Origin of the sequence: Pantoea sp. EEL5, assembly GCF_049892805.1 — a bacterium.
Lineage (GTDB): Bacteria > Pseudomonadota > Gammaproteobacteria > Enterobacterales > Enterobacteriaceae > Pantoea > Pantoea ananatis.
Genome location: NZ_JBNDNJ010000001.1, coordinates 225,014 through 282,684, shown reverse-complemented (window position 1 = coordinate 282,684; position 57,671 = coordinate 225,014). Strand labels below are relative to the sequence as shown.

43 protein-coding genes, 1 tRNA gene and 4 pseudogenes (2 of these 48 running past the window's edge) are annotated in these 57,671 nt (G+C 51.8%); 22 read left to right on the top strand and 26 right to left on the bottom strand.

Annotated elements, in window-relative coordinates:
- Both ACPXSQ_RS01310 and ACPXSQ_RS01305 read left to right on the top strand, forming a co-directional pair.
- Nucleotides 1-3,976 carry the 3' portion of an RHS repeat-associated core domain-containing protein gene (locus ACPXSQ_RS01310; protein ID WP_128392279.1) on the top strand. It extends 233 nt beyond the left edge of the window, so the window shows 3,976 of its 4,209 coding nt (coding positions 234-4,209); its start codon lies beyond the left edge, outside the window; the stop codon is at nt 3,974-3,976.
- A gap of 8 nt (nt 3,977-3,984) precedes the next feature.
- Nucleotides 3,985-4,365: an Imm10 family immunity protein gene (locus tag ACPXSQ_RS01305; RefSeq protein WP_019105960.1), complete on the top strand. Its 381-nt coding sequence runs from the start codon at nt 3,985-3,987 to the stop codon at nt 4,363-4,365.
- Between the two features lie 455 nt (nt 4,366-4,820).
- Here ACPXSQ_RS01305 and ACPXSQ_RS01300 read toward each other — a convergent pair.
- The 7 genes and pseudogenes from ACPXSQ_RS01300 to ACPXSQ_RS01270 all read right to left on the bottom strand — a co-directional run bounded on the left by ACPXSQ_RS01300 (nt 4,821) and on the right by ACPXSQ_RS01270 (nt 22,203).
- Nucleotides 4,821-5,918: pseudogene (locus tag ACPXSQ_RS01300) on the bottom strand (IS3 family transposase).
- Between the two features lie 479 nt (nt 5,919-6,397).
- The gene (locus ACPXSQ_RS01295; RefSeq protein WP_019106604.1) at nt 6,398-6,760 is read right to left on the bottom strand and encodes a hypothetical protein; all 363 of its coding nucleotides are present in this window, start codon (nt 6,758-6,760) and stop codon (nt 6,398-6,400) included.
- A 408-nt stretch (nt 6,761-7,168) separates the two neighbouring features.
- Nucleotides 7,169-7,465: a hypothetical protein gene (locus ACPXSQ_RS01290; RefSeq protein ID WP_426142558.1), complete on the bottom strand. Its 297-nt coding sequence runs from the start codon at nt 7,463-7,465 to the stop codon at nt 7,169-7,171.
- Nucleotides 7,462-9,270 carry a VENN motif pre-toxin domain-containing protein gene (locus tag ACPXSQ_RS01285; RefSeq protein WP_307452139.1) on the bottom strand — a complete coding sequence of 603 codons (1,809 nt, stop codon included), beginning with the start codon at nt 9,268-9,270 and terminating at the stop codon, nt 7,462-7,464. The genes ACPXSQ_RS01290 and ACPXSQ_RS01285 overlap by 4 nt, the downstream gene beginning before the upstream one ends.
- Nucleotides 9,271-9,352: 82 nt before the next feature.
- Nucleotides 9,353-9,736: a hypothetical protein gene (locus ACPXSQ_RS01280; RefSeq protein ID WP_019106608.1), complete on the bottom strand. Its 384-nt coding sequence runs from the start codon at nt 9,734-9,736 to the stop codon at nt 9,353-9,355.
- 5 nt (nt 9,737-9,741) lie between these two features.
- A complete protein-coding gene (locus ACPXSQ_RS01275) occupies nt 9,742-20,454 on the bottom strand; it encodes a hemagglutinin repeat-containing protein (RefSeq protein ID WP_426142555.1) in 10,713 nt (3,570 codons plus the stop codon).
- Between the two features lie 57 nt (nt 20,455-20,511).
- On the bottom strand, nt 20,512-22,203 hold the full coding sequence (locus ACPXSQ_RS01270) for a ShlB/FhaC/HecB family hemolysin secretion/activation protein (protein WP_426143753.1): 1,692 nt from the start codon (nt 22,201-22,203) through the stop codon (nt 20,512-20,514).
- 1,497 nt (nt 22,204-23,700) lie between these two features.
- On the opposite strand from ACPXSQ_RS01270, the gene ACPXSQ_RS01265 reads away from it, so the two are divergent.
- Nucleotides 23,701-24,144, top strand: coding sequence for an ECs1072 family phage-associated protein (locus tag ACPXSQ_RS01265; RefSeq protein WP_013024960.1), 444 nt, complete (start codon nt 23,701-23,703; stop codon nt 24,142-24,144).
- A gap of 88 nt (nt 24,145-24,232) precedes the next feature.
- Here the strand turns inward: ACPXSQ_RS01265 and ACPXSQ_RS01260 are convergent, their stop codons facing one another.
- The gene (locus ACPXSQ_RS01260; protein ID WP_246871823.1) at nt 24,233-25,891 is read right to left on the bottom strand and encodes an ArnT family glycosyltransferase; all 1,659 of its coding nucleotides are present in this window, start codon (nt 25,889-25,891) and stop codon (nt 24,233-24,235) included.
- A gap of 747 nt (nt 25,892-26,638) precedes the next feature.
- Here ACPXSQ_RS01260 and ACPXSQ_RS01255 point away from each other — a divergent pair.
- The 4 genes from ACPXSQ_RS01255 (at nt 26,639) to ACPXSQ_RS01240 (ending at nt 30,920) form a co-directional block, all read left to right on the top strand.
- The gene (locus tag ACPXSQ_RS01255) at nt 26,639-26,998 is read left to right on the top strand and encodes a GtrA family protein (RefSeq protein ID WP_105078702.1); all 360 of its coding nucleotides are present in this window, start codon (nt 26,639-26,641) and stop codon (nt 26,996-26,998) included.
- The gene (locus ACPXSQ_RS01250) at nt 26,995-27,906 is read left to right on the top strand and encodes a glycosyltransferase family 2 protein (protein ID WP_014593116.1); all 912 of its coding nucleotides are present in this window, start codon (nt 26,995-26,997) and stop codon (nt 27,904-27,906) included. Before ACPXSQ_RS01255 ends, ACPXSQ_RS01250 begins: the two co-directional genes overlap by 4 nt.
- Before the next feature lie 13 nt (nt 27,907-27,919).
- Entirely contained in the window at nt 27,920-29,362 is a 1,443-nt protein-coding gene (locus ACPXSQ_RS01245) for a glucosyltransferase domain-containing protein (protein WP_022622580.1), read from the top strand.
- A 514-nt stretch (nt 29,363-29,876) separates the two neighbouring features.
- Nucleotides 29,877-30,920 carry a P63C domain-containing protein gene (locus ACPXSQ_RS01240; RefSeq protein WP_426142551.1) on the top strand — a complete coding sequence of 348 codons (1,044 nt, stop codon included), beginning with the start codon at nt 29,877-29,879 and terminating at the stop codon, nt 30,918-30,920.
- Nucleotides 30,921-31,448: 528 nt separating this feature from the next.
- Here the strand turns inward: ACPXSQ_RS01240 and ACPXSQ_RS01235 are convergent.
- From ACPXSQ_RS01235 to ACPXSQ_RS01200, 8 genes and pseudogenes are all read right to left on the bottom strand, one after another.
- On the bottom strand, nt 31,449-31,976 hold the full coding sequence (locus ACPXSQ_RS01235; protein ID WP_426142549.1) for a hypothetical protein: 528 nt from the start codon (nt 31,974-31,976) through the stop codon (nt 31,449-31,451).
- A gap of 109 nt (nt 31,977-32,085) precedes the next feature.
- A complete protein-coding gene (locus ACPXSQ_RS01230) occupies nt 32,086-33,078 on the bottom strand; it encodes a hypothetical protein (RefSeq protein WP_426142547.1) in 993 nt (330 codons plus the stop codon).
- A 291-nt stretch (nt 33,079-33,369) separates the two neighbouring features.
- Nucleotides 33,370-33,486: a tail fiber assembly protein gene (locus ACPXSQ_RS01225; RefSeq protein WP_426142545.1), complete on the bottom strand. Its 117-nt coding sequence runs from the start codon at nt 33,484-33,486 to the stop codon at nt 33,370-33,372.
- Nucleotides 33,483-33,800 (bottom strand): hypothetical protein, encoded by a 318-nt coding sequence (locus ACPXSQ_RS01220; RefSeq protein WP_426142543.1) that lies wholly within the window; start codon nt 33,798-33,800, stop codon nt 33,483-33,485. The genes ACPXSQ_RS01225 and ACPXSQ_RS01220 overlap by 4 nt, the downstream gene beginning before the upstream one ends.
- Nucleotides 33,800-34,006: a hypothetical protein gene (locus ACPXSQ_RS01215; RefSeq protein WP_426142541.1), complete on the bottom strand. Its 207-nt coding sequence runs from the start codon at nt 34,004-34,006 to the stop codon at nt 33,800-33,802. Before ACPXSQ_RS01215 ends, ACPXSQ_RS01220 begins: the two co-directional genes overlap by 1 nt.
- A 191-nt stretch (nt 34,007-34,197) precedes the next feature.
- Nucleotides 34,198-34,539 carry a hypothetical protein gene (locus ACPXSQ_RS01210; RefSeq protein WP_426142539.1) on the bottom strand — a complete coding sequence of 114 codons (342 nt, stop codon included), beginning with the start codon at nt 34,537-34,539 and terminating at the stop codon, nt 34,198-34,200.
- Between the two features lie 28 nt (nt 34,540-34,567).
- Nucleotides 34,568-34,912, bottom strand: coding sequence for a hypothetical protein (locus ACPXSQ_RS01205; RefSeq protein ID WP_426142537.1), 345 nt, complete (start codon nt 34,910-34,912; stop codon nt 34,568-34,570).
- Between the two features lie 74 nt (nt 34,913-34,986).
- A pseudogene (locus ACPXSQ_RS01200) lies at nt 34,987-35,631 on the bottom strand (hypothetical protein).
- 162 nt (nt 35,632-35,793) lie between these two features.
- On the opposite strand from ACPXSQ_RS01200, the gene ACPXSQ_RS01195 reads away from it, so the two are divergent.
- Entirely contained in the window at nt 35,794-36,243 is a 450-nt protein-coding gene (locus tag ACPXSQ_RS01195) for a hypothetical protein (RefSeq protein WP_426142535.1), read from the top strand.
- Between the two features lie 451 nt (nt 36,244-36,694).
- Here the strand turns inward: ACPXSQ_RS01195 and ACPXSQ_RS01190 are convergent.
- Nucleotides 36,695-37,004, bottom strand: a pseudogene (locus tag ACPXSQ_RS01190) (terminase small subunit); the annotation flags it as partial.
- A 20-nt stretch (nt 37,005-37,024) separates the two neighbouring features.
- Between ACPXSQ_RS01190 and ACPXSQ_RS01185 the strand changes: the two are divergent.
- A complete protein-coding gene (locus ACPXSQ_RS01185) occupies nt 37,025-37,462 on the top strand; it encodes a hypothetical protein (protein ID WP_105078701.1) in 438 nt (145 codons plus the stop codon).
- Here the strand turns inward: ACPXSQ_RS01185 and ACPXSQ_RS01180 are convergent.
- From ACPXSQ_RS01180 to ACPXSQ_RS01170, 3 genes and pseudogenes are all read right to left on the bottom strand, one after another.
- Nucleotides 37,461-37,580, bottom strand: a pseudogene (locus tag ACPXSQ_RS01180) (Arm DNA-binding domain-containing protein); the annotation flags it as partial. The gene ACPXSQ_RS01185 and the pseudogene ACPXSQ_RS01180 sit on opposite strands and share 2 nt — an antisense overlap.
- 164 nt (nt 37,581-37,744) lie before the next feature.
- A tRNA-Arg gene (locus ACPXSQ_RS01175) sits at nt 37,745-37,821 on the bottom strand.
- Nucleotides 37,822-37,915: 94 nt separating this feature from the next.
- Entirely contained in the window at nt 37,916-38,419 is a 504-nt protein-coding gene (locus ACPXSQ_RS01170; protein WP_105078700.1) for a DUF1198 family protein, read from the bottom strand.
- A 174-nt stretch (nt 38,420-38,593) separates the two neighbouring features.
- Here ACPXSQ_RS01170 and folD point away from each other — a divergent pair, with 174 nt between their 5' ends.
- Both folD and ybcJ read left to right on the top strand, forming a co-directional pair.
- Nucleotides 38,594-39,460: a bifunctional methylenetetrahydrofolate dehydrogenase/methenyltetrahydrofolate cyclohydrolase FolD gene (folD, locus tag ACPXSQ_RS01165; protein WP_014593113.1), complete on the top strand. Its 867-nt coding sequence runs from the start codon at nt 38,594-38,596 to the stop codon at nt 39,458-39,460.
- A complete protein-coding gene (gene ybcJ / locus ACPXSQ_RS01160) occupies nt 39,460-39,672 on the top strand; it encodes a ribosome-associated protein YbcJ (RefSeq protein WP_013024949.1) in 213 nt (70 codons plus the stop codon). Before folD ends, ybcJ begins: the two co-directional genes overlap by 1 nt.
- Nucleotides 39,673-39,700: 28 nt before the next feature.
- Here ybcJ and ACPXSQ_RS01155 read toward each other — a convergent pair whose 3' ends face one another.
- Both ACPXSQ_RS01155 and cysS read right to left on the bottom strand, forming a co-directional pair.
- Nucleotides 39,701-40,807 carry an AAA family ATPase gene (locus ACPXSQ_RS01155; protein ID WP_029569726.1) on the bottom strand — a complete coding sequence of 369 codons (1,107 nt, stop codon included), beginning with the start codon at nt 40,805-40,807 and terminating at the stop codon, nt 39,701-39,703.
- A gap of 42 nt (nt 40,808-40,849) precedes the next feature.
- On the bottom strand, nt 40,850-42,235 hold the full coding sequence (gene cysS / locus ACPXSQ_RS01150; protein ID WP_014593111.1) for a cysteine--tRNA ligase: 1,386 nt from the start codon (nt 42,233-42,235) through the stop codon (nt 40,850-40,852).
- Between the two features lie 214 nt (nt 42,236-42,449).
- On the opposite strand from cysS, the gene ppiB reads away from it, so the two are divergent.
- Together ppiB and lpxH are read left to right on the top strand one after the other, a co-directional pair.
- Nucleotides 42,450-42,944: a peptidylprolyl isomerase B gene (gene ppiB, locus ACPXSQ_RS01145; RefSeq protein ID WP_014593110.1), complete on the top strand. Its 495-nt coding sequence runs from the start codon at nt 42,450-42,452 to the stop codon at nt 42,942-42,944.
- On the top strand, nt 42,944-43,660 hold the full coding sequence (gene lpxH / locus ACPXSQ_RS01140) for a UDP-2,3-diacylglucosamine diphosphatase (RefSeq protein ID WP_426142530.1): 717 nt from the start codon (nt 42,944-42,946) through the stop codon (nt 43,658-43,660). Before ppiB ends, lpxH begins: the two co-directional genes overlap by 1 nt.
- Here lpxH and ACPXSQ_RS01135 read toward each other — a convergent pair.
- Complete coding sequence (locus tag ACPXSQ_RS01135; RefSeq protein ID WP_072138617.1) at nt 43,636-44,958, bottom strand: DUF2254 domain-containing protein; 1,323 nt, start codon at nt 44,956-44,958, stop codon at nt 43,636-43,638. The two genes, lpxH and ACPXSQ_RS01135, sit on opposite strands and share 25 nt — an antisense overlap.
- Nucleotides 44,959-45,225: 267 nt before the next feature.
- Between ACPXSQ_RS01135 and purE the strand changes: the two genes are divergently transcribed.
- Together purE and purK are read left to right on the top strand one after the other, a co-directional pair.
- Complete coding sequence (gene purE, locus ACPXSQ_RS01130) at nt 45,226-45,735, top strand: 5-(carboxyamino)imidazole ribonucleotide mutase (RefSeq protein ID WP_014593107.1); 510 nt, start codon at nt 45,226-45,228, stop codon at nt 45,733-45,735.
- Nucleotides 45,732-46,796 carry a 5-(carboxyamino)imidazole ribonucleotide synthase gene (purK, locus tag ACPXSQ_RS01125; RefSeq protein ID WP_014593106.1) on the top strand — a complete coding sequence of 355 codons (1,065 nt, stop codon included), beginning with the start codon at nt 45,732-45,734 and terminating at the stop codon, nt 46,794-46,796. The genes purE and purK overlap by 4 nt, the downstream gene beginning before the upstream one ends.
- Nucleotides 46,797-46,838: 42 nt before the next feature.
- Here the strand turns inward: purK and ybbP are convergent, their stop codons facing one another.
- Nucleotides 46,839-49,256 (bottom strand): putative ABC transporter permease subunit YbbP, encoded by a 2,418-nt coding sequence (gene ybbP / locus ACPXSQ_RS01120; protein WP_015700807.1) that lies wholly within the window; start codon nt 49,254-49,256, stop codon nt 46,839-46,841.
- Nucleotides 49,253-49,939: a putative ABC transporter ATP-binding protein YbbA gene (gene ybbA, locus ACPXSQ_RS01115; protein WP_013024940.1), complete on the bottom strand. Its 687-nt coding sequence runs from the start codon at nt 49,937-49,939 to the stop codon at nt 49,253-49,255. Before ybbA ends, ybbP begins: the two co-directional genes overlap by 4 nt.
- Here ybbA and tesA point away from each other — a divergent pair.
- The 5 genes from tesA to ACPXSQ_RS01090 all read left to right on the top strand — a co-directional run bounded on the left by tesA (nt 49,907) and on the right by ACPXSQ_RS01090 (nt 53,692).
- Nucleotides 49,907-50,530 (top strand): multifunctional acyl-CoA thioesterase I/protease I/lysophospholipase L1, encoded by a 624-nt coding sequence (gene tesA, locus ACPXSQ_RS01110; RefSeq protein WP_022622644.1) that lies wholly within the window; start codon nt 49,907-49,909, stop codon nt 50,528-50,530. The genes ybbA and tesA overlap by 33 nt on opposite strands.
- Nucleotides 50,531-50,550: 20 nt before the next feature.
- Nucleotides 50,551-51,324: an SDR family oxidoreductase gene (locus ACPXSQ_RS01105; RefSeq protein ID WP_015700808.1), complete on the top strand. Its 774-nt coding sequence runs from the start codon at nt 50,551-50,553 to the stop codon at nt 51,322-51,324.
- Between the two features lie 79 nt (nt 51,325-51,403).
- On the top strand, nt 51,404-52,261 hold the full coding sequence (locus tag ACPXSQ_RS01100) for a co-chaperone YbbN (protein WP_015700809.1): 858 nt from the start codon (nt 51,404-51,406) through the stop codon (nt 52,259-52,261).
- 58 nt (nt 52,262-52,319) lie between these two features.
- Nucleotides 52,320-53,234 carry an SPFH domain-containing protein gene (locus ACPXSQ_RS01095; protein ID WP_014606415.1) on the top strand — a complete coding sequence of 305 codons (915 nt, stop codon included), beginning with the start codon at nt 52,320-52,322 and terminating at the stop codon, nt 53,232-53,234.
- Entirely contained in the window at nt 53,234-53,692 is a 459-nt protein-coding gene (locus ACPXSQ_RS01090) for an NfeD family protein (RefSeq protein ID WP_015700810.1), read from the top strand. The genes ACPXSQ_RS01095 and ACPXSQ_RS01090 overlap by 1 nt, the downstream gene beginning before the upstream one ends.
- Here the strand turns inward: ACPXSQ_RS01090 and cueR are convergent.
- Nucleotides 53,668-54,084: a Cu(I)-responsive transcriptional regulator gene (gene cueR, locus ACPXSQ_RS01085; RefSeq protein WP_015700811.1), complete on the bottom strand. Its 417-nt coding sequence runs from the start codon at nt 54,082-54,084 to the stop codon at nt 53,668-53,670. The two genes, ACPXSQ_RS01090 and cueR, sit on opposite strands and share 25 nt — an antisense overlap.
- Nucleotides 54,085-54,506: 422 nt before the next feature.
- Here cueR and ACPXSQ_RS01080 point away from each other — a divergent pair, with 422 nt between their 5' ends.
- Both ACPXSQ_RS01080 and copA read left to right on the top strand, forming a co-directional pair.
- A complete protein-coding gene (locus tag ACPXSQ_RS01080) occupies nt 54,507-54,839 on the top strand; it encodes a hypothetical protein (RefSeq protein ID WP_015700812.1) in 333 nt (110 codons plus the stop codon).
- Nucleotides 54,840-55,337: 498 nt separating this feature from the next.
- Nucleotides 55,338-57,671 carry the 5' portion of a copper-exporting P-type ATPase CopA gene (copA, locus tag ACPXSQ_RS01075; RefSeq protein WP_029568502.1) on the top strand. Its footprint extends 177 nt past the window's final position, so 2,334 of the gene's 2,511 nt are visible here — the first part of the coding sequence; the start codon lies at nt 55,338-55,340; the stop codon falls past the right edge of the window.

Here is a 57,671-nt window from a genome sequence, read left to right as displayed (position 1 = left end):
AATAGCGGATGCTGGGGCGGCCAGCATGACCCCAAAGGGCAAGATTACCACCGGTTCGCCCAACGTCTTTATTAACAGTAAACCCGCCGCCATGGCCACCAACAGCATAGTGGCCTGCAAGGACGATGGTCCGCAGCAGATGGCGGAAGGCTCCTCCCGGGTGTATATCAACGGCCTGCCTGCATCACGCATCGACGATCGCACCACCTGCGATGCCAAAGTGATGACGGGCTCTGACAACGTCTATATCGGCGGCGAGCCTGAACAAACGCTGCCTATCCAACCTGAAGTGCCCGAATGGGTTTATAAAGCCTCCGATCTTACCCTGCTGTTTGCCGGGCTGGCCGGTGGCGTGGGCGGTGCGGCTGGCAAGGTCGGCGCGCTGGGTAAATTACTGAGCAAGATTCCCGGTATCAATAAAATCGCCCGGGTGGCCTGCCGTGCTGGTGCCTTGATGACCGGTGTGGCGGCCGCAGGTATTCTTGCCCGTCCCGTTGATATCGTAAGCGGCCAGAAGTTTCTTAGCGGCGATGATGAACTGGATTTTGTGCTGCCCTCCCGGCTACCGCTACGCTGGCAGCGCTACTGGCGCAGCGGTAATCCCGGCGACAGCGTATTAGGCCGTGGCTGGAACCTGTTCTGGGAAACACGGCTGGAACGCTACCAGGATGGGCTGGTCTGGCGTGCGCCCTCCGGCGACTACGTCTCTTTTCCTCTGGTGCCCAAAGGCCAGCGTACCTACTGCGAAGCGGAGAAACGCTGGCTGGAACATCATCGGGACGACAGTTGGTCATTGTATGACATCAGCGGTGAGCGCTGGCATTTTATGCCCCTGCGCAATGACGCCCCTTCTCTGCCCCTCTGCCTGACCGAGCCCTGCGGCAATGAGATTCAGTTCGACTGGAACCCCGATCACACATTGGCTGCGCTGACAGACAGTGCCGGTCAGCGCGTAACCTGCCGCTATGCGAATAACCGGCTCGCAGGTGCCTGGCTGGATGACGATATTTGTCTGGTCAGTTACGCTTATGATGATATCGGCCAACTCGTTACGGTAACGGGCCGGGGCGGTAGCGTGCGCCGACGCTTCCAGTGGCGCGATGGCCTGATGGTGGCCCATGAAGATATGAATGGCCTGATAAGTGAGTATCGCTGGCAGGAGATCGATGGCCTCCCAAGAGTGGTGGCCTTCCGTCACAGCGGCGGCGAGCAGCTGGATTTTGAGTACGATTTTGATAATGGCATCCGACGCGCGCGACGTGATGACGGCGTTGAAGCTCACTGGCTCATTGACGATGACGATCATGTCGCCCGCTTCACCGACTTCGATGGCCGCCAGACCATGCTGGTTTACCGCGCAGGAGAGTTGTGCGATGTGATTATGCCCGGCGGTGCCATGCGCTGCAGCAACTGGGACCGCTATGGCCGCATGACGCAGGAGATCGATCCGGTCGGACGTCGAACCACTTATCACTGGTTCCGCATGACCGACCGCGTGATCCGTACGGACTATCCCGATCTGAGCGCGGCTCAGGCGGCTTACGATCTTAATGTTCGCCTGCTGACTGAAACCGATGCGCTCAATAACGTCACCACCTATCACTACCCTGATGACACAGAACTGCTGCCAGACAGCATTACCGATGCAACGGGCGGCGTGGTGAAGCTGGAATGGAACCGACAAGGGCTGCTGACGCAGCGCACCGACTGCTCTGGCAGCGTAACGACGTTTAGCTACGACCGATTTGGCCAGCTTGTTCGCAGCGTGGATGCTGAAGGTCATGTCACCCAGCGCGAGTGGAATGACAAGGGACAACTCTGCGCCATTATCCATCCAGACGGCAGCCGGGAAACCCTGCACTGGAACACCCAGGGGCAGCTCAGTACGTGGCGCGATCCGCTGGAAACCGAAGTCCGCTGGACCTATAACGCACTCGGATTACCGGTGAGCCTGACGGACCGCATTGGTCGCACGCGTCGCTGGCATTACGATGCCCGTGGTAATCTGCTGCGGCTGGAAAACGGCAACGGCGGTGACTATCGCTTTACCTGCGATCCGCTCGGCCGTCCATTGAGTGAGATCCGGCCCGATAAGACCTCACGCAATATGGAATGGAATGCTCGTGGCTTTCTCATTGGTTTACAGGAAAATGGCCAGCCCGCTAATGACGGTGGCATAGCTCGACGCTGGCAGCGCTTTAGCTATGACGACAGCGGCTTGATTACCCAGCGCACAACGCAGCATGCTGAATACCACTACCGGCGTCATCGTAGCGGTCAACTTGCCAGCCTGGTTCGCACGCCGACCAGCGACGGAATGGCGCTTGGTATCGAAGACGATGAAATCGCCTTTACCTATGACGTCGCAGGTCAGCTGTTAACAGAAGCCGGTATAAACGGGAAACTGGATTACGAATGGGATGCGCTGGGCAACCTCACCCATCTGACCCTGCCGGGTGAACAGCAACTTGCCTGGCTGCACTACGGTTCGGGTCACGTCAGCGCGATTCGCTTTAATCAGCAACTGGTCAGTGAATTTACCCGCGACCGCCTGCATCGGGAAATTTTCCGCAGTCAGGGCGCGCGTGAGCAGGCGCGTCAGTACGACAGCCTTGGCAGGCGCACGATGCAGCGCAGTGAATTGCATAGCGAGGTGGTGCTACCGGAAAAAGCCATCCTGGAACGCGCTTTCCGCTATTCGGCACGCAGTGAACTGGAGTCTGTCAGTGATACGCTGCGCGGCGACATTATCTATGGTTACGATGATGAAGGCCGCCTGCTGAAGCACTATGAAGCCAGACAGGGCCACAGCACCTCGCATTTTGCTTACGATAATGCGGACAACCTGGCGGCAAACGACGATGCACTGCACGCGTTGCCAGTTACCGACAACCGTCTGCATCACTGGCAGAACCTGTTTATGAAGTACGATGACTGGGGCAACCTGGTCAGTCGCCGTAGCGGCCTGCATGAGCAGCATTTTACCTATGACGCCGAAAACCGGCTCATCACCGCCAAAGGCAATGGCCCGGACGGCGGGTTTACCGCACACTATCATTATGATGCGCTGGGCAGGCGCACCCGCAAAGTGGTCAGCACCCAGCACGATCGTAAAGAAGTGCGTTTTCTGTGGCAGGGCTATCGTCTGTTACAGGAGCAGCAGGAAAACGGCCAGCGTCAGACCTATCTGTACGATCCTAACGAGGCATGGAGCCCGCTGGCGCGCATCGACCATATGGCAGCAGGCGAACGGGGCGATGTGCTGTGGTTCAATACCGATCTCAATGGGGCACCGCTGGAGGTAACCGATGAACGGGGCGATATCCGCTGGAGCGGTCAGTACGGCAGCTTTGGCGAGGTACGCCGACAGACGGAGGGCTTTACCCGGCTGGCAAAACAGTCTGCCCTGCCCCATCAGCCGCTGCGCTATGCGGGCCAGTATGCGGACAGCGAAACCGGTCTGCATTACAATCTGTTCCGCTATTACGACCCGCAGGTGGGACGGTTTACGGTTCAGGACCCGATAGGGCTGGAAGGCGGCTGGAACCTGTATCAGTATGCGCCGAACCCTCTTAAGTGGATTGACCCTTTAGGCTTGGCATTTGGGACTGGCAAAGGAACACATACTGCAAATGCTACACTCTATGATAATGAAGGTAGAATTAAAGCTCAGGGCGTTTGGCAAAGTGGGAATATGACCCCCGAAGAAAAGGCTCTTGGTTTTCCACAAAGTTCACTAGCGACACACACTGAAGCCCGCATTACAAGGGAGTTAGATCAGATTGCCTCTCCTGGCGACAAGCTGGTTATTGATGGACAATATCCTCCATGTACTTCATGTCGTGGAAAAATGAATACTTTTAAAGTGAATACAGGTGCAGACGTTGTATATAACTGGCCAACTGACGAAGGTGATAAGCACACATGGTCAGCATCAGGTAAAAAATCGACTAAAGCAAAAAGCTGTTCTGGCTAAGGATGATTATGAATATGACTAAAAAAATTGATGCTATTTGTATTAGCTGTACAAATGAAGATGATGTACTCACTGTAGCTGTTGGGGATGATTACAACGATCCTAAAAATTATTTCATTATTGGGAGATTTGATGAAGATGATCTTACAGTCGATGAATGTATAGGTTTTCAAAGTGACTCCACTGAATATGAAATTGCTGATGCTATCGAAAAAGTCGAGCTTGATGATGAAAATTTAATTGTTTATCTTAACGATAATGCTGCGTTAAAAGCAGGGGCTAAGCAGTACTTAGCTGTACTAAAAAATGCCAAAGAAATAAATAATCTTAAACATTTTTTAAAAAAAATATTTGAAGACAGCAGTATTGATATAATAATAAAAAATTAAATTCAAAATGGCTTGCTCTGTTCCTGGTTATCATTCAAATGCATAACCTAGGGCAAGCCTCAACTTATAAATTAAATAACTTCTTAATAAGCAATTGTCGTGTTATGGCTTCAATGTTAAATGAACACCTTTAAGTTTTTATTAAACTTCAAAGCCAATAAAAATGACATTCTCTGACGCTCAAGAAAATTATATTTTAAAATAGATTTAATCCGCATGAGATCTAGATTGAAATAGTTTAATTCATAGAAGGATTTTTTGAAAACAACAATAAATATAGAGCCTAATAATTTCTCAGCTAGATAAGGTAGAGATATTATATATGACATCTATTATCTTTTACAGAGGCAGCAGGAGAACCGTCAGCTTCAGACCTATGTATACGATCCCAACAAGGCCCGGAGCCCGCTGGCGCGCATTGATCATATGTCAGTGGGTGTGTAAGCATACCCGTATTAGTTCCACGCACTTTTTGAGGTTTCCGGTTTTTCGGCCATCAGCCGGTACTCCTCCGGCGTCAGGTTATTCAGGGATTCATGAGGCCGCTCGCTGTTGTATTCCATCAGCCAGCGACTTGTGATTTCCCGAGCTTCATTCAGCGTTCTGAACAGGTAAAAATCCAGGATTTCTGTTCGGTACGTCCGGTTAAACCGTTCGATAAAGGCGTTCTGCGTTGGTTTTCCCGGCTTGATAAATTCCAGCATCACTCTATGCTCTTCAGCCCACTGTGCCAGCGTCAGTGAGACCAGTTCTGGTCCGTTTCAGTGGATAACCCCGGTTTGCCACGATTCTGTCCAGCACCCTGACCACCCGCTGTGCCGGGATATTCAGATCGATTTCTATGGCGAGGGCCTCGCGGTTAAAGTCATCAACCACATTAAAGGTCCGGAAGCGTCTGCCGCAGACCAGCGCATCATGCATAAAATCGATGGACCAGCTCTGGTTAAGCGCTTCCGGCGTAGCCAGTCGCGCCGGGTTACGTGCGGGGAAACGCTGTTTTCCCTTGCGACGAAAATTCAGTTTCAGCAGGCAGTAAATCCGGTGAACGCGTTTATGGTTCCAGGTGTTACCCTGCCTGCGCAGCAGCTGGAACAGCTTTTTGAAGCCGTATCGCGGGTAGCGCTCTGCCAGCTCAGTCAGCACCTGGATCACCGGTTCATCACGCCGGGTATCGGGCTGGTAAAAATAGACCGTCCTGCTCAGCGATAACGTCCTGCAGGCCTGGCGAATGCTCATGGTAAATTGCGCAGTCAGGTAACCGACGAGCTCACGCTTTATAGCTGGTTTTAAAGCTTTTTTTCGATGACTTCTTTAAGTGCCCGGCATTCAAGGCTGAGATCAGCAAACATCTGTTTGAGGCGACGGTTTTCATCCTCCAGGTCTTTCATCTTTTTTATATCAGAGGCTTCCATACCGCCAAACTTCGCTTTCCAGTTGTAATAGCTGGCTTCAGAGATACCGGCTTCACGGCAGACATCCTTAACGGTACGTCCGGCTTCGACGGACTTCAGAACGGCAATGATCTGGTGTTCGGTGAATCGGGCTTTACGCATGGTGATCTCCTCACAGGACATAATCAGTATGTCGGAAGATCTCTAAAAGTGAATGGTTCGTTTAAGCGGGATACTTACAAATTGACCGCTTAACGGTGTTTGCTGTTCCACTGCTCCCCAAACCCCGGCTCACCGGCCGGGATTTGCGTATGTCACTTGGAATTTAAAGGCGAAGTCGGTTTCTCTTTAGACATAAGGCATTGCCCCATGCCAATAATAATCCCGCATCCGATTGATATTTCAGCTCCTCTGATTAGGTCATTTCGATCAAAATCAAAATCACCTACTAAAAAATAGGATGCCAGAGATATAAGTAACCGACCACCTACAAGAGTAATGAATAGGCCAACAGTCCATAAAGTGACCAATAATAATAAGAGTCTAATTTTCTTATTTGCATCACTCTTTTTCTCCAATTTCTTCTGAACTTTTTCAGCTAGACTTTGTGCGAAATTCCCAAGATATTCAGAGCCAGCAGATTAAGCTACTGCTCCTGTTATTTTAGGTATAGTAAATTGAGGAATTGTGGCTTGCAGTTTCTCAACTCCTTTACCTATCGTTGCGCCTCCAAGGGTTCCTAAACCTGCTCCGATCATCGGCGCTGCAGCATCTTTCCCTTGTAACTTAGCCCCGGCATACGCCCTCGTAATACTTGCTGCTTCACTGAACCAGAACCCTTTTCCCTGGGTTAATCCGCTTATACCTGCGGCTATAAGCGCATCAGTCGAACTGAATGGCCCTCCGCTGTTCAACTGATTAAATACGTTTGCCGCACCGCCGATTGCACCTGCACCAATAACGTTTCCAGCCGTTGCTGTAGCTGGCAACAGTACCTGTGCCACAACCGTGGTTGCGCCTGCTCCCCACGCCCACAACAGCAGGGCTTATACCGTGGGTTATGTCAGTGACGCGAAGTATAAGCCGGTTCCCGCCATCACCCTGAAGGGCCCGTGGGGCTGCCGACGGGGACGCCTCTGGAAGTGCGGGTGCTCGAGGGCTGTCTGATAGTGAGGATGAGAGCACCGGAACCGGAGCCGCACGCTGAACCGGAGGTGGTTGCCCAGTTGCGCAGAGCCTATAAAAAGCCCTCAGCGCGCAGGCAGCGACAGATTGCGGAGTTTATCAGCGCAGTCAGCACGCCGCAGAAGCGGTCACCGCCACCGGGCACGGAGGAGTGACGGAAGGTCTATCCGGATAAGTGACGGCTCAGGAAGGAAGATCCCGGCCATTAAGGGCTGGGATCTTTATTATTAATAATCAGAATGATAATTTATTTCGTATGCACTTCCGAGTTCTGTCTGGAGACGTTCAGCTAATTTATAGCCATTATCAATAAACATCCTCTCTTCTTCTTTTGTTGTGAAGCCTGACGATAATGGATCTTCATCATTTAATATAGAGTCATATTTTTCCGACCATTTATTAAGTTCTTCTTTCAACTCATATGAGAGAGGTAAATCTTCTGGATCAATATTCCCAACTTCACCAGGTGAATTATTCCATAAGGGGAAAGAGTAATAATCCGCCATTAACTTTATAAGTTTCATTTCAATCTCCCAGCAGGATTGGCTCCTACCACAAAGCCATTACTTGATACGGTGATAGCTAATCGATGCATTTCACCATTTATAACTGTTTCATAAATTGGACGACCTGTCCCTTTCCCTTGATAACCAACGACTTTACCTTCTGATATTGCTTTCATAACTACGCTGGGGATTTTTGCTTCTGAAACACCTATATTTGCAAAGTCCTTTTTATGCTCACCGATAATATGCTGCAATCCCGCCTTTGAGTTACCTTTCTCAAGGAAAACAATTTTTCCATTATTATTCTTAGCAGCACTGACAATATTTTCAGGTGTAAATTTAATACCCTGCGCGGTCATTTCCTTTAATAAGGATTTAGTAGTAAAACTATTTTTTGCTATCAGAAAAAGATCTTTACCCAGCATTCCTATTGACGCAACTGCTGCCTGATTTTCCGGATCTGACGCGAACACCGCAAACTTCGTCCAGCCAGGACTATTTTGATCTATTTTCGCCAGATCCTGGCCGTTCCACTGCTGAACGTAGGCTTTAGCTTCATCGCTGGTCATCACATCGACACCGGGAAGATTACCCAGCCAGCCCGGACGATTCGCCATATCCGAACCACCCTGGGCAACGTCTTTATCCCAGACCTGTACCCCAACCGGATCGTTTTTCAGCTTCTGGTCGGTTTCCGCACTTTGCTTATCGCTGACCTGCTTCCATTTATCTATAACTGCCTGGCAGTCACCGCCAGATTTACGGCACTCTGACAATTCTTTGTCGAAGGCAAGTGACTGTGTAGCGCTCAGCGAGTTATTCTCAACCGCATTCTTACCTGCCAGCGCGCCCGTCGCCGCACCCGCCGTGCTCCCGCTGCTCACACCCGCAGCGATTCCCGATGCCAGCGTCGCCAGCGCGCTCAGGTTCGCCTTCTGCTCCGGGCTCAGTTTATCACTGTCTGCCGTGCCGTAAAGAGCCAGTGCGATGGCCGGCGTCGCCAGTTCCCCCGTTACCGCGCCGGTGGCGCCTGCCGCGGCACTGCCCCCGCTCAGCTCAGCAACCACGCCGCCCAGCAGCGCGTGCGCCATCAGGTTATTCAGTTTCTGTGTGTCTGTCAGTTCACCGTAGGGCGCATTACCGGTGGTCAGTTCCTTGACCTTCGCGGCCAGATAAGGCGCAGCGCCCTGCGCCAGGGCAGCCCTGATGTCGCCGCCTGCCAGCGCCTGCAGGGCATTAACTACCGCGCTGACGCCCGTGCGCACGCTTCCGCCCATGTCCGCGCCCTGACGGACAATCGCCTGGTCGTAGGCCAGCTGCGCCTGCTGCAGGCGGCGCTGCTCTTTCTCTTTGTCAAAAATCGGGCTGATGCTGCCGTCGTTGGCATGCTCCGTGTCGCGGCTCAGGCCGGACAAATCCTGCTGCTGCGCATCCCGGTTGCGGATAATGATATTGCCGTCGCTGACCGCCGCTTTTGTGCTGCCCTCAGCGTGCCCACTACCTTCGGCAGCACTTATGGGCAGTGCGCCGACGTTGCTTAACAGATTAGAACCAACGGGGCCGCCGGTGTTGAAACCCGCGCTCTGATGTTCGGACTTGTAGTCTGCCTGATTCTGAATATCGCGCCAGCCCAGGGTGCCGGTATCCAGAACGTTGCGGTCTTTATCCGCCGTACTGGCAATGACAGCCCCGTCGAGCTGCGGGTGGTTGCAGACGATTACTCGCGCTCTGTGGGGCTGCGTCGAAGGCCTGAGCGTGGTGCCCATCAACCGCGAAAGGTGGCGCAGTGACTGAGGGGGGTTCCTGCGCGATGCACAACACATGAGCTGAGGTTCAAGCGCAACAGAGGGTATTTTGTGTAGGGACTGATAAAACGATCCCGGCTATTCAGGCCGGGATTTATTTTTAAAATTGCTGATCATTTATTCCAAAACGGATTTTTTCAGTTGGAAATAAAGGATGCAATATAATCCTATCATTAAAAATAAACAGCTTAGGAGATAGAGCTATAACATCATAAATATTATCAGCTATGCGGCAGAGTTTAGTTCTAAATAGAGGGACATCTAAATCATCTGCAAAAACGAAGACACTGTCGTTCTTGAAGTTATTTTCTTTTAATAGCTCATTTATATCTTCATAGTCGGAGTATTCAATCTCCGACCATGCAACATTTCCGTCCGCAAGGAAATACTTATGTAAAAGCTCAACTACCCCCTTCTGATCCGAGGGCGCAACTAAGCTAAAGTCGTCTCCAAGTGCTTCTTTACACTCTTCAAATAAAGTCATTCGCTCTACCTGTTTAGCTGTTTCAATATGGTTTCAAATGACTTCTCATTACCCTCAAATGGTATAACTTGCTTCACTGCTTTTCCCGGACCTTTACCTTGAGAGTAATCCCATATATTAATGTGAGTCCCTTTTTCAGGATCATAATCAACACGCCAACCAACTTTACCATCATTGGATTGTCGCCCGATAACCTTTCCATTTCCGGCGCTTACTTCTAATCGGCCAATAACAGGTTTGGAGTCAGCACCTAAATTCCCTACAATATCCAAAGCCTTATTTCGTGCACTTTCCCAATTTTTTTCGGATTTAAGTGTTGTTTCAATCCTATTTACTGATTGGGTATTAGGTTTACTCTTACCAATCCCCGCCGTCACTCCCGCAGCACTTGTTCCTGCCACCTGCGCCAGCGAGTTTATCGCAAGCTGCTTCGCCTCCGCTGAATCTCCGGACATCAATGCGTTATGAATCGCCGCGTTTCTGTCTGCCTCAAGCTGGATCGTCGTCACCTGAAGGACTGAGAGCTCATCCTGCTCTGCCGGACTCAAACCACCTTCAGCACGCGCTTTTTCCAGCAGCTCACTGGTACGGCTGGCATAATCAGCCTGCAACTTACCAACTTCATTAGCTTTATCGACACAATCCTGAGCACCAGAGCAGTTTACAACGCTGTCATGTTGTTCAGCATTTATTTTCTTATATTTTTCAATAACAGCGCTGCAGGCATCCCCCTGGCACTGCGTCATTTCTTTTGCCCGCTCCTGGTTTTGCTGCACACTCAGCGCATTATTCTCAACCGCATTCTTACCTGCCAGCGCGCCCGTCGCCGCACCCGCCGTGCTCCCGCTGCTCACACCCGCAGCGATTCCCGACGCCAGCGTCGCCAGCGCGCTCAGGTTCGCCTTCTGGTCCGGGCTCAGTTTATCACTGTCTGCCGTGCCGTAAAGCGCCAGTGCGATGGCCGGCGTCGCCAGTTCCCCCGTTACCGCGCCGGTGGCGCCTGCCGCGGCACTGCCCCCGCTCAGCTCAGCAACCACGCCGCCCAGCAGCGCGTGCGCCATCAGGTTATTCAGTTTCTGTGTGTCTGTCAGTTCACCGTAGGGCGCATTACCGGTGGTCAGTTCCTTGACCTTCGCGGCCAGATAAGGCGCAGCGCCCTGCGCCAGGGCAGCCCTGATGTCGCCGCCCGCCAGCGCCTGCAAAGCATTAACCACCGCATTCACGCCGGTGCGCACGCTTCCGCCCATGTCCGCGCCCTGACGGACAATCGCCTGGTCGTAGGCCAGCTGCCAGGCCTTGCTGACCACCGCCTGCCTGCTGTTGTCGACATTCGGATCCTTTTCATGCACCTTATCCAGCATTGCGCTGGCCTGCGCTTCCAGCGCAGTACGCGTATCCGTATCCGCCAGGCTGGCCGTGGCGGCGCGCGTGGCCCGGGCGGCTTCATGCGTGTTGTAAACGTCAAGCGCCTGGGTGGCAACGTCGTTGACCAGTTGCGCCTGCTGCAGGCGGCGCTGCTCTTTCTCTTTGTCGAAAATCGGGCTGATGCTGCCGTCGTTGGCATGCTCCGTGTCGCGGCTCAGGCCGGACAAATCCTGCTGCTGCGCATCCCGGTTGCGGATAATGATATTGCCGTCGCTGACCGCCGCTTTTGTGCTGCCCTCAGCGTGCCCACTACCTCCGGCAGCACTGATTGGAAGTGCACTGACGTTGCTTAACAGATTGGAACCAATGGGGCCACCACTGTTGAAACCTGCGCTCTGATGCTCAGATTTATAGTCGGCCTGATTCTGAATATCGCTCCAGCCCAGGGTGCCGGTATCCAGAACATTGCGGTCTTTGTCCGCCGTGCTGGCAATGACAGCCCCGTCGAGCTGCGTGTGGTTCCCCACGGTGATCTGATAGCCACCTTTACCGGCAAACAATCCCGTCTGCTCTTTAACCGAGTCGAAATTGCTGTGGATTTTATCTTTGGATACGTTGACGTTTGCTGAACCGGTCATCGAACCAAACGTAAAGCTGCCACCCGCGCTGGCGCTCTGCTGTTTTGAGTCATAGCGGTCACTGTCCTGCTCACTGGCGAGCGTCAGGTTCCGTCCAACATCCGCCTTGATGGTTTCTCCGTTAACCTGAGCCCCTTTCAAAGTGGTGTCACGGCCACTCTTCAAATTGATCCCGCCGCCTGCATCCAGCGTAGTTTCGTTATGCGTCAGCGAGTTGCCGTTTTCACGGCCCTTACTGCTGTTGACGCTGGCAGAGACGGTAATGCCATAGCCGCCTGATCCGACACCGATACCAATGCCAACCGATCCGCCTTTACTGCTGTTTTTATTGTCGGTCTGTTGTGTATTTTGCGATGACAGCAGATTGATATCGCGGGCAGCGTCCAGCGTCATCTCCCCGCCCGCTTTCATCTGGGTACCGGCGAGCGTAATATCACCGCTCTGTTCGCCTTTGTTTTTACCGGTCGCCGTGATAGCGATATTTCTGCCTGCATTGAGTGTGCTTCCTTGCGCCTGACTGCTCTGGCTGTAAGACTCGCTTTTTGATGACTGGCTACCGTATGAGAGCGTGATACCAACGGTATTTTTCGCGCCCTGAGCCGCATTATCAGCCTTGGGATCAATCCCCGCCGCCGCATTTTTGGCGTTTGCCGCCTCGGTAAGAGCGCTGTCGTTCTCATAAGCCGCTGCGGCCTGCGCGCCGCTCAGCGCGGCTTTAGTTCCCTGCAGCGCACGGAGTCGTCCATCACCCTCTTTTCTTGCCTGCTGTGCCACGCTGACAGCCGTGTTCAGGGCGCTACCCACCGTACCCGACAGCGCCAGCGTAAAGCCACTCTGTTTAGACTCAAATGTTTCCGTGCGGTTATTGCGGTCGAAACCCGAGTCAATATCTACACTGTCGCCGCTCAGGTTAAGATCTTTACCGGCTATCAGATCCGCGCCGCCAATATGCAGTTTATTCCCTGCGGTGATATTAACGTTCCCCTGGCTGCTGCCGATGGTGCTGAAGCTCTGGCTCTGAACGATCTCGTCTTCATTAACTTCATGACGCGTTGACTGTTTGCCGACCGTAAAGCCAATCCCCCCGCTGCCCATCAGGCCGCTCTTTTTCTTTTCTTCCAGAAGATAGTGATAACCGGTTTCGGTAGCGGCAGAAATATCGACATTGTTTCCCGCCTGCAAATCCACATTCTGATCGGCGGCGATGGCTGATCCACTTACAGTGAGATCGTTTCCGGCATCAATCGTGACACTGTTGCCGCTTATCAGCGTGCCTTTTTCACGCGTCACACGATCGTCCTGCACTGTATGACTGCTTTTCTTACTCAGGAAACCTTTCTTCTGAGAACTTTCATCCAGATAGCGTGATTCACGCTCCGTCGCACTATTGAGCGTGATGTCGTGTTTAGCCTGCATAGCGATTGCCCCCTCCTCGCTATGCAGGATACTGCCAGTCACTGTGATGTCACCCGTGCGGGCAATCGTTGTAATGCCATGCTGTGCACTGAGCGTACTGCCGATCACGTCTTCTTTTGAAGTCTCTTCTATACGCGTATGGTTTTTGTTACTCGACTGCTCATTATCGTAGGCATGTGTTGAGCTTCGGACCTCTTTAATGGTGACATTTTCCGCACCAATCCCAATGGCCCCTGCTTTACTGTCAATCTGCGCACCTTCGGCAAGCAGATCCTTGCCAGCAATGATCGTCACACCCTTATCGCCACCCAGCGTACTGAGGTAAAGCTGATCTTCTTCACGGCTGTTGCTGACAGAAGAAACCTTACCACTGGCTTCAAGATGGGTATTGTTAGTGGTTTTATCTGCCAGTAAACGGACATTGCCGCCCGCCTGAAGCGCCGTTTGCCCGCCCGCCTGAGCCTGACTGCCCTGCAGCGTGATGTCTTTACCGGCTTTCATGACCAGATTGCCGCCCGCTTTCAGCTCACTGCCCTGGGCAAGCTGCCATTCACCGCTGACCTGCGCCGTGCGCTGGCCAGCCTCTTCGGTTCCCGCACCACTGCGATTACCCATGGCCCCCGATATGACATCAATATTGGCTTTGTAGCTTGCCTTCGCAGCACTAATCTCCAGATTGTCACGCGCACTGAGCGCCAGGTTATCCGTTGCGCTAATCTTCGCGCCCTGCAGGCGAATATCATTACCGCTGAGGCTGATATCGCCCGCACTCATGCTGGCCTGTCGCAACGCATCCTGCAGATTGGTGCTCATGCTCAGGCTGTCTGCATGCACGTTGATGCTGTCTGCTTTGATATCACCACTCAGATGAGAAAACGCTGAGGCATCAATGCTCAGGGCCTTGTCTGCCAGTAGATTACCCGCGTTGGTTACGCTGTTAGCAGAAAGCTGCAGATCGCCCCCTGCAATGAGGGCTCCGTCACCAGTCAGGCGCAGCGTGGACTGGGCCAGATAGACCTTCGGCACCCAAACCGTCTGCGGGCCGTTCTCGGTATTAACCGTTTCGCTTACCAGCCAGACAATATCCTGCTGTAATGAGGCGATCTGTTCCGGTGTTAACGCCACGCCGGGCACCAGACGGAAATCCTGCGCCACTTTCACACCGTTATTCATCAGCGCCTGGTACTGGGCCATTGCATCCTCACCGTGCACCGATTGACGGCCGGTCAGGCTCAGCACCTGATCTCGTACCAGCTTCTGCTCATAAAACCCGTCACCCAGACGCTTATGCACCGCCGCCGGATCATAACCCACGCGAGAAAGCAGATAATCGCTGCTGATAAACTGGGTCCGGCTGGTAAAGCGCGCGTCGGTGACCACCAGGTAAGGGCTACCGCTTGCCGTGAACTGGCGGAACAGGCCGTTATTGGGAATGTTTGTTGCCACACTTGCCAAGTGCTGTCTGGCCGTGAAGGCCAGCTCCGCCGGAAGCAGCGGACGTCCTGGCAAAGAAGGCTGCTCTGCGGCGATCTGCCCCCCAGGTTGCAGTTGGGTATCGGCATCTTGTCCGCTTGCGCCATTCACGCTAAATGCCAGGGGGTTACGCTCCCATTCTGCCCGCTCCGCGTCCACGGCCTTTAGCGCCGCTTCAACGCTGCTGATTTGCGCCTGATTGACGGTGGTATTCGAGATACTGGTCCCGGTGATGCTCACCCGGCCATTACCAGAGATAATGCCATCAATGGTTTGTAGCGCCGTGGTGCCATCGTAATGTGACGTGGGATACCAGTGATTTGTGTCTCTGTCATAGTGGTCCACGAGGGTTTCAATGCGATGTTCGTTAACCGAGTAACCTCGGTTATCCACGCTACCGCCACCGTCAATCCCCAGATTGCCGTTCGCTGTGATAACACTCGCATCGTTGAGCAACTGACTGCCAACATGCAGAGCCATATTGCCCCCGGCCAACATACGCGCGCCTGTGCCTTCGGATATAAGGCGATCACGCGTTAAAGAGCCGGTTACCGTGCGCTCGCGTAAATTATTGTAGTCATTGACATTAGGCGCAGTGAAGATATCAATATGTTTATTGGGATCCCACGTTAATACCTGCGTCCTGTCATGCTCCCAATGGAAACCGTTTTGATAGGGAGTGGGGATGACCGCAAGCTGATTCTCTCCGCGCGTTTCGTAAAATGTCATGGCGTAGCTACCGTCGCCGTTCGGTCTGAGCGCCAGGTAATTGACCCACAGGTCGATCAGTTGACCGGTGTTGTCTTTGACCCGCACCTGCGCGCGCTTACCGGCCTCATCAATAGCCATTAGGGTGCCATAACGATTGTTTTGCGCCTCAGCACCATTGCCAAAAGTCAGCTGTTGGGTGGTCGGTGCCAGCGTATTTTTATCGTTGTTGACCCACATTCCATAGGATCGCCAGTAATAGTTATAACGATGCCATTTGTACGATTCAGACTCTGCATCACGGGCAATATTTAACCCGATGCGCTGATTGATTAAACGCTGTGCGTTTACCGTGAGATCACCGCTGGCCTCAATGGCACTTGCCCGGTTTTCAATCAGGTCGTTACTGCCCAGTTGCATATTGCCACTGCTGAACAGCAACGCCCCGTCACGGTTCGTCAGCCGCTCGTTGCCGCGCAGGTTAAGCGACTGGGTCGCCGCGATAACCCCACCCGCGCCGTAGTTATCAATAATGCGGGCGTTAACGGTGATGTTGTCGCCCATCACCGCCGTGGGGTTGTCCAGCGTGTCAACGTTAAGCGTCATCGTGTCAGCTTCAACACGGCCACGGTTGGTGAATTGCCCTGTTGTAATCTGCATGATTTTACTAACCAGCGTGCCCGGGTTAGTAAAATGCGCACTGGTAAGGTTCAGGTTCCCAGGCAACAGCCAGTCATTCAGGTTGGTAAACATGCCCGCGACCGACATCGTGAGCGTGCCATTACTGGTTAGAATATCACTGGCCCGCTGGACATAATCCTGCTGTACGCCCAACGTAAAGTCCTGCTGGCTTTGCAGTTTTCCGCCCTGGTTGTCCAGCGTACGCGCATTAACCGCCATCGTTGCGCCACTCTGCACAACGCCGTTCTGGTTTAGTAGAGCTAATGAAGGCGCGGAGAAAGCGAGCCGGGCAAAACGTGCATTACTGCCATTGTTAATATTGAGTGGCCCATTTGCGACGATGCTGCCCTGGCGGTTATCCAGCAGTGACAGCCCTGCCAGCGTCATCGCCCCCGCACTTTGCAGTCGACCTGTGCTGTTATTCAACTCGTTGGCCGAGATGCCCGTGCGCGTGGTGCCCAGAATCAGGCCGCCATCGTGGTTATCCAGTGTGCTGCCCTGTACGTCCAGCGCTCCCTGGCTGCTGATTGTTCCCCGGCTGGCATTGGTGATTTGCGCCGCCGTGATAATCATATCCTGGGTCGAAACTAACTGGCCGCCCTGGTTACTGACCACGTTACCGTTCAGCGTCAGGCCGCGGCCGCTATGAATTTTGCCCTGTTGGTTATTCAGCGTATCAATACGATAAATGCCGGTTCCCTGGCTTATCAGAGTGCCCGCCGCGTTATCAAGTTGCGCCGCGGTGACGCCAAGATCGTCAAGGCTACTGATCGTGCCTTGCTGATTATTGATATGACTGGCGCTGACCTGCTGGACGCCATTGCTGCGTAACGCGCCGCCCTGGTTGCTGAGCTCGCCTGTCAGATTGAGCGTTAACTGCTGCTGGCTGGCGATCGAACCCGCATCGTTTTGCAATGAGCGGGCTGCAAGCGTCAGGTTTTCTACGCTCTGCACTTTGCCCTGTTGATTACTCAGCGTGTCATCGAGAAGAAGATGAAGCTGTTTCTGACTGTAAAGCAGGCCATTCTGGGTATTGTCCAGCATCTGTGCCGCAAGGTTTAACGCTTCGCCCGCCAGCCACTGACCACCAGCATTGTTAATGGCACCCGTGCTCGCCCCGTTATCATCGCCGCGTGCATCCAGCTGCGTTTGGGCGCTGATTTTACCCGCGCGATTGTCGATTCCCTGCGTCACTCTCATCGTCAACGCAGCAGCAGCCTGCAGCAGCCCCTGTTGGTTATTCAGCGCAGCCGCGTTAAGCCATGCCGACTGCTCGCTTTGCACGCTGCCCAGCGTATTAGCGAAATGACCTGTGGTGGCGCGCCATTCTCCCTGGCTTCCCATCCAGCCTTGCTCGTTTGCAATATTCCCCGCCGTCAGTTTCTGAGATAGCTGGCTGAAAATACGCCCATTACTGTTGTCCAGTTGGCCACTGAACTGCATCTCAAGGCCGCCAAGGGAATTGATTTTGCCGCCAGCATTGGTGAGACTGCCTGCGCGCAGGACCGTTTGACCACCGCCCGTGATTTGACCGTCCTGATTATTGACGTCAGCGGCCAGATCAAACGAGAGAGCATCCTGTCCCAGCACAATGCCCTGCGCGCGGTTGGTCAATCGCCCGCCCGTGACTGACAGGTTGTTTCCACTCTGCAACGAACCGCCATCATTATTAAATAAGCTGGTTGTGGCACCTTGCCACGTCAGGTCTTTTTGCGCAGTCAGTTTGCCACCCTGGTTGATAACATTCCCGGCACTGTCTAACCGCAGCGCGCCACCAGACTGAAGCCTGCCGTTTGTGTTATCTAAATCGTGCGCGGCGGCAATAACAGCCTTGCCGCCTTGTGCCGTGCCCTGCTGATTTTTCCAGTTGCCCTGGGTACTGGCATCAAGTGTCTCACCCGCTTCAAGCAAACCGAGAGTGTTATCCAGAGCCTGCTGTGCCCGCACGTGCAGGCCGTTATCCGCAATGATTTTTCCTTGCGTGTTATCGAGTTGACCGGCGGTGAGTTCGAGATCGGCCGCGCTGATGCCGCCGTTCAGATTATTCAGCATACCTTCGGTAGAAAGGTTGAGCATCTGGCCGGCTGCCAACAGTCCCTGCGCGTTATCGAGCCCGTATTTCGCATCAAGGATCACCGACCGGCTGCCAATGACTTTCCCTTTGTCATTTGACAGGTTCTGTACACCTAACGTCAGCGCGCTGCCGCTGATTTCACCCGCAGCGTTATTCACTTCACCACTCGCTTTAAGCACGAGCAGATCGCCAGACAGCAACTTGCCTTGGGTGTTGTTGAGATTTCTCGCAGACAGCTTTAGCTGGGTTTCGCTCTGTACCGTGCCGCCCTGGTTGTTCCAGCTCCCCTCGGTATGAACGTCTGCATTCTGTCCGGCGGCGATAAGGCCCTGGTGATTGTCGAGACTCTGCTGTGCGTCAAGCGCCAGGCCCTGCTGACTCAGGATCTGACCTTGCGCATTATCAAGCTGTTGAGCGGTGATTTTTACTGCCTCACCATTAAGCACACCGGCATGGTTAACCAGCGTCTCCGCCTGCAGCGTGACGTTATTGCCCGCAAGGAGCCTGCCTTCGGTGTTATCGAGCGCGTGTTTAGCATCGAGTTGCAGAGAGAGCATACTTTTAACCGAACCACCCAGATTGGTGAGGCTTCCGGTGCTCAACGCCATATTCCCGTTACTGCCCAGTTCACCCGCACGGTTGTCGATCAGCCCTGTCACATGCCACTGCTGATCGCTTCCGTCGAGTGCAACCAGTCTGCCGTTCTGGTTAATCAGCGCGCCCACATTCAGGTTAAGGCGCTGTGCCTCTATCGTACCGCCGGTATTATCAAGCTGGTTTTGCAGCGTAAAACGGTTATCTCCGGTGCCCGTCTGCGACCAGACCGCCTGCTGATTAAACAGGTTGTCTGCATTAACGTCCCAGTTACCAGCCTTAATCTCTGCCTGTCGCGCATCCACGTCGCCCGTGCTGCTGATGTGCAAGTTCTGGCTGTCGACCCTGGTTTTATTTAACCCAACCCCTTCTTTCTGGGCGGTGACTGTTGCCTGTTTCGCAGCCAGCTGTCCTTCACTAAGATCAACGCGTTTACCAGACAGGGTGACATTCTTTTTGCTCAACAGGCTACCTGTTGAGCGAACAGTTTCCTGGCTGCTCAGCGAGAGGTCGGCTTCGCGGTTGAGCATGCTGTTCACATCACTGCCCGCCAGCAGATGACCGCTGTTTTCAATCCCGCCAGCGGCAGTTAGCTGAACATCGCCAGCGGCCGCCATCGTCCCGGACTGCTTAATCTCACCAGTGCGGCTCTGTACGTTGAGTGTGCCACCGCTGTGGAGTTTGCCCGCATGTTCGATATTGTCTTTGGCGATCAGGGTGACGGACTCACCCGCCTGTGTCACTGCCTCTTGCTTGCCCGATTGCCACACCAGACGGCCTTCGCTACTGACGGTAAGGGTTTTTCCGGCCTGTAACTGCCCGCCTTGATTACGCACACCAACGCCGGCTTCGGTGCCGATCATACGAATCTGGCCGCTGTACATTCCCCCCATATCGCCCATGTCTATCGCTAACTCAGGCTTACCGCCATCCTGGCCGGAGGAAGGCGTCACGGTGTTGCCATCCGCGCTGACAGTGTTTTTTCCCGCGACGACGTTGATCTTCTCTTTCGCCCAGACGCCCGCATTAACTTCCACGGCGCGCGCAAGCACATCAACGTATTCGGTGTCATGCCGCGAGTCGCCATTTAGGCCCCCGCCTTCAATGCGCACAACACCGCGCTCAACCTGATAACCTGCAATACTGCCGTCGGCATTGAGCTGCGGTTTACCGGTGGTAAGCGTCATCCTGCCTGCGTTGATGGTGCCACAGCCATTACAAACAATACCTGAAGGGTTGGCGACGATAACCTGCGCACGGCCACCAGCTACTTCCATATAGCCCCGAAGCTGGCTGGGATTGTTACTGTTAACTTCGTTCAGAATGACCCGGGCGGCCGCACCATTGGGATTGATATTGGGATTGCCCTGAATCATGCCCGCCATTTGCGTAGAGGTCATGACCGCAGAGTTATTAAGAATGGCGCCTTTTTGGTCAACGTCGAACTGGCTGTACTGGTTATGGGAAACGCCCGCCTGATTTGGCGCGGTGATGTTAACCTGTGGCAGGCCATTTTGCGTATTGATCACCTCAGGGCGCAGACCTGCTGCGGCATTGCCATCTGCAACGATACCGTCAGCAAGTGCCTGACCGTTAAACAGCATCAGACTTATGAGCCATCCTGAACGACGCAGTGTTACCCAGACGCGCGCGGCTCCCGTCCCACGAGTCTGGCCCGGTTCATTACTGCAGCTACGGGCCAGTTCAGAAACAACGCGAAGTTCACCGTGCGTACGGCTGAAGATCAGGCGGTAACAATGTTTGTTCATATAATTTGGCTTCTCAAATCCATGAGGTCTGAATCGTGGTCATAATGGGGCAAGGCATCATAGTTCGACGTTAATGCTGAATCCTGCTGTCGCACCTGAGGTATGAAAACTGTCGGGTTTCATCAGCGGAATGCCAGCAAACAGGTCGTAACTTACGCGCCTTATCAGTGTGCCTCTGATGCCCGCTGCGGCGCCCACCAGTTGATGTCCAACCAAATAACGCGTGCCTGGCCCATCAACGCGACCGTAATCCGCTGCAAGATAAAATTCATGGCCACTGGCAAAAACGTTCCAACCCAACTCATTTCGCCAGATAAGGCCTTTTTCCCCAGACAGCATCTGCTCGCCGTCAAAACCGCGAACCGAATAACGCCCGGCAATTGCCAGCCTTTCCTGAGGCGTGAGCGCACTACTACTCCACTGCCCACGCAGCGTGGTGTAATAGCGTAACGGCTGATTTAGCAGCGAGAAGGGTTGGTTAAGGCCAATGTCCCCAAATAACATGCCCGCACGTGCGCTACCGCTTTGAGTCGCCTCTTCTGGTGCAGGTGTTGCCCCCCAGGCACCGGTGCCGTGCCGCCAGTTGATACTGCCATCCAGCGTGGCGCTGCCCAGATAAGTGCGCTGGCTTAATCCCAGCTCCCAACCGGCTGTTCGCCGCCGCTGTTGATCAATATCAATATCATTAACGGCGTTTGAGGAACGACGGCGATAAGTGCGTACATTGAGCGTGGTTTTATTGGACTGGTCGCGGTACAGCAGTCTTGATATCGTCAATACGACGCTTTCACTTTTACCGTCATAGCTCAGGATTTCGTTCGCGTTAGGGATATTCTGGTGATAGGTGTAATCGTTATAGTTTGCCGAGAACGCCCAGTAGCCAACGGGGAAAAAGTAATTCACCGCCTGGGAATGGTTACCAAAGGGTCCCTGCTCGAACATATTTTTTCCGAAGCTGGCATAAAACAGATCGTTCTGGGCCAGAGGGGAATCGATGGCCAGGGTAGCTGTTCCCAAATAGCGGCCGGTGCTTTCAGAACCGCTGTCATCAAGCCCGATGTTCAGTCGGACGGGACGCGATTCCTGCCAGTTCACCACGAGATCACTGGTGGATTCTTGTTCGCCGGGGACAATTTTGATATCCGCTGTCGCACTGGGAACGCGCTTGAAATTCTCGAGTCCCTGCTCGACATCACGCAGATTGAGGATGTCACCGCGAGAAGCGGGCACGGCATTCCATAATCGACCGCGCCATGATACGTCCTTGTTGAAGCGAACGTTTGCCACTCTGCCCGGCTGGATCGTGAGCGTCAGTGTGCCTTTGGTCAGATCCTGCTCCTGAGCCATGACGCGCGTGGTGACATAGCCTTTAGCCAGGATCGCATTTTGGACTTTTTTGATTACCAGCATAATGCCCTGCCCGCCCAGGCAGCGCCCTCTGGCGTCAGCTACGGCATTCAAGGCCCATTGAAATTGTTGTGATGCACCCCCCTGTAGCGCAATAGTGCTAATGACAAAGCAGGGGTTTTCATCAGAGGGGTAATCCGGCAGGGCAGCGTCAGGACGCTCAAGACGAATATCCGCGCGGGGCGCATTTTGCTCACGCAGAATACGCGCACGTTCCAGCTGGCGCTGTTGCTCATTTGCGTCGATACCCGTAGCCGTATTTAAGACTTCGCCATCTGCCGCTGAAACAGGCAAAGGTAAGAGTGCTCCTGTCAAAAACAACAGGGCAGGTACACCGCCCATAAAACCACAGGCAATGAGAAAAGTCCTTTTAACGTTAACTTTCATTCTGTAAATCGTAATGATATGTAACAAAGGCGCGCATTATTCATGCCGTAAAATTAAAAAACAAGCCCTGAGTTAAGAGTTATTGATGAGTGAGTCCCGCCAGACTGGGTTTTCAGGGCGATTTGCAGGAACATCAGAATGAGCGATTGCCTATATCAAAAAAGAATAAATTATCTCTTATTTACAGTGAGTTATCTTGATTTTTCACATAATTTCCAGTCCACAAAAGATCCAGAAAATTGAGTTTATGTATGAGGTAGCTTACCGATTCAGACGCGTGCCTTATTTTTTTCTAGTGTAAAACAGACGTAAATCCTGCCTTAAATCTGTTTTAACGAAGATTAAAAATGTCAGCGATCTGTTCAGATCCCAGCCGTAATAACCGAGGCGCCCATTACGCAAAGATTTGAAAGGAAATATTCTTTTCACCCTGCATGGAAAAATAAATCTATTCACCTCAGGTGATCGTGCTGCAGTATAAAAGTTTATCGAAAAAAACAGATTGCCCTGTTTAGCTTTAGCCTGGCACCGTTTAAAAGAGTCTGTATTTAACTGACAATACAGGATAACACGAAGCGTTTCTTTAATTTTAACTCTGTTAATAAATAAGGGTAATTAGCGAGAAGCAAATCAACATGACGATTGTCCCTTAATCATCACCTACGGATAATTTATAACTGTCACCGTGATAACTCACCCAAGTCGCACTAAAATATTTTCTGCCTCCTAAAACTTATTTACCCAGCCTTGCCTCCGTGCGATAAGCGCATTCACGTGACCGTTTAAAAGTGCAACCACGTGATGAGACCAATGTTAGTGCGGACACGGAGATCCCTTACGGGCACGCGATTTCACTGTACCTGTTTCCTGATACAGCTACTGGGAGAATGCGAGGAACACAGGATGAAAAAGGCAGACATCATTTTTACGCCTTCTTCTACATTCAGAATGTGACAGCCATTTCAGGAATGGCATAGCAATATTTTTCATGGCTTTATTAACAGTATGTACTTATTTATCCACCAGCCCTATGATTTGGCTGTGTCACCTGGACACGGTGGAGGTCGATATGAGAAATTTCGGTTTCGTCGTTCTTGGTTTGGTTGGTTTCTCTGCATTCAGCGTTGCTTTTTGCACACTTTGCTTAACCACTGCCGGTGTGTTGCATTAATCGTACCTGAAATCGTACCTGAATCCCCCCGACATGGCCCTTGTGGCCATTTTATTTTTTAAATGTTTAACGTTAACGCCATCACCTTGCCTTCTTCGCTTGCTAAAATTGTCATAATAAAACGCCCCTTTGCAGGACACTTAGCGACAGCATGTTGGAGACAAAATTAAATGCTGTCTTTTTTTAGGGTCAAATGCGGCTGATTATGCTTGTGGCCTTTGCCGCGCGTGTTCCTTCTGCTAACGTTGTTATGAAAATGACAATTTCAGACAAGGCAAGCTATGAATCAGTATGACAACCTCTGGAATGCTATCGAGACGCGCGTTAAGCAGAATAATGATGCCACGACGCTGGATATGGGCAATTCCGAAAATGTTTTTGTGAATCAAATCAGGCAACGGACAGCACAGATTTTCATTCTTGAAATCATTCTGGACAAGCATCGCAAACAATTTGGTACGCGCTATTTTCCCTTGTCGGGAGATGAAGCGCTTTATCATCTGATCTTTACGCGTACAAACTGGTTACCCGCGCAAATCAGAACGCTTTCGCTTTCCGATGCCCTGTTTGTTATTGCTGAACTGTTTCGTGACGGTAATCTTCAGGAGGGCGTAAAAAACTTTCTTGGCACCCAGGGGCTGCGCAATGTCTCCTATTCTGTAGATGAGTTCTCTGACAGAGACTGGGCACCAAAAGAAAATGAAGTTCATCTGTCGCTTCCCTGAGTGCAGATTTTATTGAAATAGCCGATGTAACGAATCTTTACTCGCCTGCAAAATGACCTCAGGCGAGTTAAGCATGAAAAATACTGGCTTATCTGTTCAGTCGATAAAGTTGGTAATTCTCTTCGTTATCCGCAGGCCGCTCCCCTTGCCAGACCAACGTCCCGTCGACAAACTCCTCAGGATGTCTTTTATCATGTTGCAGGAGTAGCCAGTTACAGCGGTAGGCGCCTCTGTGCTTCCCTTCTCGCAGCGTTACCAGCCCATCGTAATATTCCAGTAAAGCCCGTTGTGGTTCGCCAAGATGCCGGCTCGCGACACATTCATCCCTTGGCAACCATGCCCGCAGCGGGAGAAAAACATCAGAATAACGCTTGGTGTAATCCAGATACGGCATGCCCAGCGTCATGGCCAACACCCAGCACAGCGTGATGCAACTGGTAAAAATTGATAAGGGACTTTCCCGGCAGGTGCGATTCAAAAACACCAGCCCGCTCAGCAATAAAGTAGCCAGTAATGCTGCTGCAAACATCACTGATGAAATCTGAGGCGTAAATCCGGGCGCACCCTGTGCCACCCATTTATTCCACAGTGGCGCAGGCCAGCCGGTCATCAGGATAATGCCCGCTCCCCACATCACCGTTGGAAGCAGGCAGAATAAGCCGAGTGCCAATGGCCGCAACTTTATCGTCCAGAGGGTTTTCTGCTGACAGGTACCTGCTGCCAGTATGGCCAACGGCAGAAGCAGCGGCATGGCGTAAAGCTCCCGCGCGTCAGATGCACTCGACAGAGTGACAAAACCGGCTAAAAAAAACGTTACCAGTACCATTGCGGATGCGCTGATGCCGGTTTTCCAACTGCGCCAGAGCCACCACGCAGCCATCGGCAAAGCAGGAAAGGCATACCAGGGAAGCAGTTTAAAGTAAAAGAAGTGTTTCGCTTTAGGCCCGAGCTTAGCGGTACCGTCAAAACGGCCAAAATTATTGACCAGTAGCCAGGTTGAAAACAGCTTTTCAGAACGCATCCAGAGCGCATACAGCCACGGCACTACCAGCGGGCAAAAGACCAGAAACGCGATAGCACAAAACACGATATAGCGTCTGCTACGAAACGCTGTATTCATCAAGGGTAACGTCAGCGCTGTCAGTCCCAATATGCCCGGGCCGAGAAGCCCTTTAGAGAGAAACATCACCGCTGCGCCAATGCCCAGTATCGCGCCACCCAGCACATGGCGGCGAATCCCCAAAATGAAACCATAAATGCCAATCGCGCCGCCCGCAAACAACGCGGTATCGGTAATCATTTGGTGTGCCCGGACAGGAAAGCCCAAACAGGCAAACAGGATAAGCACCGCCCAACGACCAGCCCCTTTGCCATAGAGCTCACGGGAAGTCATTGCGATAGCGTAACAGGCAAGACTAATAAACAGGCCCGTTGTCAGACGTGCCGCATCGGGCTCACCCAGGGCCGGGCTGAACAGCCTGAGGAAGAAAGAGGCCACAACAAAGTAGAGCGGCGGCTTTTCCATAAAAGGTTCGCCGGCCAGGGTTGGCACAACCCAGTCCCCACTCTGGGCAATGTGGCGAATCAACCCAAAGGTATAGGCTTCGTCAGGCTTCCACGGTTCATGGCCCACCAGCCCCGGCAGCAGCCAGCAGGCGAAAATAACCAGGCACAATAAGAGTGGGATTTGCTGTGACGCGGGTAAAAAAAGTCGATGACGGTAAGCGTACGTGTCACTTATGTGCATTGAAGTTCGCGGTAAAAATGACTCCGGACCTGCCGCCCGCGGAACAGGAAAGACTCTCTGGTAGTTACGGGTATTCACGATTAACGCGCCTGCCTTGCCTGCTTTTTAAACTCTGAATTCGGCTATGTCTGTTGCGGTCTTTAAGGCACGGTTTTTCATAGCATTATGCCGTTTCAGCTTGCTCTCACCGTTATTCCTTCATTGACTTTCCCTACCCTGAATGCCGCATCACTTCCTATGCGTTTTAAGGTGTAACAGATAGGTTAGACATGAGAGTTCAGGAGGTGTGCCTTTAAACATCTGACAGCAAATAAGATAAGGAATGGGGAATAAACAGCGCATCAACGTATTCCGTATAGCGATAACGTCTCATTTGTAGAGGGTAGAAATGAATTTAGGGTCAGGCTGACGTTAATGCGCAGGGGGCCAAACACAACGGACCAATCTGGTTGCATACGCAACATGCACAGGCATTTGAGAGATAAAATGACCAGGTTAAGCCTTCAATTTCGCGCTGACAGGCATTTATGTCCGAAACAACTTAAAAAAACCTGTCAGGGTTCAGCACAGTATCTCCGTTTGTCGCCACATCCGGCCTTGAACCGGCCAGAGTCTCTCCCCTTCAGGTTCCTGTGCTCATGCCATCTCTACCACTTAATGGACCTGACTGATTGTTTTTTTCCTCAGAGATTTGTTGCCTTGTGGCTCAGGATGGATAAGATCGGCTGACTTAAAACGGTGGTGATAATGATAAAGCTCTTCTCAAAATACTTCTCGGTTGGGATCCTCAACACATTGATTCACTGGGGCATATTCTCGATGCTTTATGCAACAGGCTCCTCACAAACCCTCGCGAATTTTGGGGCTTTTTGTGTTGCTGTAACGTTTTCATTCTTTGTAAATGCAAAGTGGACATTTAATGCAGAAGCATCAACGATTCGTTACATGATATATGTCCTGTTTATGGGATCCGTCGCCTCACTGGTGGGTTGGATTTCGGATAAAAGCATGCTTCAGCCGCTTTACACGCTGATCATCTTCTCTTTCATCAGCCTCATTTGTGGCTTTTTATATTCAAAGTACATCGTTTTCAGAGATGCCAGATGAAAATATCGCTGATTGTTCCTGTTCTTAATGAAGAAGACGCTATTCCCGTGTTTTATAAAACGGTGCGTGAATTTGAGGCGTTGAAACAGCACACCATTGAAATCGTTTTTATAAATGACGGCAGTAAAGATGCAACAGAATCTATTATCGATGCGCTTTCGGTTTCAGATCCTCTGGTCGTGCCGCTGTCCCTTACCCGCAACTTTGGTAAAGAACCTGCTCTTTTCGCGGGATTAGAGCATGCTACGGGTGATGCTGTTATCCCTATTGATGTTGATTTACAAGATCCCATTAACGTCATTCCTTTACTGATTGAAAAATGGCAGGCAGGTGCGGATATTGTTCTGGCTAAGCGCATCGACAGGTCTACTGATGGGCACCTGAAAAGGAAGACGGCGGAATGGTTTTACACCTTACATAATAAAATCAGTAACCCGAAAATTGAAGAAAATGTAGGTGACTTTCGCCTGATGTCACGGGACGTGGTTGAGAATATTAAGAAGATGCCAGAGCGGAACCTCTTCATGAAAGGGATTCTTTCATGGGTTGGCGGCAAGACGGAGGTAATTGAGTATGCCAGAGCCGAGCGTGTCGCTGGCGATTCAAAGTTTAATAGCTGGAAGCTGTGGAACCTGGCTCTTGAAGGCATAACCAGTTTCTCAACCTTTCCGCTACGTATGTGGACGTATATTGGCCTGCTCGTGGCGAGCTTCGCGTTTTTGTATGGCGCATGGATGATCGTGGATAAAATCTGGTTTGGCAACAGTGTTCCCGGTTACCCTTCGCTTTTAGTATCAATACTCTTTCTTGGTGGCGTTCAGCTCATTGGTATCGGTGTATTGGGCGAGTATATCGGAAGAATATACATAGAGAGTAAGAACCGACCACGTTACATCATTAAAAAGTGAGATGGAATTTCGAATGATTTGTAAAAATGATAAAAAAATGCTCGCCCTGTATGCAGGTTTGGCGTTGCTATTCATCTATCCTTTGATTCAGGCGGGCGTATTTTATCGGGACGATTTAGACAGAGCGATTACAGGCCAATATGGCTGGCGTGGACTAGGTCGGCCGATGGCCGATATCCTAATGAAAATATTATCCGCGAGCGGCCACTATAATCTTGATCTGTTCCCTTACACCATGATCGCATCATGTCTCTTCATCGGTGCCGCATCACTGATGTTGAGTAAGCACCTTGTCAAAATGGATGTCCCCAATGAAAAGCTGGTCGCAGCCCTTCTGATCTTCAACCCCTTTTTTTTGCAGAACATAGCTTATCGATACGATTCCCTGGGCATGTCCATCGCTTTTTTTCTTGCTGTGGCCGCTTATACCTACAGCAGCAGCAGTCAGATACGAGAATATTCAGTTAAAGTGATTGCAGGCGTATTATCACTTACGCTGTATCAGCCTTGTGCCAATATTTTCATCGCCTTACTTGCCATTGACATTGTCATTCTGGCTGTCAAAAGCGAATTAACTGTGGCTGGGATGTTTAAAACCATAGTGAATAAAGCATCATTATTTATTGGTTTTTTCCTGGTTTACATGCTTTTTTTTGCATCTAAAAAGAACTCCCGCGCAGAGCTTATTCACCCCAACCAAGAGGGGTTCGCGCATCTTTTGAACACAGTCGTTGCGCTAAAAGAATTAATCCTCTCCTACTTTTACGGTCCGGTTTATATTTACTTTCTTATTCCTGTCGTAATCGCATTTTTGCTGATGTTATATAAATTTCGGCAGCAAAAGAGCAAAAGCCTTGCTGTAATACTTTACTGCACAGTCGCATTTTTCATCTTCCTTGTGTCGCTTATGGGGCCCACCATTTTACTTGTGGATGCGCCTGTTGCCCCCCGCGCCATTGTTTCTTTTTCTACTTTGTTGGTCATGATTGCAGTTCCTGTTGTCTTTTTTTCGCCGCGTCTCAGATATATATCGCTCATCCCTGTCATTACCGCCATCGCATTTAGCGCTCAATTGAGCAGCGCGCTTAAGTCACAGCGGGAATATGAAGACCTTATTTTCAACATGGTTACTCGTGATCTTATCAATATAAAGAACATCCACTCAATAGGTACTGTGGGTCAAATCAACATTGATGAACGAGCAAAGCTTTTAATGGAAAATAAACCGCTGATAGGACATTTCCTTAGCCCTGCCTCTCAGTTTTTGGCCTCTTTCCAGCTAATCAATAAAGGGTTTACCCAAACCACGCATGGTTACGGCAATGAAGACGACAATCATCAACTGCTGCAGAAAATGCTGCAAAAGGGCATAAACCCTGTCATTGCCAATTCGGCGTACTCTCTCTACGTTGAGGACGGAACTGCCATTGTGAAGCTGGGGGGCGGTGCTCAGTAATGTTGGGTGGTTAATCCCTTCCCCATAGCCGAGTAGGGCTGTGGGGAAGAACCGAGCGATGCTGTATCTGATATCCTGCAGGCGGCGCCGATCGTCATTTTCGCCTTCGTGAATTCATCTTCACAGGTCAGGCACTTAATCCGATGGTCAATTCATGCCACTACCTCTCTGGAAGGCAGCATTTGAGATCGCGTACCTGCGGCAACGTTACCAGCCAAAGCCCTCAGCTCAGGCCTCACGACGCGTATTGATGAACGATTCGCCGGAAAAACGCCTGTTCATCAAGATGTGCTCAGGTTGTTGATAAGATATGGCTAATATCGGGGTGTATGAGTCAGAAGGGAGCAGGTCACTCAGGGGCCGGAAGAGGCGTTTGGGTAAAATTAGGTCGCAGAGATGCGGCCTTTGTTTTTGCATTTTACTTGCAAGCATTTATTTTAGAAAAAATGCTTGCTAGCAAATTTGTTCAGCGTTTATTATGCAAGCACATTTCACATAAAAGAGTGCTTGCATTATGTCTAATATAGAAAGCAAAGAACCAACAGGAAAGTCCAAAGGCGGCCTAGCTAGGGCGAACGCCCTTTCCGCTGAAGAAAGGTCGGCGATTGCAAGAAAAGCCGCAACAGCTAGGTGGGGTAACGATGGTGAGGTGGAAATCGCTAAAAGAGCTGGCGACATTGTCATTGGAGATTTAACGATACAGTGTGCCGTGCTTGAGGATGGTACAAGGGTTCTGTCAGAGAGGGCTATTACTAAAGCCTTCGGCGGTAAGCGTGGTGGCTCTCACTGGAAAAGGATGAAAGAGAATCCAGATGGCGCCTATCTTCCTGTTTTTCTCTCAGCTAAAAACATTAAACCTTTCATTAACAATGAATTATTTGAAGGATTATCTCGGCGCCGGCTTTTCAAAATAAACAAAGGGGCGGCGCCAGCTTACGGCATTGAAGCATCCTTACTACCAAAGATATGCAATGTTTATTTGAAGATGAGAGATCAGGGTGATGCCCTTCAGTCATCTCAAATACCTATTTCTGTTCAAGCAGACATTATTATGCGAGGCCTTGCTGAGGTCGGAATTGTAGCCTTGGTTGACGAAGCTACTGGGCATATCGATGAAAAGAAACAAGATGAATATCGAACTCTCTTTCAAGAGTTCATTAAAGAGCAAGTCAGAGAATATGAGAAGGAATTTCCAAAGCAGTTCACGGATGGTCTCTATCGACTCTATGGGCTTACTCAGAAAAAAGCAGGCAGGCACCCTCAGTTTTTCGGTAAGTTCACTAGGAAGTATATCTACGAGCCTTTAGCATCAAGTAAAGGCGCCATCCTTGAAATGTTAGATGAAAAAAACCCTGTCGTTTACGCGAATGGCGGCAGAAGATATAAAATGTTTCAGTTCCTGACCGAAAGCGTCGGTGTTCCGATGTTCAGGGCGCACCTTTGGCAAGTGGTTGGCATTCTTTCAAGCTCAAGAAATAAAGTTGAATTTGACAGAGCGTTTAAAAGAGCCTTTCCATCACCCGGGACTCAATTAGACTTTCTAGATGAAGATGATTAATCTGATAATCCCGGCCACCGCGCCGGTTTTTTATAACCGCCACTTCCCCGACCTGATCACCTCCGTCGCATCCCGGTAAACACCCTTCCTACTCGTATCAGTTTCAAGACTTTGATAAAACTTAGGTCTAACCACATAGTTGACTTTCATAATTTCACTTCAGCTTAGCTTTGATGGTTTATGCTCTGGGTAACATTGTGCTTGTTTAGTTATAAAATTGGAGGTAGATAGATGGAATCACCGTATATGACGTACGATGAAGTGGCCGCTTACTTCAGGCGCTCAGTCAAGACAATACGCGACTGGAATAGTTGTGATCATAGGACAGGAAAGAAACGAATGATTGGTTTCTCTAATCCGGTAACGAGGGGATTGTTCCTTAAGGATGAGATTGTAAATTTTGATTTCTCAGGATTAAATAACAACCAATTCGTAAAAAAATCAGTCTGAGAAATTAAATTATATCCTCATTTGATTTTTTGTGGTTGTAACCTTATCTGCTATAGTTTCAAGCAAGGGTAAACATCGTTATTTTTCCAATGCGGATGCAAACGGCACAAGGAAGCGCCTGGCATTTATTGATCTAACTAAAAGAACGAGCATGGAAAGCCAGCTAAACATTACACACAAAATTGATGGTATCCATTTTGTAGATTCAACAGCATCAGACAAAAAACAAAAGCTCAGCCCGTACAAAACATTTGATATGACACTTCCATTTCTGGTAATAAAATTAGAAAACCTATAAAGTTTATTTTTTCTTTTTGAGTAATAAAGAAACCATGGATGTTCTTTATATTTATTTAGAGAAGAAATACTTATTAAGTACAAAATCACAGGCACAGCCACCATAAGTAAAGAAACCAATAAGTAAAAGAGGTAGTTTTCTATTACGTTATTAAATGCATTAGTTTCTATGGCACCATCGGTATGAGCACTATAAAAATAAGCCAAAATAGCTTTATATATTATCAGAGCAACTAATCCAAACAAACTAGCTTGAAAGTAATCCTTATAAAGAGCATCATATTGTTCTTTACGATTTTCATTATCCATACCCATCTCCATTTGGAAATTAAATTTCATTAAAAGATATTGATAACACTATATTCCCTTCTTAAATACTCCCTATAAATGCGCCAAGAAAAAAAACCACCCCAATAATTTACTTTAGTTTTTTTAATATTTCAGAGAAAACAGTAACTATTCTTGCGTCAGACGATTCTTGTAATTTATCTTTCTCTAATGAAGTTGTAGTTTGTCCTTTTTCCAAGATGAAATTTCGTTCAGTCCGCATTAAGTGCATTGACAATTCCTTCATAACTTCATCGCTTTGCACTCCTTGCATATATTTTATTCCCATTACCTTCATCTCAATGTTAGTAATCTCATTTTGATAAAATTTAATTTCATCAAACCCATTCTTGTATAGTTTGAGAAAAAAATATGCAAATAACTCTATAACCAAAACAAATGATAGTTTCGGTATAAAGCTTATTAAAAGATTAACCCCATCAGCAATTGAATTCTGCGCATTATATACAAAATAAGCTAGCGCTAATATTCCAGATAAAGCTATGGTCGACCCTATGCCTAAATTAACCCCACCCCTGCGATTCAGGTTTTCAATTTCTGCTTCCAACCTGTAAACCATATCTGTATGAATTTTGTGGAGTGAGCTGTTTTTATTAAAAGAAGCAATATCAGACTTTAAGCTATCTTCAGCCAGTTTAATAGTATTACCTATAATCCGTTTTTTTGCCTGAGATATAAAGTCTCGCCTTTCATCATCTGTAAGATTAATTGCAACATCTGAAAAAGACCTCTCTTCAATTTCATCAACCTTTTTTTTAAGAAGAAAAAACTTATTGTAAAAAAAACCATCCAAACTGTCTTTTTTCTTTTCTCCAATTCCTTTATTTAAATATGAAACAATTGCAGTCAAAAAAGATGAAAAAACCATTACTCCAGTTACCCATGCAGAGATGTAACTTGTTCTTTCATCGGTGTATTGTCGTAATCTTGGGAATATGCTGACAATACTACTAATAAAATCATTGAGAAAAATAGAAAAAACGAAAGCAACAAAAACCATCAAAATCATTAGAATAAAAAATTTTAACAAAGCAATTTTTTTTGAAGGAAGCTTACTCTTCATTTCACTCGACCAGATTATAAATAATAACTAATGTATAAGAAAAGTTGCATTTATGCAACATTCTATACATCGGCTCACATAAAAAATCACATACTCGCCCCTTACCTGAATAGTTTTTTCAGCGCCTAAACCGGCCAAAAACAAAGACATCACCTCTTTAAAAACAAATATGAAAACTTTATCGCTAATAAAAAATAATCACACCTTTTCCATCAGAAAAATTCATTTAAAAAAATAGATTTTTGGATGTAAAAAATCAACGAAGTTACTATTACTGATGAATTACTTTGATTAACCAGGTGGAACAGGCCAAGTGATGGCGAGCGCCTTAATGGTATCCACTGTCTGAAGTGCTTTAATGTATACAATCCAGTTGGTCAGTTTCGCTTTGTCGTCATCACTTATCATTCCAAGCAAAAGCTCTTTTTGCCACAGACTGATTTTTTGCTGGCAGCGTCTTCAATTTGGACGTCGTTTTTTTTCTTGCTCCCTTCATCAGTGATGATCCATGATGAGTTTTCTTTGTCAAAATTGTATTCATAACCATTTGATGGATAAGGAATTAACTTACCATCAATGTATCCATCCCCTATTCGAGCAGTGAATTTTTCATTCACCTCGATAACAGTAAATCCTTCAAAAATTACACTGGCATCTCCTTGCCCATCCCACACGACAATATTTACCACATAGCAATCTTTAATTAATGCGTAACCAGACATTATGCATACTCCCACACAATAATAAATCCATCACCACCGTTGCCGCCGGCCTTAGAATTGGTATTAGACTGGATAGTCAAAGCACCACCACCACCAGATCCATAGCCTCTAGCCTCTCCTCCTGGACCATTAGTAGCCCCGAATCCGCCGACTCCAAGAACTGTATTAGCTACGATACCCGCACAACCTCCGTTAGCGTTATTCATCTGACCATCACCTCCAATAGAGCCTCCCATCTGGATAAGGCTTTTTACCTGGTTAGACACGGAGGGGACAGCCGGAAAACGCGGCGCGCAATGCCCGTGAAATAAAAAGGTCTCAGGAGAGACCCATTCAATTGATAATGATTTTCATCTTTATCAATGATTCATTTTCGGGGCAGGAAACGTAACATCCATTACCTTTCGCGGTAGTCGTCGCCGGGCTCAAGGCATTTAGGTGATAACTGCCAGAGCTGCCGACGTGTATCAACCGCACAAAACTCTGTGCCATCACTGCGGAGCAAAAATGCAGGGAAATAGGCGCCTTTGTCCTCATGGCGGATGTTAGATACGACAGGCATGCCTTTATAAACCCCTTTGAAAGTGCCGTCGTGTAGAAAGCTCTCTTTGGGAGCACTTTTATTGACCGGATCAGACCAGGTTAAGACATGCAACGCTCTCGCCTGAGCCCAGGCGTCGGTACTGAAATATAACGTAGAGGTTTTATCATCATAAAAGTTGATGGTTAAATTCTCCATCGACTTTTCAGGTTCTTTAGCGAACTTTCTAGGCTGGTTCTGGAAGATAACAACAGCTGTAGCCCCTCCTGCCGCGTAATTCAGGAAATAAATACGGGCGTGATTTTTTTTCACTGTAGACGCTTGCAAAAAAATGATTGCCGTCGGCGTTGTGCATTGAGAATGCGCCAGTTATTACATCGTCGGGATACTGCTTTAACTTACTGCTTACATCCTGACCGTTTAAGCATATCCCTTTTAGTTTAAGAAAATAAGCTTCGCCAGGAACAGACTGATCTACAGGTGCAGTAAAGCCGTCCATATCAGCACATACTGACGCAAGAGCATAAAAAGGGAAAAGCGCTATACACAGTGCCATTGCTTTCGCGTTCATCGGCATTTATCCATTTGCTGTTGTGACATACATTTTAATCACATCATCTTGGCAGAACTTCATAAACAGATAAATTACTTTGCCATTCTCAGCGCCTGACTGATTGCAGCACTCAGCGCCGCTGGCATCAGAGCACCAGCCATTTTCTCAGCCCTGTCCATATACCCCAGCACTGGTTTGACAGGCAGCGCATTACCGAACTGAATCAGCAGCTTTGGTGCTAGTGATTTATCACGGGGCCGGCGTGTGCCGTTAGCCGAACGCTTCAGGCGCTTTTTAGCCTTTTTGCCTTTCTTAGACTTAACCCGCTAGAAAACGCCGTTACGGCTACCCACCTCACCGATAAAGACGTTATCTTTTGCCTTTAACTGGTTCAGTTTATTGCGTGGAAGGTTGCCGTATTTGTTCAGCTTGATTTTTTTCGGGTTGAGCAACGCACTGCTGTTAAGCTTGTGCTGACCTCCGAACTCAAACGGTACGAGGTAGCTCGCAGCAATGTCCCGGACAAAAACTTTAGCCTGGAGATTGCTTTTACGCGCACCTGTTGATCCCACTGCGTTCACTGTAAACGGCGTGGGGGACTCCAGACGGCTTATTAGCGCTGTTTTTTCTGCTGCTGCAATGTCGCGGGCTACACTGGTAAGCGCCTGCGATAGGGCAAAGGGCATCTGCTTCTTAAGCAACTGAAGCTGCGATGTAAGGTCTTTTAATCCCGCCATATATTCACCAGCCGATAATTCACTATGTTTATGCTGAATATTTAACTCAAAGAAATGAGTTTTCAGCAAAAAATGTGTTTAATGCTTCAAGTGATTTAAGCAACCACTTAAAGATACTTTCGTTTCTGCCGTTACTATTAAATCATATGCGAGGAGAAACTCATGAGTGTTGAGGAAGTTCTATTTTTATCTATTTGCCTGCTCGTGGCAGTAGCACGTCTAATGTGGATTAATTATCACACCTCGCGTCGAGGAATGTTTGTAGTAAGGAAAAAGAGAGGTAATAGAAAAATTCTTTACATGAGACCATCTCAATGTCCAGTCGGTGACATGGCAGCTGCTCAGATCTTCATTGCTATGCGTATCGTTTTAAGGGAACTTCGTGACGAAGGATTCGCCTCAATTTTTTTTGAGTCACATATGGTGCGAAAAGAAAACTTTGATATTTTCCATAAATTTTTGAAGAAAGAAGGCATGAAGTGCGAGGATATAATTTACAGAAAAACTTTGTGGATTCACTCAACTCACCTCAAAATTGCGATGTTCATCAGCCATAGATTACCAGTTAAAATACACTCTGAATCGGCGAGAATTACCATACGTCCCCAATAAAAACCGCCCGAATGCGGCTTGATCATCAAAATTTTTTAAACTTTGTTAAACGCAACGACTAGCAAATCCCTAGGGTTTAAACCATTGTGTTCGGCAATTAACTTCATCTGTGTAGCCAGAACTTGTGCAGGATCCTTGTTATCAGATACAAAAACTTGATATCCACAATTTTTCAAATTTACTGCTTCCTGCCAAGAAACAAACCAGTCTTGTATGGCAACCTCCTGATAAAGATGAGGTTATACATTAACCTTGAGAATGCTCTTGGTGAAGAAAAATTGATCATCATCAGGCGCATTTGAGAGTGCGCCTGATGATGATTACGCCTGCTTTTTAGTCAGTGAAGACGCATAGTCGAGTACAGCATCTGCTTCATCAGTCGCTGTTATTGCCGCTAAGTTAGTGTGCAGCGTGGACTTTGATAGACATAACGCTAATGTGCTTGTCAGCAGCTCAATGTAGTTTGCCATACTTTCGGCCATGGCCATTCGTGCCCGTCTTCAATCCGTAGTGTGTCCAGCACGTCCATTTTATCTTTCTAGATCAAGCGACATAGCACATAATTTACATTTATCGCTATCCTTTCGCTGCGCGCTGATTTAAGGTAAATGAGACGTTACGCAACATCAAATTTTGACAGGTTTTTGATCCGGAGTGGTTTTTAGTCTTTGCACTGTACCTGTCCGAATTACCGCTTGCGTAGCGTTCAAATCGATGAGGTACTCGCGACAGAACGTTTCTTGTTTATCGGTGAGTGCCACTTTAATTCCAAGGATTGAATATGTCTGATGTAATTAAGCGCACGTCTAAAAACGCCGGTGATGCGGGTGAGTACTATGTTGCTTATATGCTATCAAGACTGGGCATTAGTGCGGCACTAACTACCAGTGGATCAAGTGCAGTTGATATTATTGCCACTATTGATGGCTCTAAAAGCATCAGCATTCAGGTTAAAGGCTCATGGGCCAGAAGCGCTCCACGTCAATGGACAGTCGGAAATCATAGGCCAATCGTATCGCCGGATTTTTTTTACGTTTTATGCAATATGTCTGAAGATATCGGAAACAATGCCGCTCCAGAGATATTTGTCGTCCCGAGCGTATCCATAAACGATACTTCGACCTGGCACCACAAAGTTCCTTTATTCAAAATAGCTAAAGGCGAGGACGAAAGGTTTAAGGACAGATGGGATTTTATCTTGAATGCTCTTGAGGCATGAGTCGCCAGCTTTCGGCTCCGTTTGGAAATATTTCAATATACATACCACCACCATCCGAAAGTTTGTATGACTTTTCTTTTGGCTTCGCAGAGTCGATTTGGCGGGCTGTTAGCTTCATTTGGGGGCATCATTTCCATTGAACCTGTCGATGCCCCCTGTCGTGCCCCCATATTGGATAAGAACGCAATAGGTGACCTTGGCCCGAAATGGACCAGCTAAAAGATTTATATTCTGATTTTTAAGGAAAAAGTAGACTTTAAGGAATGCAAATAGAAGAGAAGGTGGCGCGCCCTACAGGATTCGAACCTGTGACCTACGGCTTAGAAGGCCGGTGCTCTATCCAGCTGAGCTAAGGGCGCGGAGAGGTTGGGTCGAATTATACGGTTGAACGCTGTTACGTCAACGTTTTTGCCGCTGAGGCGCGGCGAGTGCCCAGGTAATAACCAATTTGCGCTAATGACGGTCGCGCCAGGCGCTGAGCGAGACCAGATTACTTGCTTCTGTCGTTTCCCCTTCCAGCTCAACGCCCTGCTGAGCGACGCGCGCGTTGTATTGCTCGCGAAGCGCATTCAGCTCCTGGCTGTCGGGCTCTAACTGGCGCAAAAAGCCCAGTGCCAGCAACAGTTGCTGTCGGGTAAGCGTGGCAGAGAAACCAGCTCGGGTTAGCACGCTGTGCCAGCGCCAGGTATTTTCATCGCTGCCATCCACAATCAGCACCTGCCAAATCAGCAAAACCGCCGCGCCGTTGTTTAAGTGTGCTTCGTTATCACCCGCGATGTAATCAGTAAACTCTTTCGCCGCCTCTTTACCCATCTGCGACAGCATTGATTCAATATGGACCGGCGGCAGTTGCAGACGCTTGCTGAGTGCCTGTGCGGCATGGCGTGAACCGGCGGTCAGCAACTGAAATCCTACAACAAATACAACAGCCAGAGTGGCAAGCATTAACCAAATCATCACGTCATCCAGTAAGGTCCCTGTCTGGCATCATAAGCGTTAACCCACACTTTCGTCACGGCGAAATGTCGTAAACCACCCTGCTGCAAGAATCTCTACCTGACAGCCGGACGTGCTTCTGACAAAATAGGCGCCATTCCCGACTTAAACTCAACACAGTGGATTTACGCTCTGATGGCAGCAAAAATTATTGACGGTAAAACGATTGCGCAGCAGGTACGGCTTGAGGTTGCAGAAAAAGTGAAGCAACGTCTGGCAGCCGGTAAACGTGCTCCGGGTCTGGCAGTCGTTCTGGTGGGTGAAAACCCTGCATCGCAGATCTACGTCGGCAGTAAGCGTCGTGCCTGTGAAGAAGTGGGCTTTATCTCCCGCTCTTACGATCTGCCCGCCACCACCAGCGAAGCCGAGTTGCTGCAGCTGATCGATAAACTTAACAGCGACAACGAGATTGACGGCATTCTGGTGCAGCTGCCGCTCCCGGCAGGCATTGATAACGTCAAAATCCTGGAGCGCATTACGCCCGATAAAGACGTAGACGGCTTCCATCCCTATAACGTCGGTCGCCTGTGCCAGCGCGCACCTAAGCTGCGCCCTTGTACACCACGCGGCATCGTCACGCTGCTGGAGCGCTACAACATTGATGCCTACGGCCTGAATGCCGTCGTGGTGGGCGCCTCGAACATTGTGGGGCGTCCAATGAGCATGGAGCTGCTGTTAGCGGGCTGCACCACGACCGTAACGCACCGCTTTACCCGCGATCTGCGCCATCACGTTGAGCACGCCGATCTGCTGATCGTCGCGGTAGGCAAACCCAACTTTATTCCAGGTGACTGGATTAAGCCGGGCGCTATTGTTATCGACGTCGGGATTAACCGTCTGGAAAGCGGCAAAGTCGTCGGTGATGTGGATTTTGATGCCGCCGCTGAGCGTGCCGCTTATATCACGCCCGTTCCCGGCGGCGTTGGGCCGATGACGGTCGCAACCTTAATCGAAAATACCTTACAGGCATGTGAAGAGTTTCACGATGGAGAGCAGGCATAATGGCGACGTTTTCTTTAGGTAAATTTCCACACGTTGATCTCTGCGATCTGCTGAAACTGGAAGGTTGGGTGGAAAGCGGCGCGCAGGCCAAAGTCGTGATTAGTGAAGGTGAAGTGCGGGTGGATGGGGAAGTTGAAACCCGTAAGCGCTGCAAAATCGTTCAGGGGCAAACGGTGGAGTTTGCCGGACAGCGCATCACTGTCGTTGCCTGATCGTCAGGTGCCCTGTGCCCGGGGCACCTTAAATCCTTTCTTCCCCAACTATCCGCGTTTCCCCGTTAATCTGCTCCAGCTCAATGTGATTCACTTCTGCATGCTGCGCAATCAGTGCGGCCAGCTTCGGTGAGTGACTGGTGATCCACAGCTGACTAAACTGGCTGGCTTCAGCAATCAGCGCCGCCAGCGCCGGGAGCAAATCCTCATGCAGGCTGTTCTCGGGTTCGTTGAGCGCCATAAAGGCAGGCGGGCGGGGGCTGAGCAGTGCGACCACCAGGCACAGAAAGCGCAGCGTCCCGTCAGAGAACTCGGCGCTTTCCAGCGGGCGCATAATGCCCTGTCGCCGCATCAGCATCTGGAAACGGCCATTCTGGACATCCACCTGAAATTCGGTATCAGGGAAGGCTTTCGCTGTCACCTTGTAGAGCAGCTCATGATGACCCCGCTCAACAATGGTTGCCCATGCCGCCGCGAGGTTAGCGCCATCGTGCGCCAGAATGGGGGCGCGCACGCCAATCTGCGGCGCACGAATCGGTGATCCGGGCCAGACGGCAAACTCGTGATAGAAGCGCCACTGGCGCAGACGTTCACGCATCTGAGAAAGCTCGGGATAGCGGTGCGGCTCACCGAGCTGACCAAACAGGGACTCTTCGGGATGCAGTACCGCCGGATAGCTTACGCGCTCCCCTTCTACATTATGCAAAAATGCGGTCTGGTTCGTGCGCTGCATGATGCAGGAGGAGAGACGCCGCTGCTGACCACTCAGCCAGATACGTTCTTCTTTGACCAGCGGATCGAGGTTAAACAGGCTGGTCTCAAGCTTCTGAGGAAACCCCACCGCAAGCTCAAAATCCATGTCGTCCATCAGGACCGAGAGGATGAGTCGGCTGGCATCCTGACGACGAGCGCTGCGATGCAGTTCCCCTGCCCACATGACTTTTTGAATGCCGCCCTCTTCTGCCAGCGCTAACGCCAGGCGACCATTGGCGGCCTCGTGCAGCAGGCGCACGGCCTTATACAGGTTGGATTTACCACAGCCATTAGGCCCGCTTACCACGTTCAGTTGCTGAAGCGGCAGGGTCAGATCGCGTACAGAGCGGAAACCGCGAAGGTGAATCTGTTTTATCGTCATAAACAAAAAAGGGCGATGACTCGCCCTCTCCTGTGTTGCCCGTTATTTACGTCGCCAGCTGGAGCCCTGAGGGCCATCTTCGACAATCACGCCAAGCGCGTTCAGCTTGTCGCGGGCTACATCAGCCTGCGCCCAGTCTTTTGCCGCACGTGCGTCGGCACGGGCTTTCACCCAGCGTTCGATTTCTGCCACTTCTTCATCATTGCCCTGCGCACTGCTTTGCAGAAACACTTCTGGCTCCTGCTGCAGAATGCCCAGCACGTTGGCAATTTCACGTAGCTTTGCCGCCAGCGCATTGGCTGCCGTCATGTCTTCGCCTTTGAGACGGTTCACTTCACGCGCCATGTCGAACAGCACGGAATAGGCTTCCGGAGTGTTAAAATCATCGTCCATCGCCTCGCGGAAACGGGCCTCGAAGGCTTCACCGCCGTGGGCCACCGCGTTGCGATCGGTGTGTCGCAGCGCAGTATAAAGACGTTCCAGCGCCGCACGTGCCTGGTTCAGGTTATCTTCGCCATAGTTAAGCTGGCTACGATAGTGGCCGGACATCAGGAAATAGCGCACGGTTTCGGCATCATAATGCTGCAGTACGTCGCGCACGGTGAAAAAGTTATTCAGCGACTTCGACATCTTCTCACGATCGATCATCACCATGCCTGAATGCATCCAGTAGTTCACATAGGGACCATCATGGGCGCAGGTAGACTGGGCGATTTCGTTTTCGTGATGTGGGAACATCAGGTCAGATCCGCCGCCGTGGATGTCGAAATGCGCGCCAAGCTGTTTGCAGTTCATGGCTGAACACTCAATATGCCAGCCCGGGCGCCCCTGGCCCCACGGTGAAGGCCATGAGGGTTCGTCCGCTTTAGACATCTTCCACAGCACGAAATCCATGGGATTACGCTTCACATCCGCCACTTCAACGCGAGCGCCGGCCTGAAGCTGGTCCAGATCCTGACGCGACAGCGCACCGTAATCCACATCGCTCAGCACATCAAACATGACATCGCCGTTTTCCGCCACATAGGCATGACCGCGGGCAATCAGCTTTTCCACCAGCTCGACGATTTCCGGAATATGGCGCGTCGCGCGCGGTTCCCGATCTGGCGGCAAAATGCCCAGCGCATCAAAATCGCTGTGCATCTCGGCAATCATGCGATTGGTCAGGGTTTCGATGCTCTCGCCGTTCTCGTTGGCACGCTTGATAATTTTGTCGTCGATATCGGTAATGTTGCGCACGTAATTTACGTCAAAACCGACGTAACGCAGATAGCGCGATACCACATCAAACGCCACAAACGTGCGCCCGTGCCCAATGTGACAGAGGTCATACACCGTGATGCCGCAGACATACATGCCGATTTTGCCAGCATGAATAGGGGTAAATTCCTCTTTTTGTCGACTCAGGGTGTTATAAATCTTCAGCATTGGGGTTTCCGTAGTAAGCGTGCGTAACGCACCGTTTTAAGTATCCTGATATTGTGCCGTATTTTTATCTGTCACGCGATGCAAAGCAAGCCAACTGCGCAGCCTGGCTGACGTATTATCGGAAATTATGATATAAGAACGTTCGAGAAAAAGGCGTGTGCACCCTAACCGCGCACCCTATGCTACTGACGACAACCTTTACAGGACGAAAAAAATGGTAACTTTCCAGACTAACCATGGCGATATCGTGATCAAGACCTTCGATGACAAAGCGCCCGCAACCGTAAAGAACTTCCTGGATTACTGCCGTGAAGGTTTCTACGACAACACCATTTTTCACCGTGTGATTAACGGCTTTATGATTCAGGGTGGCGGTTTTGAACCCGGCATGAAGCAGAAAGCCACCAAAGAAGAGATCCGTAACGAAGCCAACAACGGTCTGAAAAACACCAAAGGTACGCTGGCGATGGCGCGGACTTCTGCCCCGCACTCTGCGACCGCACAGTTTTTCATTAACGTGGCTGACAATGACTTCCTGAACTTTCGTGACGAAAGCCTGCAGGGCTGGGGTTACTGTGTGTTTGCAGAAGTGGTTGAAGGTATGGATGTGGTTGAGAAAATCAAAGCCGTTTCAACCGGCCGCAGCGGTATGCATCAGGACGTGCCGAAAGACGACGTTGTGATCCAGAAAGTGACCGTCAGCGAGTAATGCCGCGCACGCTGTTTATCGCAGATCTTCATCTGTGTCAGGAAGAACCGGCGATCACCGCCGGTTTTATGCATTTTTTACAGCGCGAAGCCCCACACTGCGACGCGCTCTATATTCTCGGCGATCTGTTTGAAGCCTGGATAGGCGATGACGATCCCAATCCCCTGCATCAACAGGTTGCTGATGCCCTGCGATCCGTGCCTGTTCCGGTGTACTTTATTCATGGCAATCGCGATTTCTTAATCGGTCAACGTTTCGCCCGCGCCAGCGGCATGACGCTGTTGCCTGAAGCGCGCGTGCTGACGCTTTACGGCCATCGAGTGCTGATTATGCACGGCGATACGCTGTGTACCGACGATGTGGGTTACCTGCAGTTCCGCGCTAAAGTCCACAATCCCTGGATTCAACGTCTGTTCCTGGCGTTACCGCTGTTTATTCGCAAACGCATCGCAGAACGTATGCGCGCCAACAGTAAACAGGCCAATCAGCATAAGTCGCTGGAGATTATGGATGTGAATCAACAGGCCGTGATCGATGCCATGCTTCAGCATAAGGTGCCACTGCTGATTCATGGGCATACGCACCGTCCCGCAATTCACGATCTGCCGCTGAATGGTGTAAACGCTCAGCGTGCCGTATTAGGGGCCTGGCACAGTCGGGGATCCATGATTCAACTCGATGCCAGCGGCATTCAGCTGATCGATTTCGACTTCTGACAGGGCGAATCGCTTAGCTTCTCATCCAGGAAGGGATGGGGATAGTCTGCACCAAATTGTTCACGCCATGTGCGCTCAATTCGTGCTCTGTCCGTCTGGATGATCGCTTCCCGCGCCAGGTATGCCATGGCTTCATGCGCATGACGCAACGCTGCAGCCTGGTACGCATCCGGCCAGGCGACAGACAACATGCCCAGCGCCTTAAGTAACCGTAACTGCACTTCTTTTATCGCCGCGCCGTCTCGCGCGACAGGTGAGAAAAAATCATCGAATAATGCGTCTACTGACAAGGGCGCGACGTGAATGGCGGGATAGATCACCGTTGGCACCGCACATTCGCGTGCAAAGCAGGAGAGTATTCTGACGGCTCGCCCGATCACATCGATAGCGGTGCCAGGGTCATTAGTCGCAGGCGACAGCGCACGCGAGGCGATTTCTGCCATCACACACAGGCAAAAACGTGGATCCTGGGCGAAAGTGCGAGACGCGGCTATTGTCAGGGCAGACAACATCAGTTTGCGTTGCTCCGCAGGCAGGGCGTGGGTGACATACATGACCGGGCGGGCGGGATGAACAAAAAATCCGGGTTGCGCGACCAGGTAAACATGTACAGGACTGTCTGTCATCGCCTTATGTAACCTGTCCATATCAATATGCTGAACATAGCCAATAGCGTCCGAATAAACAGCAAACGTGCCCGCAGGTTGACGATCGCTTTCCCGCCAGGGCCTGGCGCCGAAACAAGGGGATTGAGCACGCGCGCTAAAAACATCAAGCGCCATGCGTTCCACACGTGAGGTCGTTTCATCTACGCTGCCAAGCGAGGTGAGATGGTGAATCCAGCGCAGAAGCGTCACCAGAATTAATGCAATGACCACCAGCGTGACCGCAAACAGGATCACTCGCCCCTGTTCACCATAAGCCCCCATATTCAGTGCGATGATGCCGACCAGACTAAACAGGAATGAGCCAATAAAGGTCGCGAGAACATTTTGTGTTGTACTGTCTTCAACGACCAGTTTCGTGGCGCGCGGCGTAACATGGGTAGTTGCTGAACCAAACGCCGTTACCATCGTACTCAAGGAAAACGTGGTGACCGCCAGCATGCTGGACGCCAGAATATTCAGGATATTGTCCACTGCGTCAGCACCCACCTTTACCGAAACCGAGGGGGGAATTGCAGATTTAAAGACAATGGAGGCCAGGGCGCTGACAACCGCAGCAAGGGCAAATAAAGTTGCCCTGAACCACAGTTTTCTGCCTGCTTGTCTGAAAATAAGTTGCCAGCGTGAAATCATCCTGTTCCTCTTTCTGTCAGTTAACGTCATCCCTTACCAACCGGGTGCAGCGCGGCTTATCATGTCAGTCACCTTGCAACTCTGTTAACTAAAGTTCAGCGTTTCTTGCGCGTCAACGTCAGAGAACAGAATGTCGATAAAACCCTGCCAGCGCGACGTGTAATCCCGACGCAACCGTTTTCCTTGCGCCCTTCTCATGCTATTCTCTTTGCCCTTCAAAACCTGTCCGCCTGGTCAGGTGTGTTTTCATTCACAGGAGTTGACCGCATGTCGTCGAATGCCGCCCCGGCCCGCATCGCTGTTGTTATGGGTTCCAAAAGTGACTGGTCCACCATGCAGTTCGCTGCGGAAATCCTCTCCAGCCTGGACGTGCCCTTCCATGTGGAAGTGGTCTCAGCGCACCGTACCCCGGACAAGCTGTTTAGCTTTGCCGAAACGGCTGCAGATAACGGCTTTCAGGTCATCATTGCCGGTGCCGGTGGCGCGGCGCACCTGCCTGGCATGCTGGCGGCAAAAACCCTGCTGCCGGTGCTGGGCGTGCCGGTACAGAGCGCAGCGCTGAGCGGCGTTGACAGCCTCTACTCTATTGTGCAAATGCCGCGCGGTATTCCGGTCGGCACGCTGGCAATCGGTAAAGCCGGTGCCGCCAATGCGGCACTGCTGGCCGCGCAGATTCTGGCGATTCACGACAGCGCGCTGTCATCTCGTCTGGCCGCCTGGCGTCAGGCACAGACCGATGAGGTGCTGGATAATCCGGATCCGCGGGAGGACGCATGAAGCCGGTTTGCGTACTGGGTAACGGTCAGCTTGGCCGCATGTTGCGCCAGGCGGGCGAGCCGATGGGCATTGCCGTTCATCCAGTGGGGCTGGATGCCGATCCCGCCGCCCTGCCTATCGCCGAAAGCGTGATTACGGCCGAAATCGAGCGTTGGCCCGAAACCGCTCTGACGCGCGAGCTGGCGAATCATCCGGCCTTTGTGAACCGCGATATTTTTCCGCGTCTGGCCGATCGCCTGACGCAAAAGCAACTGCTGGACGAGCTTAATCTGGCGACTGCGCCCTGGCAGTTGCTGGCGGATAAAAGCGAGTGGCCTGCGGTTTTCTCTCGGCTGGGTGAACTGGCGATTGTTAAACGCCGCACCGGGGGTTACGACGGTCGCGGTCAGTGGCGTTTACGGGCCAGCGAAACGGCCACGTTACCCGACGACTGCTATGGCGAGTGTATCGTCGAACAGGGCATTCACTTTTCAGGTGAAGTGTCGCTGGTCGGCGCGCGCGGCCACGACGGCAGCACCGTGTTTTATCCCCTGACACATAATCTGCACGAAGAAGGCATTCTGCGGACCAGCGTCGCTTTTCCCCAGGCAGATGTGGAACAGCAGCAGCAGGCCGAAGGAATGCTGGGCGCGATCCTTCACGCGCTTGACTACGTTGGCGTGATGGCGATGGAATGTTTTGTGACGCCTCAGGGTCTGTTGATTAATGAGCTGGCGCCGCGGGTGCATAACAGTGGACACTGGACGCAGAACGGCGCCTCGATTAGCCAGTTCGAACTGCATCTGCGCGCGATTTTGGGGCTGGCGTTGCCCCAGCCGGTCGTCATTGCGCCCTCGGTCATGATCAACCTGATTGGCACCGATGTGAACCCAGACTGGCTACAGCAGCCGCTTGTCCATCTGCACTGGTATGACAAAGCGGTTCGGCAAGGTCGCAAGGTGGGCCATCTGAACCTGACCGACAGCGATCAGCCCCGACTCAAAGCTGCACTGCATGCGCTGTTGCCCCTGCTGCCGGCTGAATATGCCAGCGGTATTCGCTGGGCCACAGACAAGCTTTAAGACGGACTGACGCCGTGCGCAGCCTTGCCGCGCACGGCGTTTTTATGCGCCGTCGAACGTCCTGAACAGCGCTTTGCCCTTGAGCAAACGCACGCCCAGCCAACCTCCGCACAGCGACAACAATAACGCGCCACACAACGGTAACGCCAGCCACAAGGCCCAGTCGGGCTGCCACGGGAAATCGAAGATTTTACGCTGCAGCGCCCAGAGCGCCGCTTCAGCCCCCACTGCGGCCGCAACGCCTGACACTACGCCAATCAGCGCAAACTCACACCACAAGGTCGTCCGCAGCAGTCGCTTGCCTGCACCCAACGTGCGGTACACCACCAGTTCCTGACGGCGCTGACGCATGCCCACCTGAATCTGGGCCATCAGCAGCAATATGCCACAGGCGGTCACCAGCACCACCATAATCTCCAGGGCCTGGCTGACCTGGGTCAGCACCTGTCCGATCTGACGCATGATGCTGCCAATATCCAGCAGGCTCAGGGTCGGGAACTCACGGTTTAGCTGCGCCAGCAGCGTGGGGTTATTGTCCAGCCGAAAGCTGGTGAGCCAGGTCAGCGGCTGGCTGTCGAGCGCACCGGGTGGAAAGATAAAGAAGAAGTTTGGCTTCAGGCTTTCCCAGTCAACCTTGCGCAGACTGGTAATTTTGGCACTGAACTGTTGCGTATCCCCCTCAAACGTTAAGCTGTCTCCCAGCTTCACCCCCAGCCGCTCCGCCAGCTCGGCCTCCATAGACACTTCCCCCACGGCAGGCGGCCAGTTGCCCGCCACCAGCGGATTATGCGCAGGGAGGGCCGCCAGCGAAGTCAGGTTGAGCTCACGGTTAAGGGCATTATCCCGTTCAGGATCGGCGGCTTGGCCGTTCAACTCGCTCAGCCGCATCCGTGCGATGGGATAAAAGGTTTCTGGTTTAATCTGATGCGTCTGCAGGAAATCACGCACCTGCGGCACCTGATCGGCCGTCATGTTAAGCAGGAAAAAGTTCGGGCTGTCTGCGGGTAACTGCTGCTGCCAGCGATCCAGCAGATCGCCTCGCATCACCAGCAGCAGGGCCAGCAACATAAACGACAGTGAGAACGCGGCAAGCTGGCTCAGCGTCATCGCGGGCTGTCGCAGTAGCCGATTAATCGCCAGACGCAGCGCCAGATTTCGCACTGTCAGACGGCGCAGAAGCAGTAACGAGCCCCAGCCAAGCAGCGCCAGTAGCCCCGCCAGCACCACCACGCCCGCCAGCAGCGCCCACAGCATTTTACTGCCGCCCACCAGCGCCGCCAGCAGCCCCACCACCACGACAGCCATCGCCGGCAGGTAGATTTTCAGTGGCCAGACGGTGGCGACGGCATCGCGCCGAAATACGCGCAAAGGCTGCGTCGCCAGCAGCAGGCGATAAGGACGCAATCCCACCAGCAGGGAAATGACAAACAGCGAGCCCGTGGCCCATACCCACGGCCACAGGCTCGCATCAGGCAGGGATGCGGGCAGAACGGGTTTAAGCATTCTCATCAACAGGGCTTCGACGCCCAGCCCGACTGCCCCGCCCGCTACGGCCGCCAGCAGCAATACCGCCAGCCACTGTCCAATAATCAGCTTTTGCAGCGCGCCGCGCGTAGCACCCAGCGTTTTCAGCACCGCCACCAGGTCGTAACGACTTCGGCAATAATGGCTCATTGCCACGGCCACGGCAGCAATCGCCAGCATCAGCGTTAACAACGCCGATAACAGCAAAAACTGCTGCGCGCGCTGCATTGAACGGCCCAGCGCATCTTCGCTGTTCTCAATACTGATCCAGCGTTGACCGGTTTTTATTTGCGGCGTTATCCAGCGGTCGTAGTTTTCCAGCTGCTGAGGGGTGCCAGCAAACTTGTAGCGCCAGGTGATGCGACTGCCGGGCTGGATCGCGCCGGTCTTATCGGCATCGGCCAGATTAATCAGTAAACGCGGCGCCATTTCGAACGGATTGAAACCGCCATCCGGCTCCTGTATCACCTCTCCGGCAATACGCAGCGTGGTATCTCCCACATCGAGTTCATCGCCCACGTGGAGGTTAAGCAGCGCCATTAAGCGCGGAGCGGCCAGCGCCGTGCCGGGCTGAGGTTTCAGGCCCGGCGGGCGGGTTTGCAGCTCGCCAAACATCGGGTAGTGGTTATCGACGGCTTTGACCGACGCCAGCTGCGGCGTCTGGCCGGCAAAGGTCATGGTCATAAAGCTCAGCTGACGGCTAACCGATAATCCCACTTGCTGCGCTTTCGCCAGCCAGTCGGGCGGTGCCGCCGTGCTGGTGCGCAGGGTACGATCGCCCGCCATAAAGTCGCGACTCTGCTGACTCAGCCCTTTTTCCATCCGGTCGCTGATTGATCCCAGCGCCAGCACGCAGGCCACCGCCAGAGTGAGTGCCAGCCAGACGATTAACAGTGAGGGCGAACGCCACTCACGCCAGAACCAGCGCCAGATCATTGCTCCTCCCACAGTTTGCCGTCACGCAGACGCAAGCGTCGGTTACAGCGCGCCGCCAGTTGCTCGTCATGGGTAACCAGAATTAACGTCGTGGCAAAATCGCGGTTGAGGGAAAACAGCAGATCGACAATACGCTCGCCGGTTTTACGATCCAGATTCCCCGTGGGCTCATCGGCGAACAGCAGGCCCGGACGACCGCTGAAGGCCCGGGCAAGCGCGACGCGTTGCTGCTCACCACCGGATAACTGCGCGGGCAGATGCAGCAAACGCTCACCCAGGCCTAACTGCGTGAGCAGCTCCCGTGCCTGGTCACGGCTCTGACGGTCGCTCTCACCGCGCAGCAGTGCAGGCAACTGAACATTTTCCAGCGCATTTAACGTTGGCACCAGCATAAAAGACTGGAACACGAATCCTACCTGCTGCGCACGTAAGGCCGCCCGCTGCTCTTCATTCATCTGATGCAAAGGCTGGCCCAGCAGATGCACCTCCCCCTGGCTGCCGTCATCCAGACCGGCCAGAATCCCCAACAGCGTGGATTTACCCGATCCTGACTCGCCAATCAGGGCGATTGTTTCAGCTGGTTTGACAACTAACTCAACTCCGGTAAGGATGGTTAACTGATGCTCTCCCTGACCCACGGACTTAGTAAGATGATGAACTTCAAGAATGTTTTCCGCTGGCATTATCCTTTCCTGTTATTGTGCTGTCTGTTGGTGTCCCGTCTTGCTGCGGCCGATACGTTGCTGGTGCTGGGCGACAGCCTGAGTGCAGGCTATCAAATGTCGGCCAGTAAAGCCTGGCCCAGCCTGCTCGATAAAAACTGGCAGCAGCAGCCCAGAGTGATTAATGCCAGTATTAGCGGCGATACCGCCGCACAAGGACTGGCACGCTTACCTGCCCTATTAAAACAGCACCAACCGCAGTGGGTGTTAATCGAATTGGGCGGTAACGACGGCTTACGTGGCTTTCCGCCAAAGGATATTGAGCAAACGTTAAGCACCATCATCGAGCAGGTAAAAACCGCCAGGGCTAAACCGATCCTGATGCAGGTACGTTTACCCGCCAACTACGGCCGCCGTTATACGGATGCGTTCCGCGCGATTTATCCGCAGTTGGCGAAACAGCACGATATTCCTTTACTGCCCTTTTTCATGGAGCAAGTTTATTTAAAACCCGAATGGATGCAGCAGGATGGTATTCATCCCAATCCTGACGCCCAACCCTTTATCGCTGAACTGATGGCGAAAGAACTGGCCCCATTAGTTAAGCAGTAGTTGTGCAAAAAAGGTAACACATGCAAAAAACCATTTTGATCACGGGCTGTTCGAGCGGTATTGGCCTGGTTGCAGCCAATGACCTGCTGGCTCGCGGCTATCACGTTATTGCAGCCTGCCGAAAAGCCGACGACGTGACGCACATGCAAAGCCTCGGCTTTACGGGGCTGATGCTGGATTTGGACGACGCAGAGAGCGTTGACCGCGCTGCCGATGAGGTGTTGGCGCTGACCGGTAACCGGCTGTTTGCCCTGTTTAATAACGCCGGCTTCGGCACCTATGGTCCGTTAAACACCATCACGCGTCAGCAATTTGAACAGCAATTTTCCAGCAATGTGTTTGGCACCCACCAACTCACTATGCGGCTGCTTCCGGCGTTGAAGGCTTTTGGCAATGCCCGGATCGTGAATACCAGTTCGGTGTTAGGCCTGATTTCCACGCCGGGTCGGGGCGTTTATGCCGCCAGTAAATATGCGCTGGAAGCCTGGAGCGATGCGTTACGCATGGAGCTGCACGCAAGCGGCGTGCGCGTCAGCCTCATTGAACCGGGTCCAATCCAGACCCGATTCACCGATAATGTAACGCAGGGTGAGCAGGATAATCCGGTGCTGAATCCCGGTCTGGCCGCGCGGTTTACGCTGCCGCCTGAGGCCATTTTACCTAAGCTGCGCCATGCGCTCGAAAGCAAACATCCGCGTTTGCGTTATCCGGTGACGCTGGTCGCACACGCGATGGGCCTGTTGAAACGCGCGCTGCCAGGCTGGATACTGGATCGCATAATTCGCAGTCAGTAAAGGTATTGCGCGAATACAGCTTGAAGCAGGGCCAGTCGGCCCCATATTCTTTAAACATTTTCTGCAAAGAGACTTAGTCATGTCACCACACGCTTCGATTATCGACATTAACGAATCCAACCTGCAACAGACCCTTGAGCAGTCAATGCAGATACCGGTGCTGTTCTACTTTTGGTCGGATCGCAGCCAACATTGCCAGGAACTGACGCCGTTGCTGGAGCGACTGGCTCAGGAATACGCAGGCCAGTTTATTCTAGCCAAACTGGATTGTGATAAAGAGCAAAGGGTGGCATCGCAATTTGGGTTACGCTCCATTCCCACCGTCTACCTGTTCCAGAACGGCCAGCCTGTTGACGGTTTCCAGGGGCCACAGCCGGAAGACGCCGTGCGCGCCCTGCTGGAAAAAGTGCTGCCGCGTGAGGAAGAGTTAAAAGCCCAGCAGGCGATGGCGCTGATGCAGGAAGGCAAACCGCTGGACGCTTTACCGCTGCTGAAAGAGGCATGGCAGCTCAGTAATAAAGACAGCGAAATTGGTTTTCTGCTGGCGGACGTGCTGATTACCCTGAACCGTAGCGATGAAGCAGAAACGGTACTCAACGCCGTGCCGTTGCAGGATCAGGACACCCGTTATCAAAGCCTGATCGCCCAGATCGATTTACTGAAACAGGCGGCCGATACGCCCGAAATTCAGCAGCTGCAATCACAGCTGGAAAGCGACCCGGACAATGCTGAACTGGCGACCAAACTGTCACTGCAGCTGCATCAGGTCGGGCGTAATGAAGAAGCGCTGGAACTGCTGTTTAACGTCATTAAACGCGATTTGAACGCCGCTGACGGCCAGGGGCGTAAAATGTTGCAGGAGATCCTGGCGGCATTGGGCACGGGCGATGCGCTTGCCGCACGCTATCGCCGCCAGCTCTATTCCCTGCTTTACTGATGTAAGCAGAAAACGGGCCGAACGATTTGGCCCGTTCATCTGACAACCTGGAGGTTATATGCTCACCGTGATTCCTGTTCTCATCCTGGTCGCCCTGGTCACCGTATGGTCCGGCGTGAAAATCGTTCCGCAAGGCTATCAGTGGACGGTCGAACGCTTTGGCCGCTACACCCGCACGCTTCAGCCCGGCCTGAGTCTGGTTGTTCCCTTTATGGATCGTATCGGTCATAAGATCAATATGATGGAACGGGTGCTGGATATTCCCTCTCAGGAGATCATCTCCAAAGATAACGCCAATGTCACGATTGATGCGGTCTGTTTTGTCCAGGCCATCGATCCGGCGCGGGCCGCCTATGAAGTCAGCAATCTGGAGCTGGCGATTCTTAACCTCACTATGACCAATATGCGCACCGTGTTGGGCAGCATGGAACTGGATGAGATGCTGTCTCAGCGAGACAGCATTAATACCCGCTTACTGCATATCGTTGATGAAGCCACCAATCCCTGGGGCGTAAAAATCACCCGTATTGAAATTCGTGATGTTCGTCCGCCACAGGAGCTGATTGGCGCCATGAACGCCCAGATGAAAGCGGAGCGTACTAAACGAGCCGATATTCTGGCGGCGGAAGGTGTGCGGCAGGCGGAAATTCTGCGGGCCGAAGGGGAAAAACAGGCGCAGATTTTGAAAGCGGAAGGGGAACGAACGTCGGCTTTCCTGCAGGCTGAAGCCCGTGAACGTCAGGCGGAAGCGGAAGCCCGCGCCACGAAAATGGTATCGGAAGCGATAGCCGCCGGCGATATTCAGGCCATAAATTACTTTGTGGCGCAGAAATACACGGATGCGCTGCAAAAAATTGGTGAGTCCAGTAACAGTAAAGTGGTGATGATGCCGCTGGAAGCCAGCAGCTTATTGGGTGCGATCGGCGGAATTGGTGAGCTGTTAAAAGAAACCCGCAGCGAGTCGAAACGCTGATGGTGAGTGAGATTGTTGCCCATCCGCACTGGTTCTGGCTGACGCTGGGCGGGCTGCTACTGGCGGCTGAGATGCTCGGCACAAATGGCTACCTGCTCTGGAGCGGGCTCGCAGCCATGCTGGTTGGTATCACAGAATGGGCTTTGCCGCTCAGTTGGACCGCCCAGGGCTGTTTGTTTGCCGCATTAACGCTGGCGAGCGTATTTATCTGGCATCGCGTCATGCGCTATCGCGAGCGCAACCAGCAGCCAAATTCCCTTAATCAGCGCGGCAACCAGATGATCGGCCTGCAGTTGACCCTGGACAGTGCGTTGCAAAACGGTATCGGTCACGTCCGCGTTGGCGACAGCAGCTGGCGCGTTCAGGCAGACCAGAATCTCCCTGCCGGTACGTTGGTTGAAGTGGTAGCAGTGGAAGGTATTACTCTGCGCATTCAGTCTCGCGTGCCGCCAACCTGACTGCAGCAGCCTGCCAGGTTATTAATGATCGGGCAGTCCGCGCTGTCATTACCCGGGCAGGCCGCCGCCAGCGCCAACAGGCGTGCGCGCATGGCGTGCAGTTCTTCAATATGCGCAGCAATTTCGTCAGCTTTCTGCAGCGTACGCGCCTTAACGTCCGCGCTGTGGCGTTCAGGGTCGTTAAACAGCCCGACCAGCTCGCGGCACTCATCAAGGGTAAACCCCACCTGCCGTGCCTGGCGTAATAAATTCAGCTCATCAAGATGGTGTGAATTGTAATGCCGGTAGCCGTTATCGCCGCGCAGCGGGGGCGTGACTACGCCCTTTTCTTCATAGAAACGAATAGCCTTACTGGTTAGCCCGGTCTTTTTCGCCACGGTACTAATATTCATAACAGTTTTCCTGATCTTCCCCTATACGGGGCGCTTCTAAAAGGCCCAGCCCGTGAGCTGCCGGGCTAAATCAGTGTTTGATTCTACGTCACTCGTGCCCGACTCTGTCGTTTTGCACCCGAGAACAGGTGGAAAACAAGGCATTTCATGCAGGAGATTATAGATCACCCTGCCAGGTAAAAGGGTTTTCGTCCCGGTATCTGAGTCAACACGGTCGCTGCAGAGGCCTTCGGCTGACTCTTCCGGTTAACCTGAGTAATGCCAAAACGCGCCTGAGTGCAGAACAAACTGGCCAGCCGGTCAATCTGTCATCAATTCTATAAAAAATAAGATGATAACGCTTGTCAACGCAGAAAGTTCCGATAAAATCCCGCCAGTTTGTAACAAATCATTATCATCATTAAAGTATAGGGGATTGGATTATGGCCTTAGTCAACTGTCCAGAATGTCATAAGGAAGTGAGTGATTCAGCATTACGTTGTCCATCATGTGCCAGGCAGCTCAGAAAGCCGCGTCGCTCTTTTTTTGGCAAAATGGTTAAGTGGACTTTCATTCTGTTTAACATTCTTATGGTGTACTGCCTGTTCGCAGGATTAGGTGGAAGTGGCGACGTTATCAATAACGCGGCTTCCGATGCGGAAAAAGCCGGTGCTGCGCTTGGAGCAGGTTTAGGTTTAATGGCGATCGGCACCCTTTGGGTTATTGGCGACATCATTATCGGGACGCTGGTCTTCTTTACCAGACCCAAAGGGTAATTGACTCATCCTGCGCGCCTGCAAAGGGTTTAGCATGCCTGGCGAAAACCGTTGCACAGCAGGGAACAGCGAAATGTCGATCCCGTTAACGCGGATAGCAGGTAAATCAGTCCCGCTTATCTGGCGAAGCACGGAACTGTGTATATCTTGAGCGACAGGCATGATCGAACAGGATGAAGCCTCGGCAGTAAGCGCAGGGCTGGCCGTCATTTCGTCACCCCTTTTCATCAGCGGGCTTGCACGCCTTTAAGCCGGATGAAAGTCAAAAAAGCCCTGCTTATCTGGACTGCCGCAAAAGTTGGACAGTGCAGGTTACGCGGGGCTTTCTTCTTGTGGCGTCCTGAGTCATGTCAACGCCAGCAAGCCTGGTACACCACCGGTGAATAAACTTCCTTATCTGGCCATTCAGGATTTGACCTTCCCCTTGAGGGAAGGTTTAACCTGAATAACAGTCACATCTCAACGATCAACCCCGCACATCTGATAAAGGAGTCAACCATGTCAAACACGATTGTTCTGGCGCTGGACGGATTGTCCTGCGGCCACTGCGTAAAACGCGTCAAAGATGCGCTCGAACAGCGCGACGATGTCGAGCTGGCTGAGGTTACTCAACAGGAAGCCAGCGTGTCAGGCCGTGCAGACGCTACCGCGCTGATCGCTACCGTTGAACAAGCGGGCTATCATGCAACATTAAAAGCTGCGGGTTCCAGCCCAAAGCCTGAGCCGTTGACAGCAGCAGAGCCGCCGCCGGAGGCGCTGACAACGGAGTCTTCTCCTCTTCCGGCAACTGAAAATCAGCCCGCTCACGTGCTGTTAATCGACGGGATGAGCTGCGCCAGCTGTGTCAGCCGGGTTGAGAAAGCCCTTGAGCAGGTAAGTGGTGTGCAACAGGCCCGCGTGAATCTGGCCGAACGCAGCGCGCTGGTGATGGGCAATGTGGCACCCCATCTGCTGGTCGCCGCCGTGGATGCGGCCGGCTATGGGGCGGAAGTGGTCGAAGACGAACAGCAACGACGTGAAAAGCAGCAGCGCAGCGCCCGACGCGCCATGCGACGTTTTAGCTGGCAGGCGGGACTTGCACTGCTGTTTGGCGTGCCGTTAATGATCTGGGGCATGCTGGGCGACAACATGATGCTCACCGAGGACAATCATACCACCTGGCTGGTGTTGGGCACGGTTACGCTGTTGGTGATGGTCGCCACGGGCGGTCACTTCTACCGCAGTGCCTGGCGCAGCCTGCTCAACCGCAGCGCGACAATGGATACCTTAGTCTCGCTGGGCACCGCCGCCGCCTGGATCTACTCCTTTAGCGTGGTGATTTGGCCGGCGTTCTTCCCGCTGCAGGCGCGTCATCTCTACTTCGAAGCCAGCGTAATGATTCTCGGCCTGATCAATCTGGGCCATGCGCTTGAACAACGCGCCCGTCAGCGTTCCTCGCGAGCCCTGGAACACCTGCTCGATCTGACGCCGGAACAGGCAAGAGTCGTAACGGAACAGGGTGAAACCTCAATGCCGGTTAGCGCGGTACAGCCCGGCATGATCCTGCGGCTGGTCGCAGGCGATCGCGTGCCGGTCGATGGCGAAGTCCAGGACGGTGAAGCCTGGTGTGATGAGGCCATGCTGACCGGTGAGGCGGTGCCGCAAAGCAAAACGCAGGGCGATCGTCTGTTTGCCGGCACCCAGGTGCAGGACGGGACAGTACGCTTCATTGCCCGCGCGACCGGTGGCAATACGACGCTGGCGCGCATCATTCAGTTAGTCCGTAAAGCCCAGAGCAGTAAGCCAGATGTGGGTCGCCTGGCCGATCGTATTTCTGCCGTGTTTGTGCCAGTGGTGGTGCTTATCGCCCTGATAAGCGCCGCAGTCTGGTATACCGCCGGTCCGGCGCCTCAGATTGCCTACGCGCTGGTGGTGGCCACCACAGTGCTGATTATTGCCTGCCCCTGCGCGCTGGGCCTGGCCACGCCCATGTCGATTATCGCCGGAACCGGCCGCGCCGCCGAATACGGCGTGCTGGTACGCGATGCCGATGCACTGCAGCGCGCCAGCCGTATCAATACGCTGGTGTTTGATAAAACCGGCACGCTGACAAGGGGCACACCGCAGGTGACCGAGGTGATGAGCTGGAACGGCAGCACGCGCGATTCGGTCCTGTCTGCGGCGGCGGCACTGGAACAGGCATCGGGTCACCCACTGGCGAAAGCGATCCTGGCGGAAGCGGGTACCACAGCAACGCCCGCGATTGCGCAATTTCGTACAATACGCGGCAAAGGCGTAAGCGGCATACTCAATGGCAGACAGCTGTTACTGGGTAATGTCAGTCTGTTACACGATTACGGCGTGGATTGCCAACCGGCGCGGGCTGAAATTGACAGGCTCACCCGGCAAGGGGCAACCCCGGTATTACTGGCACAGGATGGACAGCTTACCGGTCTGATTGGCTTGCGGGATACGCTGCGCCCCGAAGCGAAAGCAGCACTGCAGCGGCTGCATGAAGCGGGTTACCGACTGGTTATGCTGACCGGGGATCATGAAAATACGGCCCGGGCTGTTGCGCATGAAGTCGGCATTGATGAGGTGATTGCAGGCGTACTGCCCGAAGGTAAAGCCGATGCGATAAGCCAACTACAGCAGCAAGGAAGGCAGGTTGCCATGGTGGGCGATGGTATCAATGATGCTCCTGCACTGGCGCAGGCTGATGTCGGTATTGCGATGGGCGGCGGCAGCGATGTGGCGGTAGAAACCGCAGCGATTACGCTCATGCGGGCCGATCTGCATGGCGTGGTGGATGCCTTAAAGATTGCCTCCGCCACCCTGGGCAATATCCGGCAG

Coding starts and splice junctions, on each gene's coding strand:
- ACPXSQ_RS01095 (WP_014606415.1), top strand. CDS start 52,320: ATGCTCACCGTGATTCCTGTTCTCATCCTGGTCGCCCTGGTCACCGTA.
- ybbA (WP_013024940.1), bottom strand. CDS start 49,939: ATGCCAGCGGAAAACATTCTTGAAGTTCATCATCTTACTAAGTCCGTG.
- ACPXSQ_RS01195 (WP_426142535.1), top strand. CDS start 35,794: ATGAGTGTTGAGGAAGTTCTATTTTTATCTATTTGCCTGCTCGTGGCA.
- ACPXSQ_RS01205 (WP_426142537.1), bottom strand. CDS start 34,912: ATGAACGCGAAAGCAATGGCACTGTGTATAGCGCTTTTCCCTTTTTAT.
- ACPXSQ_RS01270 (WP_426143753.1), bottom strand. CDS start 22,203: ATGGGCGGTGTACCTGCCCTGTTGTTTTTGACAGGAGCACTCTTACCT.
- ACPXSQ_RS01260 (WP_246871823.1), bottom strand. CDS start 25,891: ATGCACATAAGTGACACGTACGCTTACCGTCATCGACTTTTTTTACCC.
- lpxH (WP_426142530.1), top strand. CDS start 42,944: ATGCCGCGCACGCTGTTTATCGCAGATCTTCATCTGTGTCAGGAAGAA.
- ACPXSQ_RS01305 (WP_019105960.1), top strand. CDS start 3,985: ATGAATATGACTAAAAAAATTGATGCTATTTGTATTAGCTGTACAAAT.
- ACPXSQ_RS01220 (WP_426142543.1), bottom strand. CDS start 33,800: ATGTCTGGTTACGCATTAATTAAAGATTGCTATGTGGTAAATATTGTC.
- ybbP (WP_015700807.1), bottom strand. CDS start 49,256: ATGATCTGGCGCTGGTTCTGGCGTGAGTGGCGTTCGCCCTCACTGTTA.
- ACPXSQ_RS01185 (WP_105078701.1), top strand. CDS start 37,025: ATGTCTGATGTAATTAAGCGCACGTCTAAAAACGCCGGTGATGCGGGT.
- cueR (WP_015700811.1), bottom strand. CDS start 54,084: ATGAATATTAGTACCGTGGCGAAAAAGACCGGGCTAACCAGTAAGGCT.
- ACPXSQ_RS01285 (WP_307452139.1), bottom strand. CDS start 9,270: ATGTGTTGTGCATCGCGCAGGAACCCCCCTCAGTCACTGCGCCACCTT.
- ACPXSQ_RS01105 (WP_015700808.1), top strand. CDS start 50,551: ATGCAAAAAACCATTTTGATCACGGGCTGTTCGAGCGGTATTGGCCTG.
- ACPXSQ_RS01135 (WP_072138617.1), bottom strand. CDS start 44,958: ATGATTTCACGCTGGCAACTTATTTTCAGACAAGCAGGCAGAAAACTG.
- purK (WP_014593106.1), top strand. CDS start 45,732: ATGAAGCCGGTTTGCGTACTGGGTAACGGTCAGCTTGGCCGCATGTTG.
- ACPXSQ_RS01155 (WP_029569726.1), bottom strand. CDS start 40,807: ATGACGATAAAACAGATTCACCTTCGCGGTTTCCGCTCTGTACGCGAT.
- ACPXSQ_RS01280 (WP_019106608.1), bottom strand. CDS start 9,736: ATGACTTTATTTGAAGAGTGTAAAGAAGCACTTGGAGACGACTTTAGC.
- ACPXSQ_RS01245 (WP_022622580.1), top strand. CDS start 27,920: ATGATTTGTAAAAATGATAAAAAAATGCTCGCCCTGTATGCAGGTTTG.
- tesA (WP_022622644.1), top strand. CDS start 49,907: ATGATGAACTTCAAGAATGTTTTCCGCTGGCATTATCCTTTCCTGTTA.
- ACPXSQ_RS01170 (WP_105078700.1), bottom strand. CDS start 38,419: ATGATTTGGTTAATGCTTGCCACTCTGGCTGTTGTATTTGTTGTAGGA.
- ACPXSQ_RS01090 (WP_015700810.1), top strand. CDS start 53,234: ATGGTGAGTGAGATTGTTGCCCATCCGCACTGGTTCTGGCTGACGCTG.
- ACPXSQ_RS01100 (WP_015700809.1), top strand. CDS start 51,404: ATGTCACCACACGCTTCGATTATCGACATTAACGAATCCAACCTGCAA.
- ACPXSQ_RS01080 (WP_015700812.1), top strand. CDS start 54,507: ATGGCCTTAGTCAACTGTCCAGAATGTCATAAGGAAGTGAGTGATTCA.
- purE (WP_014593107.1), top strand. CDS start 45,226: ATGTCGTCGAATGCCGCCCCGGCCCGCATCGCTGTTGTTATGGGTTCC.
- ACPXSQ_RS01225 (WP_426142545.1), bottom strand. CDS start 33,486: ATGATAAGTGATGACGACAAAGCGAAACTGACCAACTGGATTGTATAC.
- ACPXSQ_RS01235 (WP_426142549.1), bottom strand. CDS start 31,976: ATGGATAATGAAAATCGTAAAGAACAATATGATGCTCTTTATAAGGAT.
- cysS (WP_014593111.1), bottom strand. CDS start 42,235: ATGCTGAAGATTTATAACACCCTGAGTCGACAAAAAGAGGAATTTACC.
- ACPXSQ_RS01265 (WP_013024960.1), top strand. CDS start 23,701: ATGAATCAGTATGACAACCTCTGGAATGCTATCGAGACGCGCGTTAAG.
- ybcJ (WP_013024949.1), top strand. CDS start 39,460: ATGGCGACGTTTTCTTTAGGTAAATTTCCACACGTTGATCTCTGCGAT.
- ACPXSQ_RS01275 (WP_426142555.1), bottom strand. CDS start 20,454: ATGAACAAACATTGTTACCGCCTGATCTTCAGCCGTACGCACGGTGAA.
- ACPXSQ_RS01290 (WP_426142558.1), bottom strand. CDS start 7,465: ATGAAACTTATAAAGTTAATGGCGGATTATTACTCTTTCCCCTTATGG.
- ACPXSQ_RS01215 (WP_426142541.1), bottom strand. CDS start 34,006: ATGAATAACGCTAACGGAGGTTGTGCGGGTATCGTAGCTAATACAGTT.
- folD (WP_014593113.1), top strand. CDS start 38,594: ATGGCAGCAAAAATTATTGACGGTAAAACGATTGCGCAGCAGGTACGG.
- ACPXSQ_RS01250 (WP_014593116.1), top strand. CDS start 26,995: ATGAAAATATCGCTGATTGTTCCTGTTCTTAATGAAGAAGACGCTATT.
- ACPXSQ_RS01240 (WP_426142551.1), top strand. CDS start 29,877: ATGTCTAATATAGAAAGCAAAGAACCAACAGGAAAGTCCAAAGGCGGC.
- ppiB (WP_014593110.1), top strand. CDS start 42,450: ATGGTAACTTTCCAGACTAACCATGGCGATATCGTGATCAAGACCTTC.
- ACPXSQ_RS01230 (WP_426142547.1), bottom strand. CDS start 33,078: ATGAAGAGTAAGCTTCCTTCAAAAAAAATTGCTTTGTTAAAATTTTTT.
- ACPXSQ_RS01210 (WP_426142539.1), bottom strand. CDS start 34,539: ATGGAGAATTTAACCATCAACTTTTATGATGATAAAACCTCTACGTTA.
- ACPXSQ_RS01255 (WP_105078702.1), top strand. CDS start 26,639: ATGATAAAGCTCTTCTCAAAATACTTCTCGGTTGGGATCCTCAACACA.